General features: G+C 60.5%; 45 protein-coding genes. 35 read left to right on the top strand and 10 right to left on the bottom strand.

Annotated features, from left to right (window positions below; translation table 11 throughout):
• Nucleotides 1-133: 133 nt before the first annotated feature.
• Complete coding sequence (locus EKM85_RS08160) at nt 134-607, bottom strand: nucleoside 2-deoxyribosyltransferase (RefSeq protein WP_125585791.1); 474 nt, start codon at nt 605-607, stop codon at nt 134-136.
• A gap of 11 nt (nt 608-618) precedes the next feature.
• Nucleotides 619-1,986, bottom strand: coding sequence for a 23S rRNA (uracil(1939)-C(5))-methyltransferase RlmD (gene rlmD / locus EKM85_RS08165; RefSeq protein WP_125585793.1), 1,368 nt, complete (start codon nt 1,984-1,986; stop codon nt 619-621).
• 85 nt (nt 1,987-2,071) lie between these two features.
• On the opposite strand from rlmD, the gene EKM85_RS08170 reads away from it, so the two are divergent.
• Nucleotides 2,072-2,449 (top strand): hypothetical protein, encoded by a 378-nt coding sequence (locus tag EKM85_RS08170; protein WP_125585795.1) that lies wholly within the window; start codon nt 2,072-2,074, stop codon nt 2,447-2,449.
• Nucleotides 2,450-2,460: 11 nt separating this feature from the next.
• Entirely contained in the window at nt 2,461-2,634 is a 174-nt protein-coding gene (locus EKM85_RS11505) for a hypothetical protein (protein ID WP_164510720.1), read from the top strand.
• Nucleotides 2,635-2,641: 7 nt separating this feature from the next.
• Here the strand turns inward: EKM85_RS11505 and EKM85_RS08175 are convergent, their stop codons facing one another.
• A complete protein-coding gene (locus tag EKM85_RS08175; protein WP_164510721.1) occupies nt 2,642-4,156 on the bottom strand; it encodes a helix-turn-helix domain-containing protein in 1,515 nt (504 codons plus the stop codon).
• Nucleotides 4,157-4,242: 86 nt separating this feature from the next.
• On the opposite strand from EKM85_RS08175, the gene recX reads away from it, so the two are divergent.
• The 5 genes from recX (at nt 4,243) to EKM85_RS08200 (ending at nt 8,005) form a co-directional block, all read left to right on the top strand.
• Nucleotides 4,243-5,040, top strand: coding sequence for a recombination regulator RecX (recX, locus tag EKM85_RS08180; RefSeq protein ID WP_125585799.1), 798 nt, complete (start codon nt 4,243-4,245; stop codon nt 5,038-5,040).
• 73 nt (nt 5,041-5,113) lie between these two features.
• Nucleotides 5,114-5,650: a nucleoside tri-diphosphate phosphatase gene (gene ntdP, locus EKM85_RS08185; protein WP_125585801.1), complete on the top strand. Its 537-nt coding sequence runs from the start codon at nt 5,114-5,116 to the stop codon at nt 5,648-5,650.
• A gap of 585 nt (nt 5,651-6,235) precedes the next feature.
• Nucleotides 6,236-6,751 (top strand): GyrI-like domain-containing protein, encoded by a 516-nt coding sequence (locus EKM85_RS08190; RefSeq protein ID WP_125585803.1) that lies wholly within the window; start codon nt 6,236-6,238, stop codon nt 6,749-6,751.
• Nucleotides 6,738-7,364, top strand: a complete 627-nt coding sequence (locus EKM85_RS08195) for a sugar O-acetyltransferase (RefSeq protein ID WP_125585805.1) — start codon at nt 6,738-6,740, stop codon at nt 7,362-7,364. The genes EKM85_RS08190 and EKM85_RS08195 overlap by 14 nt, the downstream gene beginning before the upstream one ends.
• A gap of 29 nt (nt 7,365-7,393) precedes the next feature.
• Nucleotides 7,394-8,005 carry a TMEM175 family protein gene (locus EKM85_RS08200; protein WP_125585807.1) on the top strand — a complete coding sequence of 204 codons (612 nt, stop codon included), beginning with the start codon at nt 7,394-7,396 and terminating at the stop codon, nt 8,003-8,005.
• Between the two features lie 27 nt (nt 8,006-8,032).
• On the opposite strand, the gene EKM85_RS08205 is transcribed toward EKM85_RS08200, so the two are convergent.
• Nucleotides 8,033-8,467, bottom strand: a complete 435-nt coding sequence (locus EKM85_RS08205; protein WP_125585809.1) for a GNAT family N-acetyltransferase — start codon at nt 8,465-8,467, stop codon at nt 8,033-8,035.
• 72 nt (nt 8,468-8,539) lie between these two features.
• Between EKM85_RS08205 and EKM85_RS08210 the strand changes: the two genes are divergently transcribed.
• The 4 genes from EKM85_RS08210 (at nt 8,540) to EKM85_RS08225 (ending at nt 13,647) form a co-directional block, all read left to right on the top strand.
• Nucleotides 8,540-9,679 (top strand): AI-2E family transporter, encoded by a 1,140-nt coding sequence (locus EKM85_RS08210; protein WP_125585811.1) that lies wholly within the window; start codon nt 8,540-8,542, stop codon nt 9,677-9,679.
• Nucleotides 9,680-9,744: 65 nt separating this feature from the next.
• A complete protein-coding gene (locus EKM85_RS08215) occupies nt 9,745-11,082 on the top strand; it encodes a hemolysin family protein (protein ID WP_125585813.1) in 1,338 nt (445 codons plus the stop codon).
• Between the two features lie 145 nt (nt 11,083-11,227).
• Nucleotides 11,228-12,805 (top strand): peptide chain release factor 3, encoded by a 1,578-nt coding sequence (locus EKM85_RS08220; protein WP_125585815.1) that lies wholly within the window; start codon nt 11,228-11,230, stop codon nt 12,803-12,805.
• Between the two features lie 20 nt (nt 12,806-12,825).
• On the top strand, nt 12,826-13,647 hold the full coding sequence (locus tag EKM85_RS08225) for an enhanced serine sensitivity protein SseB C-terminal domain-containing protein (protein ID WP_125585817.1): 822 nt from the start codon (nt 12,826-12,828) through the stop codon (nt 13,645-13,647).
• A gap of 91 nt (nt 13,648-13,738) precedes the next feature.
• Here EKM85_RS08225 and EKM85_RS08230 read toward each other — a convergent pair whose 3' ends face one another.
• Both EKM85_RS08230 and EKM85_RS08235 read right to left on the bottom strand, forming a co-directional pair.
• Entirely contained in the window at nt 13,739-14,782 is a 1,044-nt protein-coding gene (locus tag EKM85_RS08230; protein WP_125585819.1) for a MucBP domain-containing protein, read from the bottom strand.
• Nucleotides 14,783-14,827: 45 nt separating this feature from the next.
• The gene (locus tag EKM85_RS08235) at nt 14,828-15,112 is read right to left on the bottom strand and encodes a DUF1827 family protein (RefSeq protein ID WP_125585821.1); all 285 of its coding nucleotides are present in this window, start codon (nt 15,110-15,112) and stop codon (nt 14,828-14,830) included.
• A gap of 136 nt (nt 15,113-15,248) precedes the next feature.
• On the opposite strand from EKM85_RS08235, the gene EKM85_RS08240 reads away from it, so the two are divergent.
• A complete protein-coding gene (locus tag EKM85_RS08240; RefSeq protein WP_125585822.1) occupies nt 15,249-15,797 on the top strand; it encodes a GNAT family N-acetyltransferase in 549 nt (182 codons plus the stop codon).
• 48 nt (nt 15,798-15,845) lie between these two features.
• On the opposite strand, the gene EKM85_RS08245 is transcribed toward EKM85_RS08240, so the two are convergent.
• Nucleotides 15,846-18,071: an ATP-dependent Clp protease ATP-binding subunit gene (locus EKM85_RS08245; protein WP_164510722.1), complete on the bottom strand. Its 2,226-nt coding sequence runs from the start codon at nt 18,069-18,071 to the stop codon at nt 15,846-15,848.
• A gap of 233 nt (nt 18,072-18,304) precedes the next feature.
• Between EKM85_RS08245 and EKM85_RS08250 the strand changes: the two genes are divergently transcribed.
• The 16 genes from EKM85_RS08250 to nrdG all read left to right on the top strand — a co-directional run bounded on the left by EKM85_RS08250 (nt 18,305) and on the right by nrdG (nt 34,005).
• Nucleotides 18,305-18,496 carry a hypothetical protein gene (locus tag EKM85_RS08250; protein ID WP_125585827.1) on the top strand — a complete coding sequence of 64 codons (192 nt, stop codon included), beginning with the start codon at nt 18,305-18,307 and terminating at the stop codon, nt 18,494-18,496.
• A 107-nt stretch (nt 18,497-18,603) separates the two neighbouring features.
• Nucleotides 18,604-18,870, top strand: coding sequence for a phosphocarrier protein HPr (locus EKM85_RS08255; RefSeq protein ID WP_054665507.1), 267 nt, complete (start codon nt 18,604-18,606; stop codon nt 18,868-18,870).
• The gene (gene ptsP / locus EKM85_RS08260) at nt 18,870-20,597 is read left to right on the top strand and encodes a phosphoenolpyruvate--protein phosphotransferase (protein ID WP_125585829.1); all 1,728 of its coding nucleotides are present in this window, start codon (nt 18,870-18,872) and stop codon (nt 20,595-20,597) included. Before EKM85_RS08255 ends, ptsP begins: the two co-directional genes overlap by 1 nt.
• 469 nt (nt 20,598-21,066) lie before the next feature.
• Complete coding sequence (locus tag EKM85_RS08265) at nt 21,067-21,933, top strand: ROK family protein (RefSeq protein WP_125585831.1); 867 nt, start codon at nt 21,067-21,069, stop codon at nt 21,931-21,933.
• 179 nt (nt 21,934-22,112) lie between these two features.
• Nucleotides 22,113-22,580 carry a 5-(carboxyamino)imidazole ribonucleotide mutase gene (gene purE, locus EKM85_RS08270; protein ID WP_125585874.1) on the top strand — a complete coding sequence of 156 codons (468 nt, stop codon included), beginning with the start codon at nt 22,113-22,115 and terminating at the stop codon, nt 22,578-22,580.
• Nucleotides 22,573-23,700 carry a 5-(carboxyamino)imidazole ribonucleotide synthase gene (purK, locus tag EKM85_RS08275; protein ID WP_125585833.1) on the top strand — a complete coding sequence of 376 codons (1,128 nt, stop codon included), beginning with the start codon at nt 22,573-22,575 and terminating at the stop codon, nt 23,698-23,700. The genes purE and purK overlap by 8 nt, the downstream gene beginning before the upstream one ends.
• A complete protein-coding gene (purC, locus tag EKM85_RS08280) occupies nt 23,687-24,406 on the top strand; it encodes a phosphoribosylaminoimidazolesuccinocarboxamide synthase (RefSeq protein WP_125585835.1) in 720 nt (239 codons plus the stop codon). Before purK ends, purC begins: the two co-directional genes overlap by 14 nt.
• Complete coding sequence (gene purS, locus EKM85_RS08285) at nt 24,399-24,659, top strand: phosphoribosylformylglycinamidine synthase subunit PurS (RefSeq protein WP_125585837.1); 261 nt, start codon at nt 24,399-24,401, stop codon at nt 24,657-24,659. The genes purC and purS overlap by 8 nt, the downstream gene beginning before the upstream one ends.
• A complete protein-coding gene (gene purQ / locus EKM85_RS08290) occupies nt 24,656-25,339 on the top strand; it encodes a phosphoribosylformylglycinamidine synthase subunit PurQ (RefSeq protein WP_125585839.1) in 684 nt (227 codons plus the stop codon). The genes purS and purQ overlap by 4 nt, the downstream gene beginning before the upstream one ends.
• Entirely contained in the window at nt 25,326-27,533 is a 2,208-nt protein-coding gene (purL, locus tag EKM85_RS08295) for a phosphoribosylformylglycinamidine synthase subunit PurL (RefSeq protein WP_125585841.1), read from the top strand. The genes purQ and purL overlap by 14 nt, the downstream gene beginning before the upstream one ends.
• Nucleotides 27,518-28,975 (top strand): amidophosphoribosyltransferase, encoded by a 1,458-nt coding sequence (purF, locus tag EKM85_RS08300; RefSeq protein WP_125585843.1) that lies wholly within the window; start codon nt 27,518-27,520, stop codon nt 28,973-28,975. The genes purL and purF overlap by 16 nt, the downstream gene beginning before the upstream one ends.
• Complete coding sequence (purM, locus tag EKM85_RS08305) at nt 28,972-29,979, top strand: phosphoribosylformylglycinamidine cyclo-ligase (protein ID WP_125585844.1); 1,008 nt, start codon at nt 28,972-28,974, stop codon at nt 29,977-29,979. The genes purF and purM overlap by 4 nt, the downstream gene beginning before the upstream one ends.
• Nucleotides 29,976-30,545, top strand: coding sequence for a phosphoribosylglycinamide formyltransferase (purN, locus tag EKM85_RS08310; RefSeq protein ID WP_125585846.1), 570 nt, complete (start codon nt 29,976-29,978; stop codon nt 30,543-30,545). Before purM ends, purN begins: the two co-directional genes overlap by 4 nt.
• Nucleotides 30,545-32,068, top strand: a complete 1,524-nt coding sequence (gene purH, locus EKM85_RS08315; RefSeq protein WP_125585848.1) for a bifunctional phosphoribosylaminoimidazolecarboxamide formyltransferase/IMP cyclohydrolase — start codon at nt 30,545-30,547, stop codon at nt 32,066-32,068. Before purN ends, purH begins: the two co-directional genes overlap by 1 nt.
• 10 nt (nt 32,069-32,078) lie before the next feature.
• Nucleotides 32,079-33,311 (top strand): phosphoribosylamine--glycine ligase, encoded by a 1,233-nt coding sequence (gene purD, locus EKM85_RS08320; RefSeq protein ID WP_125585850.1) that lies wholly within the window; start codon nt 32,079-32,081, stop codon nt 33,309-33,311.
• Between the two features lie 115 nt (nt 33,312-33,426).
• Nucleotides 33,427-34,005 carry an anaerobic ribonucleoside-triphosphate reductase activating protein gene (nrdG, locus tag EKM85_RS08325; protein WP_125585852.1) on the top strand — a complete coding sequence of 193 codons (579 nt, stop codon included), beginning with the start codon at nt 33,427-33,429 and terminating at the stop codon, nt 34,003-34,005.
• A gap of 57 nt (nt 34,006-34,062) precedes the next feature.
• Here the strand turns inward: nrdG and EKM85_RS08330 are convergent, their stop codons facing one another.
• The gene (locus EKM85_RS08330; protein WP_125585854.1) at nt 34,063-35,121 is read right to left on the bottom strand and encodes a sensor histidine kinase; all 1,059 of its coding nucleotides are present in this window, start codon (nt 35,119-35,121) and stop codon (nt 34,063-34,065) included.
• Nucleotides 35,121-35,795 carry a response regulator transcription factor gene (locus EKM85_RS08335; RefSeq protein WP_125585856.1) on the bottom strand — a complete coding sequence of 225 codons (675 nt, stop codon included), beginning with the start codon at nt 35,793-35,795 and terminating at the stop codon, nt 35,121-35,123. The genes EKM85_RS08330 and EKM85_RS08335 overlap by 1 nt, the downstream gene beginning before the upstream one ends.
• Nucleotides 35,796-35,963: 168 nt before the next feature.
• Here EKM85_RS08335 and EKM85_RS08340 point away from each other — a divergent pair, with 168 nt between their 5' ends.
• Entirely contained in the window at nt 35,964-36,737 is a 774-nt protein-coding gene (locus EKM85_RS08340) for an ABC transporter ATP-binding protein (protein ID WP_125585858.1), read from the top strand.
• Nucleotides 36,715-38,721: an FtsX-like permease family protein gene (locus EKM85_RS08345; protein WP_125585860.1), complete on the top strand. Its 2,007-nt coding sequence runs from the start codon at nt 36,715-36,717 to the stop codon at nt 38,719-38,721. The genes EKM85_RS08340 and EKM85_RS08345 overlap by 23 nt, the downstream gene beginning before the upstream one ends.
• Here the strand turns inward: EKM85_RS08345 and EKM85_RS08350 are convergent.
• Nucleotides 38,718-39,254, bottom strand: coding sequence for a hypothetical protein (locus EKM85_RS08350; protein WP_125585862.1), 537 nt, complete (start codon nt 39,252-39,254; stop codon nt 38,718-38,720). The two genes, EKM85_RS08345 and EKM85_RS08350, sit on opposite strands and share 4 nt — an antisense overlap.
• Nucleotides 39,255-39,310: 56 nt before the next feature.
• On the opposite strand from EKM85_RS08350, the gene EKM85_RS08355 reads away from it, so the two are divergent.
• The 5 genes from EKM85_RS08355 to sdaAA all read left to right on the top strand — a co-directional run bounded on the left by EKM85_RS08355 (nt 39,311) and on the right by sdaAA (nt 44,087).
• Nucleotides 39,311-40,069 (top strand): MBL fold metallo-hydrolase, encoded by a 759-nt coding sequence (locus EKM85_RS08355; RefSeq protein ID WP_125585864.1) that lies wholly within the window; start codon nt 39,311-39,313, stop codon nt 40,067-40,069.
• A gap of 237 nt (nt 40,070-40,306) precedes the next feature.
• Complete coding sequence (gene spxA / locus EKM85_RS08360) at nt 40,307-40,705, top strand: transcriptional regulator SpxA (protein WP_125585866.1); 399 nt, start codon at nt 40,307-40,309, stop codon at nt 40,703-40,705.
• 795 nt (nt 40,706-41,500) lie between these two features.
• Nucleotides 41,501-42,178 (top strand): adaptor protein MecA, encoded by a 678-nt coding sequence (locus EKM85_RS08365; RefSeq protein ID WP_125585868.1) that lies wholly within the window; start codon nt 41,501-41,503, stop codon nt 42,176-42,178.
• Nucleotides 42,179-42,542: 364 nt separating this feature from the next.
• Nucleotides 42,543-43,211, top strand: a complete 669-nt coding sequence (gene sdaAB, locus EKM85_RS08370) for an L-serine ammonia-lyase, iron-sulfur-dependent subunit beta (protein WP_125585870.1) — start codon at nt 42,543-42,545, stop codon at nt 43,209-43,211.
• Nucleotides 43,212-43,220: 9 nt separating this feature from the next.
• Nucleotides 43,221-44,087, top strand: a complete 867-nt coding sequence (gene sdaAA, locus EKM85_RS08375; protein ID WP_125585872.1) for an L-serine ammonia-lyase, iron-sulfur-dependent, subunit alpha — start codon at nt 43,221-43,223, stop codon at nt 44,085-44,087.
• Nucleotides 44,088-44,217: the final 130 nt, after the last annotated feature.

Here is a 44,217-nt window from a genome sequence, read left to right on the forward strand (position 1 = left end):
AATTCGCTGCTGTACTTAGTCATAAGAAAAGCCCCACAATCATCAGACTTATCGTCTAACAATTGTAGGGCACTTCATTCCAAGTGGGCCGCCGTTTTGGTTAATATCGTGTTTGAGGTCATTGATTGAGGGGCTATACCCGCTTCAGTACCGCATCAATCAGGGCTTCCTGATCCGTGTAGACCGCCCCGTTGAGCTTGATCAGCCCAACGGTGTAGAGGTTCAGATAGTGGAACTGGTTTTCCGCGACCTGCTGCAGCGCACTCAACTTTTGCTGGTTGGTCGCGCCCAGTCGGCGGGAGTCCGTGTAAAGTCCCAGGATGGGGATGTGCAGGGCGTAGGCTACGCCAATTTCGGTGGCCACCCCGACGTCGATGGTGGGACCGTCCAAAATGGCGATCATGAGATCGGCCGCCCGGACCTTCTCGGTGTCCGCCTGGGCGATCATCTTGGCATCCGCGTAGGCGTTTTTGTCGTTGATGGCTGCGTTTTCCTGGGGCAGGTAGATGTCCAGCGCCGGGCTGGCCTGACGCAGCCGCGCGACCAGCTGCGCGTTAAAGGCGAAATCGGCCTGGCTGAACAGGGCATTGGCAAAATAGATTTTCATCAGGGTCCTCCTTACTTGCGGGTAAACTTGACGATTGCTTCGCAGCGCGCGGTTTGCGGGAACATGTCGACGGACTGGATATAGTCGACCTGATAGCGCCGGGTGAGGAGCACCAAGTCCCGGGCCAACGTCGAGGGGTTGCATGAAATATACACGAACTGCTTGGGCTGTGCCTTGAGCAGGGCGTCGATGAATGGGCGCTCCAGCCCAGCGCGCGGCGGGTCGACGATGACCGCATCGGGGGCAAAGCCCTCACGCAGCCACTGCGGAAAGAGCGCCTCGGCGGTGCCGACTGTATAGTGCGCGTTGGTCACGTGGTTGAGGGCGGCGTTGCGGTTGGCATCTGCCACGGCGGCCGCGATGATTTCCATCCCGCGGACCTCGCCCGCGGCCTCGGCCAGGCTGATGCCGATGGTGCCGATGCCGGCGTAGGCATCGACCAGCTTGGCGCCCGGCTTCAGCGCCAGCGCCTTGAGGGCCTGTGTGTACAACACTTCGGTTTGGGCCGGGTTCAGCTGCAGGAAGGCCTGCGGGGAGACCTGAAAAGCGCGGCCGAGCAGTTTTTCGGTGATGTAAGGTTGGCCGGCCAGCAGCTGGGTCTCTGGCCCCCAGATCAATGGGGTGTCGCCCGGGTTGATGTTCTGCGAAACGGAGACCACCGCCGGCAGCTTGGCGGCGATCGCTGCCAGCAGCTGGGTTTTGTGCGGCAGCTTGGCTGAGTTGGTAACGAAGGTGACCTGCACTTCGCCGGTGGCCGCGGATTCACGGACCACCAGCGTCTTCACGATGCCGGCGTGAGCGTGCTCGTCGTAGATCGGCACGGCCAGGTCCTCAAGCAACTGGCAAAGGACCTGGATCACCTGCATCGTCAACGGCCGCTGGGTGAGAAAAGTGGTCAGCGGCACGAGCCGGTGCGAGTGCGGCGCGTACAGGCCGGCGCGCACGTGACCGTCGATCACGCGGACGGGGAACTGCGCCTTGTTGCGATAGTGAGTGGGGGCGGCGGCGCCGATGGTCGGCCTGAGGTCATAGTGCTGCCAGCCGGCCGGCTTGAATTTGGCGAGGCTCTGCGCCACGACGTCCCGTTTGAACTGGAGCTGGGCGGGGTAGGCGAGGTGGTTGAGTTCCACGCCGCCGACACTGCCGTACAGGGGCTCTGCCGGCTTGACCCGGTCGGGTGAGGCCTTCTTGACGCGGTGCAGGGTCGCCTCCAGGTAGCGGTCGTGCACCGCAGTGACCTCGGCGACCACGATCTCGCCCGGCAAGGCGCCGGTAACGAAGGTGATTTTGCGTTTATAGTAACCGATGCCGCGGCCGTTAATGTCCAGCCGCTTGATCGTGAGCGGGAACCGGGTCCCGACTTGTACAGTGTTTTCCATGAGGCACTTCCTTTTGCCCGTATTATAGCGAACATGGCGCCGCTTCACCAACTCAGGTATAATTCCAGGCGGGAGGTTTTCAACCGTGAAAATCAGATTAGAAGCGAATTCTTCGAAGAAAACGATTGCGTACATCAGTTGCAACGGCCAGGTCCAGGAGCTGATCGCTGGCGGCACCCTTGAACTGCCGGTGCACCGCGGCGATACGGTCACGTTCAAGGTCGGCCGGTTCTCACAGACGCACCGGCTGGCGTTTCAGTCGCCAAGCGCCAGTTTCGTGCTGGAACCCAACCGGACACTGCTGTACGCGTACATGGCGGCGCTGGCCGTGATGATCGTGGCCGTGTGGTACGTGAAGAACATCTCGAACACCATGCTGACGATCCTGGTCGTCGCCGCGCTGGTCGTGTTCGAGGTGGTCAATTACTTCAATGGCTACCGGGCCGTGCCGGTCCACCGTTAGGGGCGAAAGCGATGAAAATGCTCCAAGGAAACGGGTTTTTGATCATCCTCGTGGTGCTGCTGGCGCTGGGTATCGTCGGCTACCTACTTAACAGCGCGGTGCTGCTGATCCTGCTGCTGGTGCTCGTGGTGGCGCTGATTGGGCTGAGAATCGTAGGCCTGCAGCGAGGCAAGAAAAAAGACTGACCCGGAGTCAGTCTGGTTGGGCGACTAACTTCGGTCGCACCGCGTACAAGGTGTTCATGAGGTTGAAGAAATCCATTTCAGTGGCCACGAGCTGCCAGTTGATGACCCGCACTTGGGCTAGGCGGGCGGGCGAATAGTACCGGTCCAACACGCCGGTCGTGTTCAGGGTCGTAATGATGACATCCGGCAAGATATTGGCATTTGGGGAAACGATCTCGACGAAGTGAATCCCGTTGAGAAAGGTGAGTAGATCGCGGCTCATGAACGTGCCGTGGTCGACGATGACCGCGACTTTGAGCCGGTGATCGGCGTTCAGCTCTGGAAAATCCGGGGCGATGATGCCGTAGAGCTGAACGGCCATTGTGTCGTAGTAGCCGGCCAGAGCGCCGACCTTTTCCGGATCGAGTTGCGCGAAGTACTCATGGATCAGATCGGACAGGTGGCCGCGGGTCGCGTCTTCGCCTTCGGGATTAAGAAAGTCCAACCGCATGGCAAAGTTGCCATGCAGGGTGAGAAAGGAAAATGCGGCGCGGTGCAGGTTGGCCAGTAAGACGTCATGGGCATGGGGCGCGGCCTCTTTGGTGCCTTTTTGGCATGCCGCCAGCAGAAAATCCAGCATTCCTTGCGCAAACTCATGGACCGGGGGAATCGTGCGCAGGTAGGCCATGATGGTTTGATCCTGACCGTTCAGGGTCTCCCGCAATGACACGTAATGCATCTGGCAGAAGTCGTAGTAGTCGCGTTCGCAGGCGAGGTCCGGTTCGCTTAGTTGGGGGAAATGCGCGCGGTTGTAAACGGGAGAGCCAGCCCCCGGCTTGGCGACGGTTGGCAGCTGCTCGCTTGGCGTAACGAAGTGGCCGCAGGCGATGCGGTGGGCCTGGATCGCCAGCAGCATGACATCCTGCTTGTTGGGGACGGCGGTGGCGTTGTGCATCGAGCCCGGCGCGGCCACGTTCAGGGCGGCGAACATCTGCCGCGCCTGCTTGAACTCACGCTCCGAAAACGGCCAGCCGACCCCGCGGTAGGCGAGCTTGTAAAAGGTGAGGATCAGGATCCGTAGCTGCGCCTCGGGCCCTTCCGGCGCCCAGGTGCTGGCGTTCAGGCGCAGCCCCTTGGCGGTCATGTAGTGGCGAAAAGCGGCGACGCGGCGCCGGAGGGTGGAGATGCTGATGCCGGCGTCTTGGCAGAAAGCGTGGACGTCGGGTGCTTCGGCGCGAAAGGCGTAGTCAAAGAAGCGGAAGGCCATGGACTGGTTCAACAGGTGAAAGCGGTATTCGTCAACGCTCAGCTCCCCTGCCAGCTCGGTGAACGTGACGTCGCTGCCGTGCTTGATGTGGCTTGGGTACATCTGGGCCAGGTCAGCCATAATTTCCTGATAAGCATTATAAGTCTGGGAATAGGTCAGCCCCGATTCCTCGTTGAGCCGGTTGATCGTGAAGTTATTCGGTGAATGCGCCTTCATGAGTCGAAAGACGCGGTAAGTCGTGGTCGTCCGCTTATCAAAAAAGCTGTCTTCGAACATCTTTTTTACCCCCCGATTCGCGGTTTTTAACAAGATTATTGTACCATAGTCATTAATCAAGAGGCGCATCGAAGGAAGGTTACCCCATGCCAACAATTACTAAAATCACCGCGCAAAAGCGGCGCGGTCGCTACAACATTTTTCTGGACGGTAAATACGCCTTTCCCGTCAGTGAAGGAACGCTGGTGAAGTACCGGCTGATCAAGGGGGCGGAGCTGACTGCCGAGCAAATAGCGGCGCTCAAAGATGCGGAAATTGCCGCGGCGGCCAATGCGACCGCGCTGAATTTCATCAGCCACCAGCCGCGCACCGTCCATGAGGTCAGCGCCCGGCTGCGCCAAGACGAGGTGCCAGAACCGGTGATTGCGCAGGTGACCGCTCACCTCAAGGAAATCAAGGTGCTTAATGATGCGCAGTACGCAGAGATCCTGATCCGCGACGACCTGGCGATGGGGGAGCGCGGGCCGCGCCAAGTCGTTTCGCGGCTGCGCGAGAAGGGCATTCATCCGGAGTTGGCCGAGCGCGCCGTGGCGCAAGTTTCGGCCGTGCAGTGGCAAACCGTTGCCGACCGGGTGGCCCAAAAGGCGGCTCGCCGCACCCAGCACAAACCGTTCAAGGATCAGCAGACCAAGATCCGGCTGGCCTTGATGCAAAAGGGGTTTGAGGGCGCAGCGGCCAGCGCCGCACTGGCGGCGTTGCACCTCGAGAAGGATCAGGAGCAGGAGGACGATTTGCTGAAGCGCGAGGCGGCCAAGCAGTGGCGGCTCAAGCGCAAATACACCGGTTTTGACCGGCGAAATCGGGTTAAGCAGGCGCTGGCCCGCAAAGGGTTTGATTTTGATGCCATCGATGCCGTCCTGGCTGAGCTGCCGGATGACCAGTGATGTCCTAGTGTCCCCGCGGCCTTTCTGTTATACTTGAAGGGACAAAATGATAATGCTGAAAGCTGGATAACTAATGCGGATCCCCAAGGAAGGCGATTATGTCGCCATTCAGAGCTACAAGCACGACGGGAGCCTGCACCGCACATGGCGAGACACCATGGTTTTGAAAACCAGCGAAGACGCAATTATCGGTTGTAACGATCACACCCTTGTGACCGAATCTGATGGCAGGCGCTGGCTGACTCGTGAGCCGGCGATCGTGTATTTTCACAAACATTACTGGTTCAACGTGATCGCAATGATCAGAGAAGGCGGCGTTTCGTATTACTGCAACCTCGCCAGTCCCGCGATCCTGGATCAGGAGGCGCTGAAGTACATCGACTACGATCTGGACGTCAAAGTCTTCCCGGATGGGGAGAAGCGGCTGCTGGACGTTGATGAGTACGAGGCGCACAGCCGTAAATGGCAATACCCGCAGACGACGGACCGCATCTTAAAGGCCAACGTCCGCGTCCTCGTCGATTGGATCAACCATGGCAAAGGACCGTTCTCGGCGGCCTATGTGGATCTATGGTACAACCGGTACTTGCAACTGTCTCACCGGGTGTAGACGCTCAGGCGCGAGGAGACTCGCGCTGTTTTTGTAAGGTGCAAAGGCTTGGCGAACTTAGGCCGATGATTAGCCGCTACGCATGTCACCCCGTACGCCATGAATGGCTACGGGCTGATCATAGATTGCGGCTTTGCCTGCGCAGCAGGTGAAGACGTGACCGTAGCTAATCACTCGGCCGTTGCCAAGCCGGCGCCCGATTAGGTAAGGTGCAAAGGCTTGGCGAACTTAGGGGGACAGTCAGCCGCTACGCATGTCACCCTGTACGCCATCAATGGCTACAGGGTGATCATATCTCCCCGCTTTGCCTGCGCAGCAGGTGAAGCGGGGGGCGTAGCTAAATGCTCCCCCGTTGCCAAGCCGGCGCCCGATTAGGTAAGGTGCGAGGACCGGCGGGTTTAGCCCGATGGGTTGCCGCTACGCATGTCACCCCGTACGCCATGAATGGCTACGGGCTGATCATAGATCGCGCCTTTGCCTGCGAAGCAGGTGAAGGCGTGATCGTAGCAAGCCACTCGGGCGTTGCCGGTCCAAGCCCGATTACCACGTCTCAGCACACAGATAAGGAAAATGTTGGAGGCAAACATGACAGACTTGATCGATCAGCCCACCAGCCAGTTCGTGGGCAAGGTTTATACAACTGAAAGCAGTGACCAGATGGGAACGTTCTATCCGGCCTGGCAGGAATTTGAAGCGGATGGGTACTTTAAGCAACTCGATCAGCTCTGCAGCCAGCCGAACCGGTCGTACTTGGTCGTTTTTTCACCGTACGGCAATTTTCAGTACTGGATCGGCAGCGTGACGCCAGTCGGCGTGGCCGCGCCGGCGGGACTGGAAGCCGTGCCGCTGCCGGCGGGGACCGTCGGCAAGACGAGCGGGCCGGTCAACGGCCTCTTGAATCAGCTGCCGGTGCAAACTGCAGTCGGCAAGGGGTTTGAGATGTTGGAAAAGGCGGGCTTTACGATCCCGGCGCACATTGGCCAGACAGATCACCCGTATTACTTGGAATCCTACCCGGTCACAGACGGCAAGGTCAGCCAGGTCCAGTATTTGCTGTACATCAACCCGGATCAGTTAGGGGGCTACGATGAGTTCGATTAACGAGCAGCGGATGATCAGCGGCCAGCTTTACGATGCCGGCGACCGGACGCTTCAGCAAAAGCGTCTGCATGCCCGGCTGCTCACGGAGTCCTACAACCGCACCAGCGTGGCCGACCAGGCGGGGCGGCGCACCATCTTGGCGCAACTCTTTCACCAGTTCGGTGAGGGCAGCTACGTCGAGCCGCTGCTGCACGTCGATTACGGGGCGAACATCACGATCGGCAGCCACTTTTACGCCAACTACGATCCGCTGCTATTGGACGTGGCGCCGATCACGATTGGGGACAACGTCATGTTTGGCCCGCGGGTGAGCCTGCTAACGCCGGGGCATCCGATCGATGCGGCGATCCGCAATTCCGGCTTGGAGAATGCCAAGCCGATCACCATCGCCAATAATGTCTGGCTCGGCGGCGGTGTCACCGTACTGCCTGGGGTCACGATCGGCAATAACGTCGTCGTGGGTGCCGGCGCGGTGGTGACCAAAGCCGTGCCCAGTGACGTGATCGTGGTCGGCAATCCGGCCAAGGTGCTGCGGCCAATCACCGCCGCGGACGCCCGCGAATGGACGGAGCAACGCGACGCCTACCTGGCCGCCATGAACGCGTTGAGTTAGCCGTCAGTCTTCTTTAATGGGGTGAGCATATGCCGAAAAACCGCCTTGAGGCCTTCACGGATGGGGTCATTGCCATCATCATCACCATCATGGTCCTGGAGCTGCATGCGCCCAGCGCCGGCAGTTGGGCTGCGCTATGGGCGATGCGCGAGGTCTTCGCGATCTACCTGGTGTCCTTCTTCTCGCTGGCGGTGTACTGGAATAATCACCATCACCTGTTTCTGCTGGTGAAGCGGATCAATGGCCGCGTGTTGTGGGCCAACGTGCTGTTTTTGTTTGCGGCCTCGTTCTTCCCGTTCGCGACAGACTGGGTCGGCGCCGGCCACGTGGCGGCGCGCGCGCCAGAGATGACCTATGGCCTGGTGATGCTTGCCACGGACGTGACCTTCTGGCTCTTGATCCAGACCTTGATCCACGCCGACCGCCATAATGCCGCTTTGCGTGAACTGCTCGGTCACGGCTACTACAAGCCGATCGTGACCATTGGCGGCAACGTGCTGGCGCTGGGTGCCGCCTTCATCTGGCCCACCCTGACCATCCTGATCGACGCGTTGCTGCTCTTGCTCTGGGTTCGGCCCGAGCGCCGCATTGAGCATCACGTGCACGCGGCGTTCCGCAGCAACGAAAAAAATCGCCCCTAATGTGCGGGACGATTTTTCTTTATCTTTTTAGGCGAAAACCAAGCGCATCTCGCGGTGCCGAATACCGGCGTCCAGGAACTCCGGTCGCGCCGTAAGCTCGTAGCCGAGCGCCTTGTAAAAGCCGAGCGCGTGGACTTGGGCCCCGAGGCGCAGCTCCCTGGCGCCGTGCGCCTCGGCAAAGTCGGCCAAGTGCTCAAGCAGCAGTTTGCCGACCCCGTGATGCCGGTAGGGGGCGGCAACGGCGACGCGCTGGACGTGGTAGCCGTAATCTTCAGGCAGGAGCCGCGCGGTGGCGACGGCCAAGCCGTTATCGTAGGCCACAAAGTAGGTGGCCTTGGCCTCATCGGCGTCAACTTCGCGCTCCGGGGCAACGTGTTGTTCCTTCACAAAGACAGCCGTGCGGATCGCCAAGGCATCCTGGTAGACCTGGCTGTTCAGGTCCGTACTCATTTCAATGTCCATTTATTTGATTCACTGCTTCCTGTTAATTGGGTAATGCGAGTATTATAGACCATACGAAGGAAGGTGTGAACGATGTTTCAGAAAATCCGTGAGTCGCGGCTGATGTACTGGTCGCTGGAAGCGCTGATCCTGGTCTTTTTGATCATTGGGTTGACGAACCTCAGCTTCTTATTCCAACCAATCGCGACCTTTTTCTCCATTCTCTTGATCCCGTTCATTGCCGCCGGGTTCCTGTACTACCTGTTCAACCCGCTCGTTAACTGGTTGGGCAAGCTGAAGATGCCGCGGCCGGCGGCGATCGCCCTCATCTTCATCGCAGTCTTCGCCCTGATCGGCGTGGTGGTCGCGACGGTCATTCCGAACCTGGTCGATCAGACGACCCAGCTGGTCTTGGGCCTGCCCCACTTTCTGAAGCAGCTGCGCCACGAGGTCACCCAGCTGTCGAACTACCGGTGGTACCAGCAGCTAGGGGTCGGCAACTTGGTGAGTCGGATCCAGGTGGAGCCCGCCAAGCTCCTGCCGAAAATCGTGGGCAATTTCACGAGTGGGGTGCCGAGCTTGATCGGCTCGGTCGCGTCCGTCATCATTAGCGCCATCACGATCCCGGTCCTGCTGTTTTACATGCTGAAGGATGGCGAACGCTTCGTGCCGGCCATCCAGCGGCTGGTGCCGGAGCGCTACCGCGTTGAGGTGCAGACGGTCTTCACCCGCATGAATCAGACCTTGTCGCACTACATTGCTGGGCAGGCGATCGAGTGTGTATTCGTTGGGACGTTCACCTTTGTCGGCTATCTGATCATCGGCATGCCGTATCCCTTCCTCCTCGGGTTCATTGCCGGGGTGGTGACGATCATTCCGTATCTCGGGCCGTACATCAGTATCACCCCCGCGCTGCTCATCGCGATGACGGAGGGCTGGACCAAGGTGGCCCTGGTGATCGTGGTCGTCTTGATCGTGCAACAGACCGATGGCAACTTCATTTATCCAAATGTCATTGGCCACAGCCTGAACATTCATCCGTTGACCATTATTGTGATCCTCTTGGTGGCCAGCCACCTGTGGGGGATCTTGGGCACGATCTTGGCGGTGCCGGTGTACGCCGTGGTCAAGACGGTCGGGACGTACGTGCTGGAGCTGTACCGGTTCCACCGCGAACAGGCCGCCCAGGAGCCGCTGCTGGGTAAGCCGGCGCCCAAACCACTGAAAAAGTAATCACTTGCGGGGGCTTAGCCGCCTCGCTTAAAATTAAAGTAACTACCAGGAGAGGAAGATTCGTTATGCAAGGTGATGCAGGCGCTGCCATATGGGGCCAGCTGCTACTGATCGTCATTTTGACGGTGATCAACGCGGGCTTTGCCGCCGCCGAGATCGCCGTGGTGTCGCTGAGTCGCAGCAAGATCGAGGGCCAGGCCAAAAAAGGGGACAGGAAGGCCAAGAAGCTGCTCAAGATCATGAACAACTCGTCGAATTTCCTGGCCACGATCCAGGTCGGGATCACCTTCGCGGGGTTCTTTGCGTCTGCTTCCGCGGCGACGACCTTAGCGAGCCGCGTGGAGCCGCTGTTTGGGCACGTGAGCTTTGCCCACGAACTGGCGGTCCTGCTGGTCACGGTGATCTTGTCCTACTTCTCGCTGGTCTTCGGCGAGCTTTACCCTAAGCAGGTGGCTTTGCAAATGACGGAACGCGTGGCTAAGGCCGCCGTGGGCCCGATTTCAGTGATCGGCGTGCTCATGCGCCCGTTCGTGTGGTTGCTGTCCGCCTCCACCAACGTACTGCTCAAGCTGACGCCCATCAAGTTCTCCACGGATCAAAACAAGGTCACCCGTGAGGAGATGACCTCGATGATCGAAAGCGGCAAGCAGTCTGGGGCCATCGACGCTGATGAGTACGAGATGCTGGAAGGCATCATCAGCCTGTCCAATAAGCTGGCCCGCGAGGTGATGGTGCCGCGCATTGACGCCTTCATGGTCGACGCGGATCAGCCAGACGAGACGGCGATCGACGCGATCCTGTCCAACATCTATTCCCGCATCCCCATCTACCAGAAGGACAAGGACAACGTCATCGGCATCGTCCACATCAAGAACCTCCTGCGGCAGGCCCGCCGAGTCGGCTTTGCCAACGTGCGCCTCGAAGATATTATGACTGACCCGCTGTTCGTGCCGGAAACCATCAGCATTGACGACCTGCTGACCGAGATGCGGATCCGGCAGCAGCAGATGGGCGTGCTTCTGGATGAGTACGGCGGCGTGGTGGGGCTCGTGACCATCGAGGACCTGCTGGAGGAGATCGTTGGCGACATTGACGACGAGTCGGATTCTGCGACCGTCAATTACACCAAGCTTGATCAGGACGATTACTTGATCAACGGGCGGATGACCCTGAGCGACTTTAACGAGGCGTTTGGCACCAGCCTGCACGCACCGGATGTGGACACGATCGCCGGCTACGTGATCAGCACGCTGGGCGCGATCCCGAACACCCACAAGCAGGAAACGGTGCCGATCCCGGGCGGCACCCTGACCACCGGGAAGATCGAGAACTCGCGGCTAGTCAACGTGCACTTGCATTTGCCGATCACGGCCGCAACCGACCACCCGGGGCCGGCGGAGTAAAGTCTGATTGAAGAACGCGGCCGGGTTCTCTATAATGATGGAAAGACAAGGTCCCAGTCGCTGGGACTTTTTTAATGAGAGGAAGGTCAGTCCAATGTAACGTGCGGCCATTATCTGTCACTACCGCAATTGAAAGGACCAAGTAATGAAACCACAAGAATTAAGAGACGCGGTAGATAAGCGCCGCACCTTTGCCATTATTTCCCACCCTGATGCCGGGAAAACCACCATCACCGAGCAGCTGCTCTTGTTTGGGGGCGTGATCCGCGAGGCCGGGACGGTCAAGGGCCGCAAGTCCAGCCATTTTGCCAAGTCCGACTGGATGGCGATCGAAAAGCAGCGCGGGATCTCCGTGACCAGCTCGGTGCTGCAGTTTGAATACGCCGGCAAGCAGATCAACATTCTGGACACGCCGGGGCACGAGGACTTCTCCGAAGACACCTACCGCACACTGATGGCCGTGGACGCGGCGGTCATGGTCATCGACTCCGCCAAGGGGATCGAGGCCCAGACCAAGAAGTTGTTTAAAGTCGTTAAGCAGCGCGGCATCCCGATCTTCACCTTCATGAACAAGCTGGATCGCGACGGACGCGAGCCCTTGGACCTGATCGCCGAGCTGGAGGACCTCTTGGGCATCGAAGGCTACGCGATGAACTGGCCGATGGGGATGGGGAAGGGCCTGGCCGGGCTGTATGACCGGGTCGACCACCGCATCGAACTCTACCGCGAAAATGAGGCGGGAGAGCGCTACCTGCCGCTGGATGAAAACGGGCGGCTGGCGCCGAGCGAGCCGCTGGCTAATGATTCCATCTACACGGATACCCTGGACAGCATTGAGCTGCTCAACGACGCCGGCAATCAGTTCAACCTGAAAAAGGTGATGAGCGGCGATCAGACGCCGGTGTTCTTTGGGTCCGCCTTGACCAACTTCGGCGTGGAGACCTTCCTGAAGCATTTTGTGGAGATGGCGCCGGCCCCTGGCCCGCACCGCCTGCAGGACGGCCGCGCGCTCAGCCCGACCGACCCCAATTTTTCGGGCTTCGTGTTCAAGATCCAGGCCAACATGAACCCGAACCACCGCGATCGTATCGCGTTTGTGCGCATCGGGGCGGGCGAGTTCGAGCGGGGCATGGACGTCACGCTGGCGCGGACCGGCAAGGTGCTGCGCCTGAACAATTCGACCGAGTTCATGGCCGACACGCGTGAGCAGGTGCAAACCGCGGTGGCCGGCGACATTGTCGGGCTGTATGACACCGGCAATTTTCAGATTGGGGATTCGATCTACGCCGGCAAGGATCCGGTGGAATACGAGAAGCTGCCGCAGTTCACGCCGGAGCTGTTCATGCGCGTCACCCCCAAGAACGTGATGAAGCAAAAGAGCTTCCACAAGGGGATGCAGCAGCTCGTGCAGGAAGGGGCGGTGCAGCTTTACCGCACCTACACGACCAACGATTACATCCTCGGGGCGGTCGGTCAGCTGCAGTTTGAAGTCTTCAAATTCCGGATGCAAAACGAGTACAACTCCGAGGTCGTGATGACCCCGATCGGCAGCCGCGTGGCGCGCTGGATCGATCCCGAGCAGCTGGACGAGAAGATGTCCTCGACGCGGAATCTGCTGGTCAAGGACGTGCACGGCGATCCGCTGTTCCTGTTTGAAAACCAGTACGCCCAGCGCTGGTTTGCGGATAAGTACCCAGAGGTTAAGCTGACAGCCAAGCTGTAAGCAGAAAGGACAAATGGCACATGGCAGAAGAAAACAAGCATAATGAGGCTGTTCGCGGGATCGCCAATGACGATCTGCTCGGTAAGTGGCGGACGTTCTCGCTGGATAACTCAGACGAGAACATGGGTGAGTTCCTGACCGCGTTGGTCGACAATGCGACGCTCTTGATGGTGGTGCTCGCCGACCAGGAGATCAAGACGGACGAACAGGGCCGCGCCAAGCTCGATCAGGATGTGCAGATGCAGTTCCCGCTGATGTCCAGTCAGGACCGGCAGAATATCCAACCGCTGTTCACGGATTGGCAAGAGGTCAACACCTTGTTTGACAACTGGGACAAGAGTGACCTGCACCAAAACGTGGAGAAGGCGTCCATTCTCCCGATCAGCTTTTCCGACCTAGCGCAGCTCCTGGCGCAAAACGATGGGGTCGATGGCATTGCGATCAATCCGTTCAGCGACAACATCTTCTTCTCCCGCCAGACGGTCGCGGACCTCGCCAAGCAGCAGCAACAGCACCACGCGGCTAATAATGAAGTCAAGGTCGCGGTGTCAGAGCCGCAGAACCTGCCGGCCGGGTTTGAGGACGCCTTGCGCACCGAGCTTTCGCCGACCGGCGTGAAGCAGGCTTGGCTGCGGGTGATCAGCTATGATGGGACCGAGCACCTCGTCTTGATCCTGGATGCCGAGTCAGTCTCCGAGCAGGCCCTTAGCCCGCTGGCCCAAAAGCTGGGCAGCCAAGGTGACGCGCTGCTCAAAGAGGCTGACCTGCAGCTGTCGGTGGTGCCGCTGGATGATGACAGCCGGCCGATGGTTGAGGGCATTGCCCCGTTCTTCCGGGCCTAGGCGACTGCATTTGCAAAAGGCACCAGTCCGTTCGCAACGTTTCTGCGAGCGGGCTGATGCCTTTTTTGCGCATGGCGCCCTTTCAGCGGCGTTAAATCACGTCGATCAGGCTGGCCAGCACGTAGCTGTTGTCGGCCAGGCGATACCACTGGCTGCCGTCTGTGCCGTACACAATCCGCAGCAGGGCGACCTTCGCACCAGCGGGCAGGGGCGCCAGGGCATCACCGTAGGGCTTGGCCCAGCGGGTCACTGCGGCGCGGGCCTGGCCCACGCGCTGCAGGGGCTGGGCGTTGAAGGTGACGGCATCGCTTGTCAGGCGGAGCTGGCTGGGCCCAGGCAGAAACGGGTTGGTTCGCTGCGGCTTGGCGTGGTCGGCGGCGATCCACTGACTGCCGCCGAGGTCCAGGAACACCTGGCCGGCCTGGTCTTTGGCCACCGCGAACACCCGCCAAAATGAGCCGGCGGGCAGCAGCGTGTCATACTTGAGCAGCTGCATCGGCGAGGAGAAGGCCGGTTTAGGCGCCAGCAGCTCCACGTACTCGGCTTCGGGAGCGGTTTGCTGCAGCGCCCCCAGGCGGTAGGTGAAGTGGCGGGACTGACTCGCTTTGCTAAAGCGGCCAGTCTGCACTAGCGGCGCTGCCTGCGCCTTAAACCGGGTCAGCGGCTGGGCGGTAAACGGCGCGTTCAGTCGGCCCACCAGGATTGTTGGTTCGGCGAGCAGCCGGCCTTCCTCGTCGCGGTGGTAGATCGTCACCGGCGCGGCGATGTGCGGCTCGTACACCAGGTAGATGACCGTGTTGCTGGCTGGAAAGCGGTCCAGAAAATTCGTGATTGTGAACAGCTCAAAGCCTTCGATCGCGGGCATCGCTAAGGTCAGCTTGGCGCCGATGGGTCCGCGGAGCACCAACTTTGGCTGGAGCTCCTTTTGGCGGCCGCGCTGGCGGTAGTAGACGGTCACCCGGCTGAAGCGGCGCGGCACGACGGCGGGCGGCAGGTCTGCTGCCGCAGCGGCTGCTGGCGGGCGCGGGGCGGCCGGGCGCGGTGCTGGCCGCGGGGGGCGCACTGGCGCTTCCGGGTGAGCAGCCGGCTTTTCCCGGCGCTTGAACCATTCTGTTAATGTGCGCAGCAGCCCCATAGTGCCCTCCATTCAAAAAAAGCCGGCAACCGCCGGCGTCAAAGATTACAGTTCCTCAGTTGCCAGCGATACCTCGGCGAGCTTGTCTCCATGGATCACGTTGACGTCCGCAAAGGCGACGTTAGCCAGCTTATCAAGCGCAAAAGCGATCTCTGCGTCCTTGATGTTGCGCTTATCGTTGGTAAACAGCAGCTCGTCGTGCGCGGCAGCGCGGGTATAGATCACCGTGGTGCTGCCGAGCGAATACACCTTAATGTAATTCGTGTCGGTATGGGCGAGCTGTTGCGCTACTAAGTGCGGGTAGCTATTGGTGATATCGATCAACCGCATATTTATTGCCCCCAGTCTCAAGTATCCTGACTTCATTATAAGTGAATCACGTAGAAAAACCAAAAGTTTCTGACCTTCTGACGCTTTTATCTTAATTACGCAAAATTTGTTAAACTGACCGTAGGAGGCGATCGTCATGACATTGCAGCATCAACTGCTGAGACCGGCGAGCCGTTATTTTTTCTCCGCCCTACAGCTGTATCGCGCGGCCTTTCCGGCTGAGGAAAAAGTGCCCTTAATTTGGCTGCTTGGGCGCAGCCTTAAAGCCGGCGTCGACTTTTGGGCCTGGCACGATGGCCCAGCCTTTGTCGGGCTGACCTTCAGCGTCGCGAGCCGGGACCTGACGTACCTGATCTTTTTGGCCACCAGCCCCAGCGTGCGCGGGCAGGGCTTTGGCTCAGCGATCTTGGATCGCATCGCGGCCCAGCACGCGGGGCGCCCACTGGTCTTGGCCCTAGAGCCGCAGGACCAAAGCGCGCCCAACCACCGGCAGCGGGCGGCCCGGCTAAGGTTTTACCAGCGCAACGGGTTTAGCCTGCAGCCGTTTCAGGTGGTGGACCTTGGCGTGGCTTATGACACGATGGTCCGCAACGGCCGCTTTGTGCCTGCCCAGTTTGATCATTTGATGCGCGGCTACACCGGGCTTGCGTACCCGTGGTACGGCTCCAAGATTATCGCCAAATAAAAAGGGTTGAACGCCATTTTGGCGTTCAACCCTTTGCTTTTGCCTTTGTCAGGCTTTCACACTGGCGGGGCTGGTTGGCGTGATCTCAGTAATGGCAATGGCGCCTTTCTCGATCCGGGCCTCGAGGCGCTTAGCCTGCGGGTGATCCAGGTAGAAATCGGCCACGCGGTCTTCGATCTGCTCTTGGATGACACGGCGCAGTGGCCGGGCCCCCATGGCCGGATCGTAGCCGAGTTCGACCAACTTCTCCATGACCGGTTCCGTGACCTTGATCGAAAGGCCCTGATCCTTGATGTTGGCGTTGGTGTCAGTGATCATCAGGCCAACGATCTTGAGCAGGGTGTCCTTAGCCAGCGGCTTGAACTCAACGATGTCGTCGAAGCGGTTCAAGAATTCCGGCTTGAAGTAGTTGCCCAGCTGGTTCAGGACCGTTTTGGTCGTCCCGTTGATCGAGGCGCCGAAGCCAACGTTCGCCTCGGCGTCCGTGGAGCCGGCGTTTGAGGTCATGATGATGATTGTGTCCTTGAAGGAAACGGTCCGGCCCTGACTGTCAGTCAGGCGGCCGTCATCCAGGATCTGCAGGAACATGTTCATGACGTCCGGGTGGGCCTTTTCGATCTCGTCCAGCAGGATCAGGCTGTACGGATTGCGCCGGACCTGCTCCGTCAGCTGACCGGCTTCTTCATAACCGACGTAGCCAGGAGGGGAACCGATGAGCTTGGACACGCTGAACTTTTCCATGTACTCCGACATGTCAAAGCGGATCATGTTCTGTTCAGAGCCAAACAGCTCCTTGGCGAGTTGCTTGGCGAGCTCAGTCTTGCCGACCCCAGTGGGGCCAACGAAGAGGAAGCTGCCGATTGGCCGGCCCGTCTTGTTAAAGCCGATCCGGTTGCGGCGAATGGCGCGGCCGACCTTTTCGACGGCCTCGTTTTGGCCGATCACGTGGGCCTCAAGGTCAGGCACCAGGTTCTTAAGTTGCTCTTGTTCCTGCTGCTTCAGTTCACCGACCGGGATGTTGGTCATCTTTTCGACGATCTGCTCCATATCCTTATCGGTGACGGTCGGCGTGTCTTCCTTGGCCCGCGTCGCGTCTTGCTTTTGCATCTGCTCCAGCTTGGTGACCTGATCGCGGTAGAAGGCGGCCTTTTCGTAGTCTTCCTGCTTCAAAGCGTCCTGCTTTTGCTTCTCGGCTTCGGTGATCTTGTCCTTGATGGTTTGCGGATCGGCCACCGTGATGGTCAGGTTCTTGCGCGAGCCCGCTTCGTCCAGAAGATCGATCGCCTTGTCAGGCAGGTAGCGATCCTGGATGTAGCGGCTGGACAGGTTGACCGCTGCCTCGATGGCGGCCGCGGTGTACTTCACGTGGTGGTAGGCTTCGTAGCGCGGCTGAATGCCCTTGAGGATCTCAATGGTCTCCTCCGGGGTGGGTTCTTCAACCGTAACGGGCTGCAGCCGGCGGGCGAGGGCGGAATCCTTTTCGATCTGCCGGTACTCGTTTGAGGTCGTGGCCCCGACCAGCTGCAACTCACCGCGGGCAAGCGCTGGCTTCAGCACGTTGCCGGCGTCCATGCCGCCTTCGGCATTGCCGGCCCCGACGATCTCGTGGATCTCGTCGATGAAGAGGATGATGTTCGGGTCCTTCTTCAGCTCGTCGATCAGCTGCTGCATGCGTTGCTCAAATTGGCCGCGGATCCCGGTGCCTTGCACCAAGGACACGACGTCCAGCTGGATCACGTGCCGCTCCTGCAACTTGGTCGGCACGTCGCCGTTTGCGATTTTGAGCGCCAGGCCCTCGACCACGGCGGTCTTACCGACGCCGGCTTCCCCGATGAGGACTGGATTATTTTTAGTCCGCCGGTTCAAAATTTCGATGACCCGCGCGATTTCTTCGTCGCGGCCGATGACCGGATCAATCTCGCCGTTCTTGGCTTTGGCCGTCAAATCGACGCCGAACTGACCAAGCACGGAGTTGCCGCCCTGGCCAGGGCCGTTGCCGCGGCCGCCGCCGGTTCTGCCCGACTGGGTCGGCGGGGTCTGATCCTGCGGCTGCTGCTGCCCATTTTGGCCGGCAGCCATCGCCCGGAAGATGTCATCGAGACTGTTGAAGCCGAACGGATCATTGTTTGCATTCGTTGGGTTCATATTGCCTCCTGCTTGTTGTTTCAACTGCTGGTAGCAGTTCTGGCATAGGTTGATCTCTTGGCGTTGGCCATTCACGTTGGTGTACAGATGAATGGTAGCCGGATTTTGATGGCAGTTCTCACATAGCACCGTTGTTCACAACCTTTCTTATCTACTTCCATTCCGTGATCACGCACAGAATTAGTCAAACTAGGCTTTGACCTTATTTGACCTTGGCTCTAGTTTACACCCCTCCGCCGAGAATGCAAGCACTCAAGAGAGGAGAGTGCTAATTTTTACCAGCGGTTTCCGGTCGTGGCCGGTAGTGCACTGGTCAAGGGCCTACGTCTAGTCTAAAATAGTGACGGAAAGGGGGCAAGCATGTGGCATCAGACTACACGAAGATGATGGATGACCTGCGGGCCGGCAAGATTGCTGAGATCAAGATCGAACCAGCGACGTTTGCCGCTTTTCGCACGGCATGGACCAACTATCCTAGTCGTAAGGAAATTGTCGGCCAAGCAAAGCGCGGGGGGACTATTTTGTATCACTACCAGTCCGCAAAGGCGCAATAAAACCGTTCTCAATACTTGTCCTGTAAGCGGAATAATGGTAAGGTTTACAAGAAATAGAATGCAAATTCTATTCGGCAAAAGTTTATACACAAAGGAGCAGATTACTCATGGAAAAACGCGAATTTAATGTTGTAGCAGAAACAGGTATCCACGCACGTCCAGCCACCCTCTTGGTTCAGGCTGCCAGCAAGTTCAACTCTGACATCAACCTGGAATACAAGGGTAAGAGTGTTAACTTGAAGTCCATCATGGGCGTCATGAGTCTTGGCGTCGGTCAGGGTGCTGATGTGACGATCTCCGCTGAAGGCGCTGACGAGAAGGAAGCCATTGCTGCCATTGAAGAGACCATGAAAAAGGAAGGTCTGTCCAACTAATGACTAAGAACCTGAAAGGGATCGCGGCTAGTGATGGCGTCGCTACGGCGAAGGCCTACCTGCTCGTGCAACCCGATCTGTCATTTTCGAAGTCAACAATTGAAGATACAGACAAAGAAGTCGCACGGCTACACAGCGCACTAGATCAAAGCACCGCTGAACTGAAAGTGATCCGGGCGAAGGCAGCGGAGTCCTTGGGTGAAGAAGAGGCGGAAGTCTTTGACGCACACATGACGATGCTGGCCGACCCTGAGTACATCGGCGCCATCGAGCAGCAGATCCAAAACGATAAGGTCAACGCCGAAACCGCGCTGAAAGCCGTTTCGGACAACTTCATTTCCATGTTTGAGGCCATGACCGATAACACCTACATGCAGGAACGCGCGGCGGACATCCGCGACGTGTCCACGCGGGTGCTGTCGCACTTGTTGAACCGGCCACTGCCGAACCCGGCGCTGATCGATTCTGAGGTCATCATCATCGCGCACGATTTGACGCCATCAGACACCGCGCAGCTGAACAAGAAGTACGTCAAGGCGTTCGTTACCGATATCGGTGGCCGGACCGCGCACAGCGCGATCATGGCGCGGTCGCTGGAGATTCCGGCGGTCGTGGGCACTGACACGGTCACGACAGACGTTCAAAACGGGCAGCTGATCACGGTCAACGGGCTTACCGGTGATGTGACGATCGATCCGTCTGAGGACCAAGTCAAGGCCTCTGAACAGGCAGCCACTGCGTTTGCCGCTCAGAAAGCCGAATGGGCTCAGCTGAAGACGGCCAAGACGATCACGGCGGACGGCGTTCACTTCGAGGTCGGTGCGAACATCGGCACCCCGAAGGACATGGATGGTGTCATTGCTAACGGCGCGGAAGCAGTCGGCTTGTACCGGACCGAGTTCCTGTACATGGACTCTTCTGAGCTGCCAACCGAAGATGACCAGTTCAAGGCGTATAAGGAAGTATTGGAAAAGATGGACGGCAAGCCCGTCGTTGTCCGCACGATGGACATCGGCGGCGACAAGAAGCTGCCTTACCTGCCACTTCCTCACGAAGATAACCCATTCTTGGGCTACCGTGCGATCCGGATCAGCTTGGACCGGCAGGATATTTTCCGCACCCAGTTGCGGGCACTCCTGCGGGCCTCAGCCTTTGGTAATCTGCGCATCATGTTCCCAATGATCGGCACAGTCAACGAATTCAAGGCGGCCAAGAAGGTCTTCTTGGAGGAAAAAGACAAGCTGGTCAAGGACGGCGTGAAGGTCTCGGACAGCATCCAGACCGGGATGATGATGGAAGTACCTGCCGCTGCGGTACTGGCTGATCAGTTCGCCAAGGTTGCAGACTTCTTCTCCATCGGGACCAACGACCTGATCCAGTACACGATGGCTGCCGACCGGGGCAACGACCGTGTGTCCTACCTCTACCAGCCTTACAACCCGTCGATCCTGCGCTTGGTTAAGCACATCATCGATTCGGCGCACAAGGAAGGCAAGTGGGCCGGCATGTGCGGGGAAGCCGCTGGCGACCCGATCATGGTGCCGATCCTGATGGGCATGGGGTTGGACGAGTTCTCCATGTCCGCCACGTCTGTCCTGCGGGTCCGCAGTCAGATGAAGGGGCTCTCAGCGAGCTACCTGAAGACCTTGGCAGAACGCGCCGTGACCGAGTCCGTCACCAACGAGGACAACATCGCGCTGGTCAAGGAATTCACCGAAAGCAAGTAATTGAAGAGCAAGGAAGGCGCTGCGACTGGTTCGCGGCGCTTTTTTGCATGGTGTGCAGAGTTCGCGCACGTAGGGGGACAGCTAACGTAGCCATCAGCATTGCCGCCGTATTTTGGCGGCGAGGCTGATGGCGTAGTTAGATGCCCCCCGTTGATCAGCCTGTTTGAGCGAAGCGAGTTACAGGGTGACATGCGTTAGCTGCGAACTCGGAACCCGATTAGATGGTGCATAGAGTTCGCGCACCTAGGTGCTCCCCCGTTGCGAACTCGAAGCCCGATTAGGCCAAGGTGCGCAGAGTAGGGGAAACTGGGCGGCTTGCCCTTGGCCGCCCGCAAATCCACCGCGTGATCATCGCTCTGATCGTCGTCAGCGCCCGTTGCCGGCAAAGACAGCGACCACCGCATTGACAGCGGATTCACGAACCTCTAGACTGATTTGTGTACACAAATAAGGTTCTGGAGATGGCAAAATGGAATTAGCAGTGATCGATATTGGCGGGACGACCATCAAGTTTGCGTGGTGGGACGGCAGCGCCTTGCAGGAACGACACGCGGAGCCGACGCCGGATAATTTGGCCGCGTTTTATGCGCTGCTGGCGGCGCAGGTAGCCGCGATGAAGGCAAGCCACCCGGCCATTGGCGGGGTGGCCATTTCCAGCCCCGGGGCGGTCAATCAGGCCACCGGCGTGATCGAGGGCATGAGTGCACTGCCTTACATTCACAATTTCCCGATCCAGCCCGAGCTAGAGAAACGCTTTGGCTTGCCGATCGCGTTTGAAAACGACGCCAACTGTGCGGCGCTGGCCGAGGTCAAAAGCGGCGCGGCGCAGGGCAAAGCGCGCGTCGCGATGCTGGTGCTCGGCACTGGCGTTGGCGGGGCGTTGATCGCCGATGGCCACATCGACCATGGCGCCCATCTGCTGGGCGGTGAGTTCGGCTTCATGCTGCAAAACGGCAAGTCGGTGTCCGCGCAGGCGACGGTCGTCAAACGCGTCGCGCGCTACCAGCAGCGGACAGGCAAGGCAATCTCTGGCGAGGCGCTGTTTGAGGCGGCCAAGGCCGGTGACCGCATCGCCCATGAGGAGGTCGAAGGCTTCTTTGAGGCCCTGGCCGAGGTGATCTTCAACTTGCAGTACAGCTTTGATCCGGAGCTGTTCCTGCTTGGTGGGGGCGTCTCGCGCAACCCTGACCTGATCCCGGGGATCGAGCGGCACATGGATGGCGTCTTTAAGACGATTGAGATCGCGACTCAGCGGCCGGTCATCAAGATTTGTCAGTACACGGACGCGGCCAACCTGATCGGGGCCGTCGCTAATTTTGACCAGCGCCACCGCTAATGCTGGTTTGGTGCAACCGCAAGCCTTGCTTGCGGTTTTTTTATACGAACAATAAATACGAACAATAGTTGAATATAAAAGCAAAAACGTTCTTAAAAATGGTTGAGCCGGTGAAACAGGCGTGATAAACTCAAGGCAAATATGAAAGCAGGTGACGATCATTGACAGTCGCTGTGGTAATGGGTTCAACGTCGGACTGGCCGACCATGCGTCAGGCCGTTGAACTGCTCAGCCAATTCGATATTCCCGTGGAAAAACACGTGATCTCGGCGCATCGGATGCCGGTGCAGCTGCAGCAGTTTGCCGCGCAGGCGCGGGCAAAGGGGATCGACGTGATCATTGCAGGCGCCGGGGGCGCGGCGCATTTGCCCGGGATGCTGGCGGCGAGCACAACCGTTCCCGTCATCGGGGTGCCAATTAAAACCCGAACATTGAGCGGGATCGACTCGCTGCTCTCCATCGTCCAGATGCCCTCTGGGGTGCCGGTTGCCACGATGGCGATCGGCGACGCGGGGGCCAAGAATGCCGCCCTGATGGCCGCGGCGATGCTGGCGATTACCGACCCGCAAGTGGCCGCGCGGCTAGCAGCCTTTCGCCAGCAACAAACTGCGGCCGCCCAGGAAAGCGAGGCGCAGCTTGATGAGTGAGCCGATTCTGCCGCCAGCCACGATTGGGATCGTCGGCGGCGGCCAATTGGGGCGGATGCTTGCTCAGGCGGCTAAGGCCATGGGCTACACGGTTGGGGTCCTTGACCCGACTCCGCAGTGTCCGGCGGGGCAAGTCGCTGATTTTCAATTGCAGGCGGACTACACGGATCAGGCCGCGCTCACGGCGTTGGCCAAGCGCGCGGACGTTTTGACCTACGAATTTGAAAACGTCGATCTCACTGCGCTGGCTAAGGTCAGCCAAAATGCCGCGCTGCCCCAGGGCACTGAGCTGCTGGCGATCACCCGTGACCGCATCCGCGAGAAGACGTTTCTGCGCGAACACGGCATTCCCACTGCGGACTTTGCGGCTGTCCCGGACGAAGCAGCGCTGGCCGCGGCGATCCACGAGGTCGGCGTGCCCGCAATTTTAAAAACCACGACGGGCGGCTATGACGGGCACGGCCAGCAGGACATCAACGGTGAGTCTGATCTGCCGGCTGCCCGCCGGCTGCTGGCCAAGGGCCCCTGCATCTTGGAGGCCCGGGTGGCCTTTGACCGGGAACTGTCCCTCATGGTCACGCGCGACGGCAATGATGCGGTGCGCTGCTTCCCGGTAGTGGAGAATCACCACCAGCACCACATTCTGCACACCACGATCGCGCCGGCGCCGCACTTGAGAAAACCGGCCCGCTACCAGATCGACGCGCTGGCGGCAAAGATCGCCAAGGCCCTGGCCCTGCGTGGGGTGCTTGGCATCGAGCTGTTTGAAGGCAAGGACGGGGTCCTGGTCAACGAATTAGCCCCGCGGCCGCACAATTCCGGTCACTACTCGATCGAGGCGTGCAACTTCTCCCAGTTTCAGGCGCACATTCTGAGTATTTGCGGCCTGCCGCTGCCACCGATCCGGCTGCAGGAGCCGGCCGTGATGCGTAATCTGTTGTGGGCGGAACTGGCGCAAGCCGAGCGGGCCTGGCCGCGGCATCCGGAGTGGCACGTGCATGATTACGGCAAGGCAGAGGCGCGCGCGGGGCGTAAGATGGGGCATTTGACCGTGCTTGCGGGGGATACTGCTGACATGCTGCAGGCGGTTCAATTGGAGGACGAAAATGGAAAAGACTGAGTTGCTCTATTCTGGCAAGGCGAAAGACATGTACCTGACCGACGTTCCCGGGGTGCTGTGGGCGGCATACAAGGATCAGGCAACGGCGCTCAACGGCAAGCAAAAGGTGCAAATCGAAGGCAAGGGCACCCTGAATCGCCAAATCTCCGGGCTGCTGTTTGAGGCCGTCGAGGCGGCGGGGATCCCGACGCATTTCATCAAGAATTGGGACGACCAGACGATGATCGTGCGGCAGTGCACCATGGTGCCTTTGGAGGTCGTGGTGCGCAATTATGCCTCGGGCAGTTTTGAACGCAAATTCCACACGGCACCGCTGCTGCCGCTGGCCCCGGCCGTGCACGAGTTCTACTACAAGTCCGACGCGCTGGATGACCCGTTCATCAACGATGAGCAGATCACGGCGCTGGGATTCGCTGATGCTTCGACGCTGGCGGCAACCCACCAGCTGGCCGACCGGGTCAACGCGGTGCTCACGGCCCTTTTTGCCAGCGTGGGGATCAAGCTGGTGGACTTTAAGCTGGAGTTTGGCCGCTTGCCGAACGGCCGCTTAGTGCTGGCCGATGAGCTGTCACCAGATAACATGCGGCTGATCGACGAGCAGTCGGGCCGCTCGCTGGATAAGGATATTTTTCGCCACCATGAGGGGCCGTTGACCCCGGCCTACCAGGTCGTCTTAGACCGGTTGAAAGGAGCTGCCCATGTTTAAAGCCAAGATTTACGTCAACTACAAACCCAGCGTGCTGGATCCGAAGGCGCAGGTCATTCAGAACACGCTGCGCCGCCTGGGCGACGACAACGTCCAGGACGTGCTGGTCGGCAAGTACTTCGAGCTGACACTGGCGGCCGCGGATCAGGCGGCTGCCGAGGCGCAGGTCGCGCGGATCTGCGACGAGATGCTGGCCAACGTGAACACGGAAACCTTCCGCTACACGGTCGAAGAACTGGCGGTGGCGCAATGAACGCGGCGGTGATCAGCTTTCCTGGCTCCAACTGTGATGATGATCTCATGCATGCCATTGGGACCGTGCTGGGCGAACGGGTGACGAAGGTCGCGGCCAGTGCCACGACCTTGACCGGGTTTGACCTGGTGCTGGTACCCGGCGGCTTTTCGTACGGCGATTACCTGCGCTCCGGCGCCATCGCCAAGTTTGCGCCCATCATGCCGGCCCTTAAGGCGTTTGCCGCGGCCGGCGGCTATGTCCTGGGGATCTGCAACGGGTTTCAGATCCTGACCGAGGCGGGGCTGTTGCCCGGGGCGCTGCAGTGGAACACCAGCTTGCAGTTCATCTGCGAACCGGAACCGCTGGTCGTGGCTAACGCGCACACCGCCTTTTCCAATCGCTACCGGGCCGGGCAGACGGTGACGCTGCCGATCGCCCACGGGGAAGGCAACTACTACGCCGATCCCGCGACACTTCAGGCCATTGAGGCCAACGGGCAAGTGGTGTTCCGGTACGCCCACAACCCGAATGGCAGCCTGAACGATATCGCCGGGCTGACCAACGCCGCGGGCAACGTGCTGGGCATGATGCCGCATCCGGAGCGGGCCGTTGAGCAGCTGATCTTCGGTACCGATGGGCTGGGCGTGTTTGAGTCGCTGAAAGAAGCCATTGAGGAGGGCGCCTATGCTGCAAACTGAGATGAGCCCAGAGACGATCAAGCAGGAGAAGCCTTACCTGCAGTGGGGCCTCACTGAGTCCGAGTACGACCTTTTTGCCGAAAAGTTAGGCCGGCTGCCCAACCTGACAGAGATCGGGCTGGCGTCTGGCATGTGGAGCGAGCACTGCGCCTACAAGTACAGCAAGCCGGTCCTGAAAACCTTCTGGACCAAGAACGACCGCGTGCTGATGGGCCCGGGTGAAGGGGCCGGGGTGATCGCGATCGGTGAGGGCAAGGCCGTGGTGTTCAAGGCGGAAAGCCACAACCACCCGAGTGCCGTTGAACCTTACCAGGGGGCGGCCACCGGGGTCGGCGGCATCATCCGCGACATTTTCTCGATTGGCGCCAAACCCGTGGCGGTCCTCGATTCACTGGCGTTCGGCTATCCCACCGACCCGCACACGAAGCAATTGATCGATCAGGTGGTGGCCGGGATCGGCGATTACGGCAACGCGATCGGGATCCCTACGGTCGGCGGCGAGACCAAGTTCGCGCCGACGTACGCGCAGAACCCGCTGGTCAACGCCATGTGCGTCGGGGTGATGGACGAAAGTGCGATTCAGCGCGGTCAGGCCGCCGGCACAGGCAACAGCCTGCTGTACGTCGGCGCCAAAACCGGCCGCGATGGGATCAACGGCGCCAGTTTTGCCTCGGCCGAGTTCTCGACCGCCGAGGCGGCGGACCGCTCGGCCGTTCAGGTCGGCGATCCGTTCATGGAAAAACTGCTGGTTGACGCCTGCCTGGAGGTGACCCATCAGCACCAAGAAGCCTTGGTCGGCATGCAGGACATGGGCGCCGCCGGGCTGGTGTCGTCAACGGTTGAAATGGCGGACAAGGCCGGCTACGGGATGGTGCTTGACCTGGATCTGGTGCCGCAGCGCGAGCCGGGCATGACGCCGTTTGAGATCATGCTGTCCGAATCGCAGGAGCGCATGATGCTCTGTGTCAAAGCGGGCCACGAAGCCGAAGTTGAGGCGGTCTTCAAGCAGTACGACCTTGACGCCGTGGTGATCGGGCACGTGACTGACGACGGCCGCTACCGCCTCACCCAAGGCGGCGCCGTCGTGTGCGACGTCCCGGTCAGCCTGCTTACCGACGACGCACCGGTGTATCACCAAGTCGGCAAGCAGCCGGCCCGCCTGGCCCACCCCGCGGCCGCGTTTGTCCCGGCCGTGAGCGATCCCGCCGCCACGCTGAAGCAGCTGTTGGCCGACCCCAACGTCGCCGCCAAAAGCAGCCTTTACCGGCGGTACGACGCGCAGGTGCAGACGAACACCATCGCCGGGCCCGGCGGTGATGCGGCCGTGATCCGCGTGCGCGGAACGCACCGCGCGCTGGCGCTGACCACGGATTCCAATGGCCGTTACCTGGCCTTAGACCCGGCAATCGGCGGGGCGATCACGGTGGCCGAGGCCGCCCGCAACCTGGTGGCCGTCGGGGCGCAGCCGCTGGGGATCACCGATTGCCTGAACTACGGCGATCCGACCAAGCCGGAACAGTTCTACAGCCTTCAGGAATCGGCTAAGGGCATTGTCGAAGCGACCAAGGTCCTGAACACACCGGTGATCTCGGGCAACGTTTCCTTGTACAACGAGACGAACGGTGAGGCCATCGCGCCGACGCCGATGATCGGAATGGTGGGGCTGATCGAAGACCTGACCACGGTGACCGGCGCCGGCTTCCAAACGGCCGGGGAGCTGATTTACGTGATCGGTGACACCGCCGCCGATTTCAACGGCAGCCTCTTGCAGCAGGTGCAGACCGGCAGCGTCGCCGGCCGCCTGATGGGGCTGGACTTGCAGCTTGAGCAGGCCCACCAGCAGCTGGTGCTGACCGCGATCCGGGCTCACCTGATCGCCGCGGCGCATGACGTCGGCGATGGCGGCTTGGGCGTCGCCCTTGCCGAGATGACCTTTGCACTCGGGATCGGCGCGGCGGTGAGCCTCGCGCTGCCGGCCGCCCAACTGTTCAGTGAGACCCAAAGCCGCTTCCTGGTGACGGTCCCACAAAGCGCGCAGGCGGCATTTGAGGCGCTGGCTGCCGGGATGGCCAAGCTGATCGGCACCACCGGGGGCGAAATGCTTCAGATCAACGCAGCGGACGGGCGCATTGAGGAGCCGGTCGCCGTGCTCCAGACGATTTGGGAGGAGAGTTTGCCATGCCTGCTGAAGTAAAAAGCTTAAACGAGGAATGCGGCGTGTTCGGCGTCTGGGGAGACCCCAACGCCGCCGAACTGACGCATCTCGGGTTGCACACGCTCCAGCACCGCGGCCAGGAAGGGGCCGGGATCGCGTCGTTGACGCCGGCCGGAATGCGCCGCCACTACGGGTTTGGCCTGGTGTCTCAGGTCTTTGCGCAGCCGGCCGACCTGGCGGCCTTGCGCGGGCCGGCAGCGCTGGGCCACGTCCGCTACGCAACTGCTGGCGGCGCGATCTTGGAAAACATCCAGCCCCTCCTGTTTCGGTTCAGCGACGGGGCGGTGGCGTTGGCGCATAACGGAAATTTGACCAACGCGATCAGTTTGCGGGCGGCCTTGGAGAAGGCCGGCGCGATCTTTCAGTCCACCAGCGACACAGAGGTGCTGATGCACCTGCTGCGCCGCAGTCCGGCGAAGACCTTCGCGGGTCAGCTGATGGCCGCCTTGAATCAGGTCCACGGCGGGTTTGCTTTCGCCTTGCTGACGGAGGCGGGCCTTTATGCCGCGTGTGATCCGAATGGCTTTCGCCCGCTGGTCGTCGGCCAGCTGCCCGGCGGCGGATACGTCGTTTGCAGCGAAACTGCGGCGCTTAACGCAGTGGGGGCGACGTTCATCAAAGATGTTCAGCCCGGCGAGCTGGTCACGGTGGACGATACGGGGCTCCACATGCAGCAGTACACCACGAACACCCAGCTCGCGGTGTGTTCGATGGAGTACGTCTACTTTGCCCGGCCGGATTCTGAGATCCACGGCGTCAATGTCCACCAGGCGCGCGTGGCCATGGGCAAGCGGCTGGCCCAGGAGCAGCCGGCGGCCGGCGATATCGTCGTCGGCGTGCCTAATTCAAGTTTGTCAGCCGCCATCGGCTACGCGCAGGCAAGTGGGTTGCCCTACGAAATGGGCCTGATCAAAAGCCAGTACGTGGCGCGCACGTTCATTCAGCCGACGCAGGCCCTGCGGGAGCGCAGCGTGCGGCTGAAGTTGTCCGCGCTCAAGGCGGTCGTCAGCGGTAAACGGGTGGTCCTGATCGATGATTCAATTGTCCGCGGGACGACCGCTAAGCAGATCGTGCAACTACTTAAGGAGGCGGGGGCCAAGGCGGTTCACCTGCGCATTGCCAGCCCGCCGCTGCGTTTCCCGTGTTTTTACGGTATCGATATCCAGACGACCAAGGAGCTGCTGGCTGCGAACTACAGCGTGCGCGAGATGCGCACGCTGCTGGGAGTGGATAGCCTCGGTTTCCTCTCGGTCCAAGGGTTGGAAGACAGCGTGGGCCTCTCGACCACGGCCCCGAATCGCGGGCTGTGTGTGGCCTACTTCACGGGTGAGTACCCGACCCCGCTGGATGACTACGCGGCTAACCTCGACTTGGAGTTGAAGGCGCTGGCCCAGAACGTTAAGGAGGTGGCCGCCCCATGAGCATTAATTATCAGCAAGCAGGTGTGGACGTCGATGCCGGCAACGAAGCCGTTTTGCGCATTGCCCCCCTGGTGAAAGAGACGCAATCGGCGCGCGTTTTGAGCGACCTTGGCGGCTTTGCCGCGGCGTATACGCTCCCGCAGGTGGAAGCGCCGGTCCTCGTGTCCGCGACCGACGGGGTGGGCACCAAGCTGCTACTTGCTTTGGAATGCGATGCGCACGAGACGATCGGCATCGACCTCGTCGCGATGGTGGCTAATGATCTGGTGGCGACCGGCGCGCGGCCGCTGTTTTTCCTCGATTATCTGGCGACGGACAAGCTGATCCCTTCGCGGGTGGAGGAAGTCGTGCGGGGGATCGCGTACGGCTGCCGTGAGGCCCAGATGAGCCTGATCGGCGGCGAAACGGCCGAAATGCCGGGGATGTACCCGCAAAAGCACTACGATCTGGCCGGCTTTGCGGTCGGCCTCGCCTCGCGCGAGCAACTGTTGCCAAGGCACGTTCAGGCCGGGGACGTCCTGGTGGGCCTGCCCAGCAGCGGCGTTCACAGCAACGGCTTTTCCCTCATTCGGGCCCTCTTGGCCGAAACGAACTTGGGCATGATGCCGCTGCAGGATGGAACCGAAATGCGGGCGGCGCTGATGACGCCCACCCGGCTTTACGTTAAGTCGCTGCTGGCACTACAGGAGAAGGGCGCGCTTCATGGCGCGGCTCACATCACCGGCGGCGGGTTCACCGATAACGTCCCGCGGATGCTCCCGAAAGGGCTGGCAGCGCAAATTGATCCGCACAGTTGGGTCTGGCCGGAGCTCTTTCAGCGCATCCAGCAGGCCGGCGGGCTCAGCGATACCGAGATGCGGCGCACGTTCAACCTGGGGATTGGGATGGTGCTGGCGGTGCCGGCTGCCCATGTGGCCCAGGTCCTGGCGGTCGAGCCGCACGCTAAACGCATCGGCCAGGTCGGCGTGCGCACGCAGGACGCCGTGGAATGGAGGCAGGCATGACGAAGCGACTAGTCGTGTTCGCCTCAGGGACGGGCACAAATTTTGAAGCCCTGGCGGACCATTTTGACCGCAGTCAGACGGCGCGGATCGTCGCGCTGGTGTCTGACCATGAGCGCGCCCCGGTGGTTGCAAAGGCCCAGGCCCGCGGGGTTCCGGTGATCACGCTTGATTACCGGCGGTACGCGACTAAGCAGGCGGCCGAGGCGGCACTGATCCAGCAACTGCCGCCGTGCGATCTGCTGGTCCTGGCCGGGTTCATGCGCATCATCGGCGAAACGCTGCTGGCGGCCTTTCCTAACCGCATCATTAACCTTCACCCGGCGCTGCTGCCCAGTTTTCCTGGCCGCACCGGGATTGAAGACGCGTTCAATTACGGCGTTAAGGTGACGGGGGTGACCGTGCATTTTGTGGATGCCGGCATCGATTCCGGGCAGATCATTGCCCAGGCGCCGGTTTTGATCGGCAAGGCGACCACGCTTGAAACCCTTGAAACAGCGATTCATGACGTTGAGCACCACTTACTACCACAGACGATCGAGGACTTGATCAAGGAGGAGAAAATCTAGTGAAACGTGCATTGTTAAGTGTCTCTGATAAAACCGGCCTGACGGCATTTGCCCAAGGCCTCATTGCCCGGGGCTTCGAACTGGTTTCAACCGGCGGCACCAAAGCCACGCTGGAGCAAGCCGGCTTAACGGTCACCGGGGTCGAGGCAGTGACCGGGTTCCCGGAAATGCTGGACGGCCGGGTCAAGACCCTGCACCCGAAGATCCACGCCGGGATTCTGGCCAAGCGGGACGTGCCGGCCCACATGCGCGCGCTGGCGGCACATGACATTCAGCCAATCGCCTTGGTGTGCGTCAACTTGTACCCGTTTGCCGAGACCATCGCCAAGCCGGAGACCACCCGTGCGCAGGCCATTGAGCAGATCGACATCGGCGGGCCGAGCGCGCTGCGGGCCGCGGCCAAGAATGCAGCCAGCGTGTGGGCGGTCGCAGACCCAGCGGACTACGAAGCGGTGCTGGCCGGCCTGGACGCCGACGACGCGCAGCTGCGCAGCCGGCTGGCCGCCAAGGTCTTCCAGATCACTGCGGCCTACGATGCCCAAATTGCCGCTTACCTGGACCCAGAGCCGTTCCCGGCGCTGTTTACGCCGACGTTCAAGAAACTGTCCAAGCTGCGCTACGGCGAAAATAGTCACCAGGACGCGGCCTTTTACGCGGCGCCAGACGCCCCGGCGGAGTCGCTCGCGGCGGCCCACCAGCTTCACGGCAAGGAGCTGTCCTTCAACAACATCCGGGACGCGGATACCGCGCTGGCCATGATCAACGAGTACCAGGAGCCGACCGTGGTGGCCGTCAAGCACATGAATCCGTGCGGGATCGGCCAGGGCGCCACGATCGAAGCGGCCTGGGACAAAGCCTATGCGGCCGATTCGACCTCGATCTTTGGCGGCATCATTGCGCTGAACCGGCCGGTGGACCTGGCCACGGCGGAGAAGATGCACGCGTTGTTCCTGGAGATCATCATGGCCCCGAGTTTTGATGACGATGCCTTGGCGGTGTTGGCCAAGAAGAAGAACGTGCGCCTCATGACGATCACCCTGGCTGACCACACGCCGGCCGGCCGCGTGGAGACGGTGGCGGTCAATGGCGGGGTGCTGCGCCAGACGACGGACGCCAAAATCGAGACGGCGGCGGATCTGACCGTCGTGACCAAGGTCCAGCCGACCCAGGCCCAGATCGACGCCATGCTGTTTGCTCAGCAGGTGGTCAAGCACGTCAAGAGCAACGCCATCGTGGTGGCCAAAAAAGGCCAGACCCTGGGGATCGGTGCCGGCCAAATGAACCGGATCGGGTCAGTGGCGATCGCGTTGCAGCAGGCTCAGCAGAACCAGGACTTCGCCGGAGCCGTCCTGGCGTCTGACGCATTCTTCCCAATGGATGACTGCGTGGAGTACGCCGCGCAGCACGACATTCGGGCAATCATTCAACCTGGGGGCTCGATCCGCGACAAGGATTCGATCGCCATGGCTGACAAGTACGGCATTGCGATGGTCACCACTGGGGTGCGCCACTTCCGGCATTAAGGAGGCAATGATGGTCAACGTCTTAGTGATCGGGCAAGGCGCGCGGGAAAGCGCGCTGGGCCTGGCGTTTCTGCGGTCGCCGCAGGTCGCTCAAGTATTTGTCGCCCCGGGCAATGCCGGCATGCCCCTGATTGGGCTCACGCCGGTGCCCATCGCCGAAACGGATGGCGAGGCGCTGATCACCTTCGCCAAGGCCCACGTTGCGCTGACCTTTGTCGGGCCGGAGCAGCCCCTGGCAGCGGGCCTGGTCGACGCGTTTCAGGCGGCAGGGCTGCCGGTGTTTGGGCCGCCGCAGGCCTTAGCCCAGCTGGAAAGCAGCAAGCAGTTTGCCAAGGCGTTTATGGCGCGCCACGACCTGCCGACCGCGGCCGCGACGCTGGTCCACTCACTCGCCGAAGCGCAAGCGGCGCTGAAGCCGTTCGGCCTGCCCGTCGTGATCAAAGCGGATGGTCTGGCCGGCGGCAAAGGGGTCACCGTGGCGCAGGATGAGGCCACCGCTACGCAGGTGCTGACAGCGCTTTATGCGGCGCAGCCGGATGCGCCGGTGCTGCTGGAAGAATTCCTTCAGGGGGAAGAAGCGTCGGTGCTGGCCATGTTCAACGGCCAGGCGCGGGTCCTGTTCCCACTGGCCCAGGACCATAAGCGCCGCTTTGACGGCGACCTTGGGCCGAACACGGGGGGGATGGGGGCGATCAGCCCCGCCCCGCAGTTCACCGCCGCGCAGCAGGCAGCTGCCGCCGCTTTGTGCGACCGCACGCTGGCAGGATTGGCCGCCGACGGGCTGGCCGGATGCGGCGTGCTTTACCTGGGGCTGATGTTCACCGCTGAAGGGCCCAAAATTCTGGAGTACAATCTGCGCTTTGGCGATCCGGAGACGCAGGTGCTGCTGCCCCAGGTGCAAAATGATTTCTACGAACTGACGGTTGATCTGCTGGCTGGTCAGGCCCAGCCCCTGGCGCTGGATGGGCTAACCTACTGCGGGGTGGTGGCCGTTGATCCGGCCTATCCAAACCGCGGGCAGGCGTACCCTTTGCAACTGCCTGACGCTGAGCAAAAGCGGTACTGGCTGCCGGCGGGGGTTGCGCAGACCAAAGCTGGCCTGGTCAGCGCCGGCGGCCGGATCTTCACGGTGCTTGGTGCCGGGGCCACCCTCGCTCAGGCTCAGGCCCAGGCCTACGCGCGGATGCAGCCTTTGCAAGGCGCGCTGGCGGTGCGCCGCGACATTGGCGCCAAAGGCCTGTAAGCAAATGACGGCCAACTACCATATCCATGGCGGTTGGCCGTTTTTATTCCCCGCCGGTACTACATATTGGGGGTCGGCTGTGGTAGCATTAAGCGTATGAAATGGAGTGAGCATGATGCCGCAAAGAAAATTGCCGAATGATCCAAAACCTAAGGAATGGCTGGCGTCCGCCCTGTCGCTGCAGTACGTGGCCAGCTACAAGCCGTTCGTCTTCGTGGATGGGGAAGGCGTCCGTTGCAGCCTGTACGTCTCGGGCTGCCGGTTCAACTGCCCGGGCTGTTACAACAAGGTCGCGCAGAATTTTCATTATGGTACGCCCTACACCCAGGAACTGGAGGATCGCATCATTGCGGACCTGAGCCAGAGCTACGTGCAGGGGCTTACTTTGCTGGGCGGCGAGCCGTTCCTGAACACGCAGGTCTGCCTGCAGCTGTGCCGTCGGGTGCGCCGCGAGTTTGGGCACACGAAGGACATTTGGAGCTGGACCGGGTACACGTGGGATGAGCTGATGCAGGAGTCTGAAGACAAGCTGGCACTGCTGAACATGCTCGACATCCTGGTTGATGGGCGCTTCCTCGAAGCCAAGAAAGATCTGACGCTGCAGTTTCGCGGCAGTTCCAACCAGCGGATCATCGACGTACCGGCCTCCTTGGCCAGCGGCCACGTGACGATCTGGAAGGACCTGGTGCGGTAGCGCGGGCGAGGGTCAACAAAGCGGCGACGAAAATCTAATTTTCGTCGCCGCTTTGTGTCATACCTGAGGTTTAGTCAGCGTCGTGCCCTTTTCCCCGTAGAAGCTGAGGTGCGGGAAGTGGACCGTGACCTGAGTGCCTTGGCCCACCTGCGAGGTCAAGGTCAGTTTGTGGCCCAGTTTCTGGCTGAGCCGGTCGGCCAGGTAGAGGCCCAGGCCGGTGGCCCGCTGGTTGGCGTTGCGCCCGTTGGTGCCGGTGAAGCCCTTCTCGAACACGCGGTGCAGCTCGTCTGCCGGAATGCCAATCCCCGTGTCGGCGAGCGTGAGCGTGGCTTCCTGCGAGTTATCGCTGATCGTCGCGGTGATCCTGCCCCCAGAGGCGGTGTACTTCAAGGCGTTTGACACCACCTGGGTCAGAATGAAGCGCAGCCACTTTTCGTCGGTCACCACGGTGAGCGGCCCGCCAACCCGCGTAAAGCGGATCCCCCGGGCGATGAAGCTGTTGCGCTGGTCGACGATCACGCTATCAACCAGCGCGGCCAGATCGTACTCGCGCAGCAGGTAGTCCTTGGAGAAACTGTCGAGGCGCGAGTAATACAGGACTTGTTCAACGAAAAAGTTGATCTTGTCCAGTTGCAGTGCCAGCTCATCCAGCGGCTGTTCTGGGGCCTTACCATCGAGACTGTCGCGGAGCAGGCCCGCCGCCGCAAGGGGCACCTTGATCTCATGGACCCAAGAGTCGATGAATGCTTGCTGATCCTGCTGCCGCGCGATCAGGGCGGACTGGGCCTCGCGGTGCTCGCGGATGAGCTGGTTATAGGCAGCCGCGACCAGCTGCTGATCATGGTGGCGGAGGGTCTCTTTGATCGGCCACGCCAGCGCTTCGGGGCCGGCCGCCAGCCGTTCTTCAAAGGGCGCGACCCACCGTTTGGTCCGGTGATAGCCCCACCAGAGAATGAGGCTGCCAAACCCGGTCAGCAGGAGTGCCAAGTACAGCAGCGTGTCCCAGCGCACCAGCTGGCGGGGGTCAAGCCACAGCCCCAGGCAGAGCAGCGCAAGGCCGAAGAGGAACCAGATGATGGCAAAAATGCGGTCCTGGAGGTATTTTTTTACGGTCATCACTTCACCATGTAGCCTTGGCCGACCTTGGTTTGGATGTAATTGGGCAGGCCGGCCGCCTCGATTTTCTTGCGCAGCCGGTTGATGTTAACGGTTAGGGTGTTGTCGTCCACAAAGCGCTCATCCGTCCACAGGTCCTTCAGCAGGTGCGAGCGGCTCAGGACTTCGCCATGGGCGCGCATCAACAGTTGCAGCAGCTTGTACTCATTTTTGGACAGGTTGATCTCCTCACCGTTGACGATCGCCATGCCGGTTTTGAGGTCCAACGTCAAACCGCCCACGGTCAGGGTGACTGCGCTTTTGTCCTGGTAGTTGTAGGTCCGGCGCAGCAGCGCGTTGATCTTGGCGATCAGCACCTCCATGGCAAACGGCTTTTCGACGAAATCATCGGCGCCCAGATTCATTGCCATGACCATGTCCATATTGGTATTGCGACTGGAGATGAAGATCACCGGGACCTGCGAGTGGTCACGGATCTTTTTCACCCAGTAGTAGCCGTCGCGCACCGGCAGGTTGATGTCAAGTAAGACGAGGTCCGGCGCGGTTTGCTCGAACTGGGTGAAGACCTGATCGAAATCTTGCACCGTCGTCGCCTGGAACTCCCATTTATTCAGCGCGTCCTTGATCAGGTCGGCGATGGTGCGGTCATCTTCCACAATCATGATTTTGAACATGGGTCGTCCTCCTTTACCGGTCTGCCGAGGGGTCGGCTGCGAACCGGTTTAATTGTATGGTAGCTGTTTGCTGGCGAGTTCACAAGCATTCCTAACAGTATCGCAAGATTGCCGGCAGGACGGCTAGTTTCTGGTATTATGGACGAAAAGAGCGCGGGAGGCAAACGGATGCGGGTCGTGAACGTGGAACATCTGACTAAAGTGTATGGTCACCGGTTAAACCGGGTGACCGCCCTTAACGACCTCAGCTTTCACATCGAAAGCGGGGAGTTCGTCGGCGTCATGGGGCCCAGCGGTGCCGGGAAGTCGACGCTGCTGAACCTGATCGCGACCATTGATCAACCGACCTCCGGCCAGATCACGGTGGCCGGCCAGGAGCTGACCAAGCTGAGTGACAGTGAGGCGGCGCGGTATCGGCGGGAGGATCTTGGGTTCATCTTTCAGGCGTTCAACCTGTTGCCTGATTTGACGGTGGCGGACAATATCATCCTGCCTCAGACCTTTGTGCCCCCGGTGCCCGGCGACCTTGACCAGCGCCTGCAGCATTTTGCGGATCTGCTGGGGCTAAGGCCGCTGCTCACCCGCTACCCCGAACAGCTCAGCTTGGGCCAGCGGCAACGGGTCGCGGCCGCCCGGGCGATGATCGGCCATCCCGACCTGATCCTCGCCGACGAGCCGACCGGCAGTCTGGATTCGATGGCCGCCACTGAGCTGCTGTCGTACCTGGCCAAACTGAATTTGGAAGAGGACGTCACCATCATGATGGTGACGCATGACGCCTTCACGGCCAGCTTCTGCAACCGGATCATTTTCATCCGCGACGGGGCCTACTTTGCGGAGGTTACCCGCCGCTCAACCCGGCAGGCCTTTTTCAACAGCATCATTGATATGGAAGCGACCATTAACGGAGGTGACCGGCGTGGTGAAGCTTATCCGCACTAACTTGCGGCGTCACCGCACGGTTGACCGGTTGTACGTCCTGATGGCGGCGGGCATGATCGCCGTCCTTTACGCGGTGCTGGCGCTGATCGACGCGCCAGCGGTGTTAGGCCGCACGGTTGACATGAACGATCTCACCGCGGCAGTGCCGGCCCTGTTAGTCGGGGTCTTGGTGGTGATCCTGCTGTTCACGATCGTCTTTCTTCTTTATATGAATGCGATCTTGATCGAACGGCGCACTGGCAATATCCGGGTCTACCGGCTGTTAGGCATGCCAGGGGGACGCCTTGGCCTCAGTTTGTTTTGCGAGTCACTGGTGCTGGGCGGCGCGAGCGTCATGTTAGGCGTGTTCGGCGGCTGGTTATTCTCAAAGTTTATGGCGATGCTGCTGCTGCGCCTGATGGGGATCCATCAGGCGGTTGGCATGCTGTGGTCGCCGCGGGTCGCCGGTGAGATCGCGGGCTTATTCTTGGTCGTCTACGCCGTCTTGGGCGGCATCAATGCGCTTTATGCAGGCAACTTGGCGCTCCTCCAAGGGCCGCAGGCGAAAGAGCAGACCCTGCCGCGCGCGGCTAGCGGGTGGCGGGTCGGCGTCGCGTGGCTGGGCGGGGTGATCCTAGCAGTCAGCTACCTTGCCGCGTTTAACCTAGTCCACCTGACCTACGCCATGGCGCAGCGGTTCATCGGCAGTGGCGGATGGACGCTGCTGGCCGTGCCGACCGTGGGTATTATTGGCCTGTATCTAGTCTTCAGGATCTCTTTGCCGACGTTGTTTGGGTGGCTCCAAAAGCGGCCCCAAGTGCGCCGCAACGCCGTCTGGTTGCTGACGGTCGCCGATTTGCACAAACGGCTCGTGCGCAATGCCCACTCGCTGTTTTTGACCAGCGTGCTGGCGACGATCACCATGACGGTACTGGGCAGTGGGGCGATCCTCTATCAGTTTGGCCAGCGCTCCGTCACCCGCGGCGTGGCCCTCGACATGGTGGCCAGCGCGCCGGGGCTGCGCACCACGTACCACCAGCTGCGGCCGCAGTGGATCCGCCAGACCGTCGTGCTGCCCACGAAGCTGGCGGCTGGCCAGCTGCACGAGCCGGCGCAGCGGACCGGCGACGGCGACCAGGCGCTGTACAACGTGATCGCCCTCAGTGATTACACCAGGGTGCGCAAGATTCAGCGCACCCTGCCGCCGCTGAAGGTGGCAGGGGGGCAGGGGGTGATGATCCTGTTCGGCCGCACCCTGTATCAGCACACCTGGCTAGGCAAGAGTCAAGACTGGTCGTTGACGTTGACGCGCACGCACCAGCGCTTTTCGCTGAAGCAGGTCACCAGCGCCTTTCCGCTGGGCGAAGGGGCCTACTTTGATCGGGCCCTCGTCGTGGCCGACCGGGATTACCAGGCACTGTTTGCGCCGCTGGATTCGCTGACGGCCTACAAGCTCGCCAACAGCCCCGCCGCGCATGCGTACGCCGAGCGGGAGAACAACGCCGCGCCTTACGATTACGTCCGGGCCGGCAGGGCGGTACTGGCAGGCAAAAAAACACCGCGGATCCAGCAAACGGCTGATGCCGCCGACTATTCCCGCCGTGCGCTGCGGTTTCGGGCCCCCATGATGACCGAGATGAACGTGGTCTTCGGCATGGGGCTATTTATTGTGATCCTGCTGGGGGCGGTCTTCATCGTGGCCACTGCCAGTATCCTGTTGATCAAGCAGCTGATGATCGCCAGCGAGGAGCGGCGGCCGCGGCAGGCTCTGCGCGCGCTCGGCATCCCCCAAGCGGCCCTGCAGCGCATCACCGCCGGCCAGGTGGGCGTGGTGTTTGCGCTGCCGTTGTTGTTTGGCGCCGGCAATTCCGGGCTGATCATCCGCTACCTGAGCATGTTCCTGAACGACCCTGGGTACCTCTTAGTGACCTTGATCATTTTGGTGTACGTAGTCGTTTACTTGGTCTTTGCCGTGCTCACCGTCCGCCTGACCGAGCGCAGTTAAGCGTCCAGGATCGTGCGCGGCATCGGGTGATCGGGGTGGAACGGGTCGGCGATGGTGTAGAAGGCCTGATGAAACCCGTAGCTCTGTTGGGCGCGCTTGGTGAACAGCATGACCGAGGCGAACAGTGGGGTGTTTTTGGCGGTGTAGACGTCCAGCTTGCCGCTCCAGGCCGACAGCAGCAGGTACTCGCACTGCGGGTTGTCCGTCCGCATCAGGGTCATCGCCTCGCAGCCGCCAAGCCGGTCGGCCTCCTCAACCAGCGTTTCGGCCTGCTTTTCAAACACCTTGGCCTCCTCGTCGGTCAGTTTGAAGTACATGAGGTAGACGTACCCGGCAGGCGGAACTGTGCCATAATTAGCTAGGACGGTGCCCTTCACTGGCGCGATGAACTTGATCGCCCCGGTCAGGTCGAGCGTGGCAAAGTCGCGGTCCTTTTCGGCGTCTTTGAGCAGGCGCACCGGGGTGCTTGCCTGTTTGACGATCGCCTGCATGTAGGTTTTGCTGCCGAGGACTAACTGCATTTTCTTGGTCATGTGAATCCCTCCAATGAATCTAGTATAGCGCTTACTTCAGCGAAAGGAATGATACGATGCGATTGACGATCTTAGGCTACTACGGGGGTTATCCCGACCACGGGGTGGGGACCTCCAGTTACTTGATCGAAAGCGGCGATTACAAGTTGCTGCTGGACTGCGGGTCCGGCGCGCTGCTGGCGCTGGAGAAGGTGACCGCGCCCTTCAGCCTGGATGCCGTGCTGCTGACCCACTACCACCACGACCACGCCGCGGACGTCGGCGTGCTGCAGTACTATTACCAGCTTCACAGTGGGCAAAAAAAGGTGACGCCGCTGCCGATTTACGGGCACAGCAAAGACCCGCTGAATTTTGCCGCGCTGACGTTCGGTCAGTTCACCCAGGGGATCGCTTACAGCGCCGAGGCGCCGCTAGAGCTAGGGCCCTTGACGCTGACGTTTCTTGAGACCCAGCATCCGGTCCCGGCGTTTGCGGTGCGGATCCAGGAGCGCGCGACGGGCCAAGTCTTTGTCGATACCAGCGATACCCGGGCCTTTGCGGGCCTGGCGCCGTTTTGTGAAGGGGCAGAGCTGCTAATGGCTGACACCAACTTCCTGGCAGCACATCCGGCCCCAATGTGGCACCTGACCTCGCAGCAGGCCGGCGCCCTTGCCGCGCGCGCCCACGTTGGCACGCTGCTGTTGACCCACCTGCCACAGGAGGTCTCACTCACGCAGCTGAAGCAGGAGGCCCAAGCGGCCGCGGGGACTATTCCCGTCCTTTTGGCCAGTGAGCAGACTGTAATTGATGGGAACAAATTATCACGGACAAAATAACATATTTAATTTTATTGACCCGGCGGTGAACAAGTTGACGCGATTTTAGGCGCAACGTTTCCCGCCGGGTCAAGCTTTTGGCCCAAGTCGAACTAATTGTTACTTATCTCACAATAAGAACGCGCGCGAAATCTAAAATTTGTTTTTGAACTATGATTGTTTTACCTTCTTCACTTTCGTTATAATAATAAATGTAAAGAAAGCGCAGTCACGCAACGAGTAAAGGAGCGAGCACCCATGGTTTATCTGTATGTTTCGCCGAGTTGCACGTCATGCCGCAAAGCCCGCGCCTGGCTAGTGGAAAACAACATTTCCTTTGTTGAGCGCAATATTTTTGCCGATCCGTTGACCGTTGACGAGATCCGCCATGTGCTGAGCATGACCGAGAAGGGGACCGAGGAAGTCATTTCCATGCGTTCCAACACTTTTCAGGACTTGGACATCGACCTCGAGACGATTTCAATGAACTGCTTGATCGAGTTGATTGCCAAAAACCCCGCGCTGATCAGGCGGCCGATCATCATGGATGATAAGCGGCTGCAGGTGGGGTACAACGAAGATGACATCCGCCGGTTCTTGCCGCGCTCCGTTCGCGCGTTGGAGCTGCAGCAGGCCCAACTGTTGGCAGGATTTTAAGTGGAGGCATGATTCGAAGGAATCGTGCTTTTTTTATAAGGTGCATAGGGTTCGCGCACTTAGCGGGACAGCTAGCCTAGCTCCAGGCATTGCCGGCGTTTTTTGCCGGCGAGGCCTGGAGCGTAGCTAGATGCTCCCGCGTTGCGAACCCGTCGCCCGATTAGACCAAGGTGCAAAGGGTCGACGGTTTTAGCCCGACGATTAGCCTAGCTTGCGGCATTGCCGCCGAACTTTGGCGGCGAGGCCGTGAGCGTAGCTAAGCGCTCGGGCGTTGTCGACCCGGTGCCCGATTAAGCTAAGGTGCATAGGGTCGACGCACTTAGCGGGATGGGCAGCCTAGCACACGGCATTGCCGCAGGGCTTTGGCGGCGAGGCCGTGTGCGTGCAGCCCACTCCCGCGTTGTCGACCCGGTGCCCGATTAGACCAAGGTGCAAAGGGTCGACGGTTTTAGCCCGACAGCTACCGCTACGCATGTCACCCTGTACGCCATAAATGGCTACAGGGTGATCATAGCTCCAAGCATTGCCGGCGATTTTTGGCGCGAGGCCTGGAGCGTAGCTAGATGCTCCCGCGTTGCGAACCCGTCGCCCGATTAAGCCAAGGTGCGGGGACTGGCGGTTTTAGGCCAAAGCCCAGTTAGCCCGGCTGTGCAGGGCTGGTGGTGGTTTAGCTGGGCACCCCTGCGGCCCTTGGCGAACTTGCTTGGTTGCATTCCTTACTTTTTAAGCGTAGAATGCCGTGTCAGTGAGAATCTGATATACTAAGATTCAAAGGCAAAGTGAGGTGCAGCCATCATGGAAATGGAACGACTTAACGCAAATACCATTCGGGTCCTGCTTGGCAACGAAGATCTGGCCGAACGCGGGATCACAGTGCTGGACCTGCTCGGCAACCACAAGCAGATCGAAACTTTCTTCTATAGTATCCTGGATGAGGTCGATAAGGACCACTCGTTCGCGAGCGAAGGCGGCGTCACCTTCCAGGTCATGCCGAGCCAAAGCGGCCTGGAGCTGCTGATTTCGCGCAACCAGGATCAAGACGAGGACGATGAGCCGGCCGCAGCCGATGATGCCAATGGAATTCCCGACTTCATCCGCCAGCAGCTCAACGCGCTGGATGAGCCTGAAAAGGCGGACGAGGCGAGCGACGAAGGTGGTTTCATTGATGGCGGTCAGGCCGAGAAAACCGAGGTCGTCGTCAAGCTGGCTAGCTTCGAGGACTTTGTGGCGTTGGCCCAAGAGCTAAGGCTCGAAGGTGCCACGAGCGACCTATATGCATACCGAGACACGTACTACCTAGTTCTGACCTTCTATGCCAACAAAGCTTCCAGCAGCGAGATTGCGGATCAGACGGCGCTGGCGCTGGAGTACGGCACGCGGGAGAACCTGTCGGCGGACGTCTTGGCCGAATACGGCAAGCTGCTGATGCCGACCAGCGCGCTGGAGACAGGGCGTTACTACTTTAAAAAATAAATGCGCCATCGAGGGCAGTGCTGAGGCGCTGCCTTTTTTGCAAGGTGCGCAGGGTTCGCGCACTTAGGGGGACAGGGAGCCTAGCTAGGGCCTTTGCTCGCAAAGCGAGTGAAGGCGCTGGCGTAGCTCGCTGCTCCCCCGTTGCGAACCCGGCGCCCAATTAAGCCAAGGTGCGCAGGGTCGACGGTTTTAGCCCGACGGCCATCATCGCTCTAGGCATTGCCGCCGGGTTTTGGCGGCGAGGCCTAGAGCGTAGATGGACGCTCGGGCGTTGTCGACCCGGAGCCCGATTAGGCCTGCCGCCGCCCCGCTTGACGAGGCGGATGGCGCGTGGTTCTATTAGGCTAGATAAAGGAGCAGTGACATGGCAAAACAATTGCGGTTTAACAGCGTGTTTGACATCATCGGGCCGGTCATGGTGGGCCCCAGTTCATCCCACACGGCGGGGGCGGCGCGCATTGGTAAAGTGGTACGCGAGATTTTCGGCGAGGCGCCGACGCGCGTGGACATTTACCTTTACGAGTCCTTCGCCAAGACTTACCGCGGCCACGGCACCGATGTGGCCTTGGTCGGCGGCTTGCTTGGCATGGGCCCCGATGATCCGCGGCTGCCAGATTCCTTGAAAATTGCGCACGAGCGCGGCATCAAGGTAACGTTTGTGCCGAAAAGCGATAAGGTCGATCATCCCAATACGGCCAAGATCATGCTGCAGACCCCGAAGCGGTCGATGACCGTGACCGGCGTTTCGATCGGCGGCGGCAACATCCAGATTTCCGAGATCAACGGCTTCAAGCTCTCCCTGACGATGGGGACGCCGACGTTCATCACAGTGCACCGCGACGTGCCGGGCATGATCGCCCGGGCAACCGATCTGCTCAGCGCAAACGGCGTGAATATCGGGACCATGACGGTGACCCGAGAGGCCAAAGGGGAGCAGGCCATCATGGTGATGGAGGTCGACGAGCGGCGGCCGGATCTGGTCGCGCAGCTCAAGGCCATGCCGCACGTCGACAATGCGACGTATTTCGAGTAGGGGGACGCCATGTTTTATTCAATCAAGGAATTAGTGATGCAGGCCGCGGACTACCCGAACGTTGCCGCACTGATGGTGCATACTGAGGCCGAGAACACCGGCAAAAGTGAGCAGACCATTCGGACGCTCATGGGCCGCAACTTGGACGTGATGGCCGAATCGATCGCCAAAGGGATCGCGGGGGTCAAATCGGTCACCGGCCTGACCGGTGGGGACGCCAAGCGCCTGGATCAGTATCTGAGCGCGGGCGAGAGCTTTCTCAGTCCCGTTGCGCTGGCTGCGGTGCGCAACGCCGTGGCGGTCAATGAGGTCAACGCGCAAATGGGCCTGATTTGTGCCACGCCCACGGCCGGCAGTGCCGGGGTAGTGGCCGGTTGCCTGATGGCGGTCCGTCAGCCGCTTGGCCTCACGCGAGACCAGCAGATCGATTTTCTGTTCACGGCGGGGGCCTTCGGGCTGGTGATCGCCAATAACGCTGGCATCGCCGGCGCGGAAGGCGGCTGTCAGGCGGAAGTGGGCAGCGCCGCGGCGATGGCCGCGGCGGCGTTAGTCCAGGCCAAAGGCGGCGATGCTGATACGGCGGCGCAGGCGGTCGCGATCACCATTGCGAACTTAATGGGCTTGGTCTGCGATCCCGTGGCGGGCTTGGTGGAAGTGCCATGCGTCAAGCGCAACGCCATGGGGGCTGCGCAGGCGTTGACCTCCGCGGACATGGCCCTGGCTGGCATCCGGTCGGTCATTCCGCCGGACGAGGTGATCAGCGCCATGGATGCGGTTGGCAAGCAGATGCCCAGCGCTTTTCGGGAAACCGCAGAGGGGGGCTTAGCCGCAACGCCAACCGGTAAGGCCATCAAGCAGCGCATTTTCGGCGATTAAGCCCGGCCAAAGCAAATGGGGCCGAGACATAATTCTCGCCCAAAAGAAAAAGTCCTGAGAATCCGAATAATACGGAATCTCAGGGCTTCTTTTTGTGGGCACAGCGCCCATTCTCTGCTAACCTTAACTT

It is taken from the genome of Lacticaseibacillus jixianensis (genome assembly GCF_003946485.1).
Taxonomy (GTDB): Bacteria; Bacillota; Bacilli; order Lactobacillales; family Lactobacillaceae; genus Lacticaseibacillus; species Lacticaseibacillus jixianensis.

Coding starts and splice junctions, on each gene's coding strand:
- EKM85_RS08160 (WP_125585791.1), bottom strand. CDS start 607: ATGAAAATCTATTTTGCCAATGCCCTGTTCAGCCAGGCCGATTTCGCC.
- rlmD (WP_125585793.1), bottom strand. CDS start 1,986: ATGGAAAACACTGTACAAGTCGGGACCCGGTTCCCGCTCACGATCAAG.
- EKM85_RS11505 (WP_164510720.1), top strand. CDS start 2,461: ATGAAAATGCTCCAAGGAAACGGGTTTTTGATCATCCTCGTGGTGCTG.
- EKM85_RS08175 (WP_164510721.1), bottom strand. CDS start 4,156: ATGTTCGAAGACAGCTTTTTTGATAAGCGGACGACCACGACTTACCGC.
- recX (WP_125585799.1), top strand. CDS start 4,243: ATGCCAACAATTACTAAAATCACCGCGCAAAAGCGGCGCGGTCGCTAC.
- ntdP (WP_125585801.1), top strand. CDS start 5,114: ATGCGGATCCCCAAGGAAGGCGATTATGTCGCCATTCAGAGCTACAAG.
- EKM85_RS08190 (WP_125585803.1), top strand. CDS start 6,236: ATGACAGACTTGATCGATCAGCCCACCAGCCAGTTCGTGGGCAAGGTT.
- EKM85_RS08195 (WP_125585805.1), top strand. CDS start 6,738: ATGAGTTCGATTAACGAGCAGCGGATGATCAGCGGCCAGCTTTACGAT.
- EKM85_RS08200 (WP_125585807.1), top strand. CDS start 7,394: ATGCCGAAAAACCGCCTTGAGGCCTTCACGGATGGGGTCATTGCCATC.
- EKM85_RS08205 (WP_125585809.1), bottom strand. CDS start 8,467: ATGGACATTGAAATGAGTACGGACCTGAACAGCCAGGTCTACCAGGAT.
- EKM85_RS08210 (WP_125585811.1), top strand. CDS start 8,540: ATGTTTCAGAAAATCCGTGAGTCGCGGCTGATGTACTGGTCGCTGGAA.
- EKM85_RS08215 (WP_125585813.1), top strand. CDS start 9,745: ATGCAAGGTGATGCAGGCGCTGCCATATGGGGCCAGCTGCTACTGATC.
- EKM85_RS08220 (WP_125585815.1), top strand. CDS start 11,228: ATGAAACCACAAGAATTAAGAGACGCGGTAGATAAGCGCCGCACCTTT.
- EKM85_RS08225 (WP_125585817.1), top strand. CDS start 12,826: ATGGCAGAAGAAAACAAGCATAATGAGGCTGTTCGCGGGATCGCCAAT.
- EKM85_RS08230 (WP_125585819.1), bottom strand. CDS start 14,782: ATGGGGCTGCTGCGCACATTAACAGAATGGTTCAAGCGCCGGGAAAAG.
- EKM85_RS08235 (WP_125585821.1), bottom strand. CDS start 15,112: ATGCGGTTGATCGATATCACCAATAGCTACCCGCACTTAGTAGCGCAA.
- EKM85_RS08240 (WP_125585822.1), top strand. CDS start 15,249: ATGACATTGCAGCATCAACTGCTGAGACCGGCGAGCCGTTATTTTTTC.
- EKM85_RS08255 (WP_054665507.1), top strand. CDS start 18,604: ATGGAAAAACGCGAATTTAATGTTGTAGCAGAAACAGGTATCCACGCA.
- ptsP (WP_125585829.1), top strand. CDS start 18,870: ATGACTAAGAACCTGAAAGGGATCGCGGCTAGTGATGGCGTCGCTACG.
- EKM85_RS08265 (WP_125585831.1), top strand. CDS start 21,067: ATGGAATTAGCAGTGATCGATATTGGCGGGACGACCATCAAGTTTGCG.
- purE (WP_125585874.1), top strand. CDS start 22,113: ATGGGTTCAACGTCGGACTGGCCGACCATGCGTCAGGCCGTTGAACTG.
- purK (WP_125585833.1), top strand. CDS start 22,573: ATGAGTGAGCCGATTCTGCCGCCAGCCACGATTGGGATCGTCGGCGGC.
- purC (WP_125585835.1), top strand. CDS start 23,687: ATGGAAAAGACTGAGTTGCTCTATTCTGGCAAGGCGAAAGACATGTAC.
- purS (WP_125585837.1), top strand. CDS start 24,399: ATGTTTAAAGCCAAGATTTACGTCAACTACAAACCCAGCGTGCTGGAT.
- purQ (WP_125585839.1), top strand. CDS start 24,656: ATGAACGCGGCGGTGATCAGCTTTCCTGGCTCCAACTGTGATGATGAT.
- purL (WP_125585841.1), top strand. CDS start 25,326: ATGCTGCAAACTGAGATGAGCCCAGAGACGATCAAGCAGGAGAAGCCT.
- purF (WP_125585843.1), top strand. CDS start 27,518: ATGCCTGCTGAAGTAAAAAGCTTAAACGAGGAATGCGGCGTGTTCGGC.
- purM (WP_125585844.1), top strand. CDS start 28,972: ATGAGCATTAATTATCAGCAAGCAGGTGTGGACGTCGATGCCGGCAAC.
- purN (WP_125585846.1), top strand. CDS start 29,976: ATGACGAAGCGACTAGTCGTGTTCGCCTCAGGGACGGGCACAAATTTT.
- purD (WP_125585850.1), top strand. CDS start 32,079: ATGGTCAACGTCTTAGTGATCGGGCAAGGCGCGCGGGAAAGCGCGCTG.
- nrdG (WP_125585852.1), top strand. CDS start 33,427: ATGCCGCAAAGAAAATTGCCGAATGATCCAAAACCTAAGGAATGGCTG.
- EKM85_RS08330 (WP_125585854.1), bottom strand. CDS start 35,121: ATGACCGTAAAAAAATACCTCCAGGACCGCATTTTTGCCATCATCTGG.
- EKM85_RS08335 (WP_125585856.1), bottom strand. CDS start 35,795: ATGTTCAAAATCATGATTGTGGAAGATGACCGCACCATCGCCGACCTG.
- EKM85_RS08340 (WP_125585858.1), top strand. CDS start 35,964: ATGCGGGTCGTGAACGTGGAACATCTGACTAAAGTGTATGGTCACCGG.
- EKM85_RS08350 (WP_125585862.1), bottom strand. CDS start 39,254: ATGACCAAGAAAATGCAGTTAGTCCTCGGCAGCAAAACCTACATGCAG.
- EKM85_RS08355 (WP_125585864.1), top strand. CDS start 39,311: ATGCGATTGACGATCTTAGGCTACTACGGGGGTTATCCCGACCACGGG.
- spxA (WP_125585866.1), top strand. CDS start 40,307: ATGGTTTATCTGTATGTTTCGCCGAGTTGCACGTCATGCCGCAAAGCC.
- EKM85_RS08365 (WP_125585868.1), top strand. CDS start 41,501: ATGGAAATGGAACGACTTAACGCAAATACCATTCGGGTCCTGCTTGGC.
- sdaAB (WP_125585870.1), top strand. CDS start 42,543: ATGGCAAAACAATTGCGGTTTAACAGCGTGTTTGACATCATCGGGCCG.
- sdaAA (WP_125585872.1), top strand. CDS start 43,221: ATGTTTTATTCAATCAAGGAATTAGTGATGCAGGCCGCGGACTACCCG.